Consider the following 57,671-nt stretch of genomic DNA (forward strand, 5'->3'; position numbering starts at 1 on the left):
TCCAGGTGGTCGCCTTCGCCACTGGTGTTCCTTCCTATATCTACGCATTTCACCGCTACACAGGAAATTCCACCACCCTCTACCATACTCTAGTCAGTCAGTTTTGAATGCAGTTCCCAGGTTGAGCCCGGGGATTTCACATCCAACTTAACAAACCACCTACGCGCGCTTTACGCCCAGTAATTCCGATTAACGCTTGCACCCTCTGTATTACCGCGGCTGCTGGCACAGAGTTAGCCGGTGCTTATTCTGTCGGTAACGTCAAAACACTAACGTATTAGGTTAATGCCCTTCCTCCCAACTTAAAGTGCTTTACAATCCGAAGACCTTCTTCACACACGCGGCATGGCTGGATCAGGCTTTCGCCCATTGTCCAATATTCCCCACTGCTGCCTCCCGTAGGAGTCTGGACCGTGTCTCAGTTCCAGTGTGACTGATCATCCTCTCAGACCAGTTACGGATCGTCGCCTTGGTGAGCCATTACCTCACCAACTAGCTAATCCGACCTAGGCTCATCTGATAGCGCAAGGCCCGAAGGTCCCCTGCTTTCTCCCGTAGGACGTATGCGGTATTAGCGTTCGTTTCCGAACGTTATCCCCCACTACCAGGCAGATTCCTAGGCATTACTCACCCGTCCGCCGCTCTCAAGAGAAGCAAGCTTCTCTCTACCGCTCGACTTGCATGTGTTAGGCCTGCCGCCAGCGTTCAATCTGAGCCATGATCAAACTCTTCAGTTCAAACATCTTTGGGTTTTTAAGAAACCCTAAACTTGGCTCAGCAATCGTTGGTTACATCTTTGATTTCTCGCGGAGTAACTTGTGATGCTGATAATCTTGTTGACTATCAGTCTGACTCCACAAGCACCCACACGAATTGCTTGATTCAGTTGTTAAAGAGCGGTTGGTTAAGATCTTTCATCTCAACCGAGGCGCGCATTCTACAGCAGCCTCATTTGCTGTCAAGTGATTATTTTCAGAAGCTTTCGAAGATTTCTTCAACAACTTCAACCACTTGCGCTTCCGATCTCTCGTCAGCGGGAGGCGAATTCTACAGCGTTACACGCTGCTGTCAACACCTCTTTTTCAACTTCCTTTTGGCTTCGATGAACTGAAGCAACCTGCTGCCGAAAACCACATAACTCATTGTTTACCAAGGAGTTTTCCGTTTCGACTGCGCCGGAAGTGGGGCGAATTATAGAGAGTTACAATTCGCCGTCAATACCTAATTTCAGTTTTATTCGGATTTGAGCGTAATACGCGCAAATGCCTTCTTTCCAGCCTGGCAAACGTGGGTAGCACCCAACTCGTATATAAAGGTGCGGTCCACAACCTCACCATCTATACGCACACCACCAGAACCCAGAAGGTCGCGCGCAACGGCCGAGTTCTTAACCAGACCCGCCTTATTAAGGACAGCCGCGATCGGCATCGCCTCGGCAGCAGACAGCTCAATCTCCGGCAGATCATCCGGCAGCTCGCCATCCTTCATGCGATTACCCGCGGCACGGTGAGCATTGGCAGCAGCCTCTTCACCATGGAAACGCGCAACAATCTCTTCAGCCAGCTTGATCTTCACGTCACGAGGATTGGCGCCTGCCTCTACATCAGCACGCAGCGCATTGATCTCATCCATAGAGCGGAAGCTCAACAACTCGAAGTAACGCCACATCAGCGCATCCGGAATGGAGACCAGCTTGCCGTACATCACACCCGGCGCTTCCTGGATGCCGACATAGTTGCCCAAGGACTTGGACATCTTCTTGACGCCATCCAACCCTTCGAGCAACGGCATGGTCAGAATGCATTGAGCTTCCTGCCCATACGCACGCTGCAGTTCACGCCCCATCAACAGGTTGAATTTCTGGTCGGTGCCACCCAACTCAACGTCCGCACGCAAGGCTACCGAGTCATAGCCCTGAACCAGCGGATAGAGGAACTCATGAATAGCGATCGGCTGATTGGTGGAGTAGCGCTTGTCGAAGTCATCGCGCTCAAGCATCCGCGCAACGGTGTACTGAGAGGTCAGACGAATGAAGTCCGCCGGCCCCATCTGATCCATCCAGGTGGAGTTGAATGCCACTTCGGTCTTGGCCGGATCGAGAATCTTGAACACCTGGGTCTTGTAGGTCTCGGCATTGTCGAGCACCTGCTCACGCGTCAGCGGCGGACGCGTCGCGCTCTTACCACTCGGATCACCGATCATTCCGGTGAAGTCACCGATAAGGAAGATGACCTGATGCCCCAGCTCCTGGAACTGGCGCAGCTTATTAATAAGCACGGTATGACCCAGGTGCAGATCCGGCGCGGTCGGATCAAAGCCAGCCTTAATACGCAGGGGCTGGCCACGCTTGAGCTTTTCGATCAGCTCAGCTTCAACCAACAGTTCTTCCGCACCACGTTTTATCAGCGCTAGCTGCTCTTCAACCGACTTCATAACAGACCCGCAAGGCTCAGATTCAAAAGGGAACCAACCATACAAGATCAGGGACTAATTACAAGTTTTGCCCTGCGAACGGACACCGTTCAGCAAGCCCAGCGTTCGCGAGCTTGCGCCACAGATGATTTGGTTATATTTTATACAGTTATTTCATCTTCATCATGTCATTCATCTTTTCCATTTCATCTTCAAAGTCAAATTACCTATGACCACTGAACCGTCTAAAGCGCCGCCGCTTTACCCGAAGACCCACCTGCTCGCCGCAAGTGGTATCGCCGCACTTCTCAGCCTGGCACTCCTGGTATTCCCTTCCAGTGACGTAGAAGCCAAACGAACATCCCTGAGCCTTGACCTGGAAAGCCCCGCTGAACAACTGACACAAGATCAAGACGCTTCCGACGCGCAACAAGCCACAAATGAACCGACCGAATCGCCGTTCGCCCAGATAGAAAGCAGCCCCGAAGATACCCAGCAAGCCGCCCAAGAGCCGCCTGCACCGGTCGTCGACGCTGCCAAGAACCCACAACACCGCGAAGTGATCGTGGCCAAGGGCGACACATTGTCGACCCTGTTCGAGAAAGTCGGCCTCCCCGCTGCCACCGTCAATGAAGTACTGGCCAGCGACAAGCAAGCCAAGCAATTCACCCAGCTCAAACACGGCCAGAAACTTGAGTTCGAACTGACGCCTGACGGCCAACTGCACAACCTGCATAGCAATGTCAGCGACCTTGAAAGCATCACCCTGACCAAAGGCGCCAAGGGCTTTGCCTTTAACCGCATCACCACCAAACCAGTGATGCGCTCCGCCTACGTGCACGGCGTCATCAACAGCTCGCTGTCACAATCCGCAGCCCGCGCCGGCCTGTCCCACAGCATGACCATGGACATGGCCAGCGTGTTTGGCTACGACATCGACTTCGCTCAGGACATCCGGCAAGGCGACGAATTCGACGTGATCTACGAGCAGAAAGTCGCCAACGGCAAGGTCATCGGCACTGGCAATATCCTCTCGGCGCGTTTTACCAACCGCGGCAAAACCTACACCGCCGTGCGTTACACCAACAAACAAGGCAACAGCAGCTACTACACCGCCGACGGCAATAGCATGCGCAAGGCCTTCATCCGCACCCCAGTGGACTTCGCTCGTATTAGCTCGCGTTTCTCCATGGGTCGCAAGCATCCAATTCTGAACAAAATCCGCGCCCATAAAGGTGTGGACTATGCGGCCCCGCGTGGCACGCCGATCAAGGCTGCCGGCGACGGCAAGGTACTGCTGGCCGGTCGTCGCGGCGGTTACGGCAATACCGTGATCATCCAGCACGGCAACACCTACCGTACGCTATATGGCCACATGCAAGGTTTCGCCAAGGGCGTGCAAACTGGCGGTACCGTGAAGCAAGGCCAGGTGATCGGCTATATCGGCACTACCGGCCTGTCCACTGGCCCGCACTTGCACTATGAGTTCCAGGTCAATGGCGTCCACGTCGACCCACTGGGCCAGAAACTGCCGATGGCCGACCCGATCGCCAAGGCCGAGCGCGCCCGCTTCATGCAACAAAGCCAGCCGTTGATGGCGCGCATGGATCAAGAGCGCTCCACCCTGCTGGCTTCGGCGAAGCGTTAAGGTATGCCGCTCTATATAGGCGTGATGTCCGGGACCAGCCTCGACGGCCTGGACATTGCCTTGATCGAGCAAGACCCGGCGATCAAGTTGATCGCCACGCACTACATCCCAATGCCAGATACCCTGCGCGCCGAGCTGCTCGCTCTATGCGCCAGTGGGCCGGATGAAATTGCCCGCTCAGCCATCGCCCAGCAAAACTGGGTGAACCTCGCCGCACAAGGCATTCACGCTCTACTCGACCAGCAAAACCTCAAGCCGCAGGACATTCGTGCGGTTGGTAGCCATGGCCAGACCATCCGTCATGAGCCCGCCCGAGGCTTTACCGTACAAATCGGTAATCCGGCCTTGCTCAGCGAGCTGACAAACATCACCGTGGTCAGCGATTTCCGCAGCCGCGATGTGGCCGCCGGTGGCCAGGGCGCCCCGCTGGTGCCCGCCTTCCACGAAGCGTTGTTTGGCGAGCGCACTGGTAACCGTGCCGTATTGAATGTCGGAGGTTTCAGCAACCTCAGCCTTATCGAGACCGCTAAGCCTGTAGCCGGCTTCGACTGCGGCCCGGGCAACGTCCTACTGGATGCGTGGATTCACCAACAACGCGGCGAACACTTTGATCGCGATGGTCAGTGGGCAGCCAGCGGCAAGGTCGAGCCTCAGTTGCTCAATGCCCTGCTCAGCGACCCCTTCTTCGTGACCAAAGGCCCCAAGAGCACTGGGCGCGAAGTGTTCAACCTGGAATGGCTGCGCCAACACCTTACCCGCTTGCCTGCATTTGAGCCCCAGAATGTGCAGGCAACGCTGCTTGAGCTGACCGCCCTGACGATCGTTGAGTCCCTACAGTCGGCCCAATCCCAGACAGAAACATTGCTGGTATGTGGCGGCGGCGCTCACAACGCCACGCTGATGAACCGTCTGGCCACCCTGCTTCCGTCAACTCACGTCAGCAGCACCGCTACCTACGGGGTGGATCCCGACTGGGTCGAAGCCATGGCCTTCGCCTGGCTGGCCCACTGCTGCCTCGAAGGCATTGCCGCCAACCGCCCGAGCGTCACCGGCGCACGCGGGCTTCGGGTACTGGGCGCGATCTACCCCGCCTAAAATATCCGGACAGCAAAACGCCGCTTGGCCTATCACAGCCAAGCGGCGTTTTTGTATACGCTACAGATTAGATCGAGAACGAAGACCCGCAACCACAGGTCGTGGTGGCATTAGGGTTCTTGATCACGAAACGCGAACCCTCCAGACCTTCCTGGTAATCCACCTCGGCACCTGCCAGGTATTGGAAGCTCATCGGATCCACGACCAGGCTCACGCCCTCGCGCTCAACGATGGTGTCATCATCGGCCACATCTTCATCGAAGGTAAAACCGTACTGAAACCCTGAACAACCGCCGCCCGTAACGAATACGCGCAGCTTCAAGCGATCATTACCCTCTTCATCGACCAGGCTCTTCACCTTGTGCGCAGCACCGTGGGTGAATTGCAAAGCCGTGGGGGTGAAGGATTCAACGCTCATGCTGATAATCTCCCGGCGTACCGCCGCCATATGCGTAATGGCGGCATTATCCGCTTCTCCTAGAAAAGCGGTCAACTATTGTTACGGTATATCAATCTGCGCTGCTGCCATTAAAAACACAAAAGGCCCGATCAACGGGCCTTTTGCTTAACAGCCAGGTAGCCTTAAGGCAGCATGCCCGCGTGGGACAAGCCGAGCTTCTCATCCAGGCCAAACAGGATGTTCATGTTCTGCACTGCTTGGCCAGACGCGCCCTTGACCAAGTTATCAATCACCGACAACACCACGACCAAGTCGCCATCCTGAGGACGGTGTACGGCAATCCGGCACACGTTGGCACCACGTACGCTGCGGGTTTCCGGGTGGCTGCCAGCTGGCATCACATCGACGAACGGTTCGTTGGCATAACGTTTTTCGAACAGCGCCTGCAGGTCTACCGAACGGTCAACCACAGTGGCATACAGTGTGGAGTGAATGCCGCGAATCATCGGCGTCAGATGAGGCACGAAGGTCAGGCCCACATCTTTACCCGCCGCACGACGCAAGCCTTGGCGGATTTCCGGCAAGTGACGGTGACCTTTCACCGCATAGGCCTTCATGCTTTCCGACGTCTCGGAGTACAGCGAACCAACCGCCGCCCCACGACCGGCACCACTGACACCTGACTTGCAGTCAGCAATCAAACGCGAAGCGTCCGCCAACCCGGCTTCCAGCAAAGGCAGGAAACCCAATTGAGTAGCAGTCGGGTAGCAACCCGGCACCGCGATCAGGCGCGCTTGCTTGATCTGCTCACGATTGACTTCCGGCAGGCCGTACACTGCCTCTTCCAACAGCTCCGGCGCGCCGTGGGGCTGGCCGTACCACTTAGCCCACTCGTCAGCGTCCTGCAGACGGAAATCCGCAGACAAATCGATCACCTTGGTACCCGCCGCCAGCAGTTCACCGGCCAATGCATGGGCAACACCGTGCGGGGTAGCGAAGAACACCACGTCGCAGGCGCCCAGGGTCTTGATGTCCGGAACGCTGAACGCCAGGCCGTCGTAGTGGCCTCGCAGGTTCGGGTACATATCGGCCACGGCCAGCCCGGCCTCGGATCGGGAAGTGATGACCACCACCTCAGCTTGCGGATGCTGTGCCAACAGACGCAGCAATTCGACACCGGTGTAACCCGTGCCGCCGACGATACCGACCTTGACCATAAACCTGCCCTCAACGAACCCACTGGAAAGCCGTCGATAATAGGGGCCGTATCGTCCTGCGACAACCGTCAACGTGACGTACGGGCGCATGAGCCACTACTATCTCGGCTACCGTGAACCTGGGAATAACTAAAAATGCTTTATCTATGGGTCAAAGCCTTTCATATCGTCAGCATTGTCTGCTGGTTTGCCGGGCTGTTTTACCTGCCCCGCCTGTTCGTTTACCACGCGCAGAGCGACGACACTGTCAGTAAAGAACGTTTCAGCGTCATGGAGCGCAAGCTGTACCGCGGCATCATGGGGCCGGCAATGGTTGCCGCGCTGATCTTCGGCGGTTGGCTGATCTACCTGAACCCGAGCATCTTTCACTCGGGCGGTTGGATTCACGCCAAGCTGACGCTGGTCGTACTGCTTATTGGCTACCACCACATGTGCGGCGCACAGGTAAAACGTTTTGCGCGTGGCGAAAACACCCGCAGCCATGTCTTTTATCGCTGGTTCAATGAAGTGCCCGTTCTGATATTGCTGGCTATCGTAATTTTGGTCGTGGTCAAACCGTTCTAACTTCAATTACTCGGGGTACCTCCAATGTCATTGCCCGCTCTGCTTGAACAACGCCTGCGCCTGCCCGTCGTGGCGGCGCCGATGTTCCTGATTTCCAACCCGCAACTGGTCCTGGCGTGCTGCCGCAATGGGGTGGTCGGGAGTTTCCCGGCGCTCAACCAACGTGAAAGCAGTGGGTTCAAGGCCTGGCTGGAGGAAATCGAAGCGGGCCTGGCCCAGTTGGACAATCCCGCGCCTTACGCCGTCAACCTGATCGTGCACAACAGCAACCCAAGGCTCGAGGCGGATCTGGCGATCTGCGTCGAGCACAAAGTGCCGATCGTCATCACCAGCCTGGGCGCCGTGAAGGAGTTGGTAGACGCCGTACACAGCTACGGTGGTCTGGTATTCCATGACGTCACCACCCGACGTCATGCCGAGAAGGCTGCCGAAGCCGGCGTAGATGGCCTGATTGCCGTAGCGGCCGGTGCTGGCGGCCATGCCGGCACCTGGAGCCCTTTCTCGCTGATTGCCGAGATTCGCCAGTTCTTCGACAAGACCCTGCTGCTGGCCGGCTGCCTCAACCACGGGCACGAGATTCTCGCCGCCCAGTTGCTCGGTGCAGACCTGGCCTACTTCGGCACACGTTTTATCGGCACCACCGAAAGTCACGCCCCGGATGCTTATAAAGAGATGCTGCTCACATCGCGCGCGGCCGACATCGTGCACACTCCCGCTGTCTCCGGCGTGCCCGCCAGCTTTATGCGCCAGAGCCTGGAAAACGCCGGTTTCGACCTCGCCGCCTTGCAAGGCAAAGGCGAAGTCAACTTCGGTTCCAAGCTCAAGCCGTTGAGCGACGAGGCCAAGGCATGGAAGACTGTATGGTCCGCCGGCCAAGGTGTCGGTGAGATTGATGATTTGCCCAGCGTCGATGAACTGGTTGCCCGTCTGGATGCCGAATACCGCAAGGCCCGTGAACAGGCAGCTCAATTGCGCTGGCCGCGCTGACCCACCGCATGGCCTGCTGCTTGAGCCGGCCTGCACTACCTCCCTGAATCAAGTGACAAGGAAGCCCGCATGAGCGACAACCGTTTCAAGATTGTGTTTGATGGAGCCCTGCTCCCGGGTGTCGAAAGCACCACGGCCAAGCTGAACCTGGCCGAGCTGTTCAAGAGTGACGTCGAAGCCATCGAGAAGCTCTTCACCGGTCGCCCTGTCGCACTCAAACGTGACCTGTCGCGCCCGGATGCGGAAACCTACCTCACCGCACTAAAAAACGCCGGTGTCGATGCGCGCATTGAGCCCGAACAGCCTGTGGCCTTCAGCCTGGCTGAAACTCACGAGACAGACTCTGGCAGTTTCTCGCGCCCTGCGGCCTCACCGTATGCACCACCGCGCTCCGCCGTGGGTGATGACCTGCCGGAGTACGCCACCCTCAAGGTGTTCACTATCCACGGACGCATCGGTCGTCTGCGTTATCTCGCCTGGACCCTGGTGTTGACCCTGGCACTATTGGTTGCCGGCGGCATCATCAGCACCGTCAGCTTTGCCGTTGCCACCGCTTCGCCGACTGCTGGCACCATCCTCGGCGTATTGCTGGGCCTCGCATTGTTTGTTGCGCTGGTCTGGGTCAGTGTACAAATCGGTGTGCAGCGCCTGCACGACCTGGGTTGGTCGGGCTGGTTGTACTTCCTCAACCTGGTTCCGCTGGTGAACAGCGTCTTCCCGATCCTGCTGCTGGTATTGCCAGGTAATGCAGGCGCCAACCAGTACGGCGCGCCACCACCACGCAACTCCACGGCGGTAAAAGTCCTGGCCACCCTGTGGCTGGCGTTTATCCCGGTCATGCTTGCCATCGTGGTGACCCTGGGCATGAACGGTTACCTGAACCAGCTCGAAGCCAACATGGACAGCAGCTACGAAAGCAGCTCCATCACCTCCGATGAAGATGCCGACCAAGCCGCGACCGTCGAAGAAGACGAAGCACAGAGTGCTGACGAAGCGGGCGAACCTGTAGACTCTCCAGAACAGTGAAGAAACGCCCCCGGCCTGTGATGCCTTTGTCACAGGCGCGGCGGCGTTGCGATGGAGAAAGGCATGACCCGTTACGCTCTGATCACCGGCGCCTCCAGCGGCATTGGCCTGGCCATGGCCGAAGCCTTGGCCCGTCGCGGCCGCAGCTTGATTCTGGTGGCCCGCCAGCGTGATCAGTTGGAAAGCATTGCAATCGAATTGACCCAACGGTTTGGTGTCGAGGTGCTGTTCCGAGCCTGCGACCTGGGCGAGCCGTTGCGCTTGTCCGGGTTCCTGCTGGAGCTTGAAGAAGGCGAGCGGCAGATCGACCTGCTGGTGAACTGCGCCGGCATCGGCACCAGCGGGCCATTCCTGGCCCAGGACTGGATGACCGAACAAGACCTCATGGAGGTCAACATCCTCGCCCTGACCCGTATGTGCCACGCGCTCGGTAACACCATGGCGCTGCACGGCGGCGGGCAGATTCTCAATGTGGCGTCCATCGCGGCGTTCCAGCCCGGCCCGTGGATGAGCACTTATTACGCCAGCAAGGCCTATGTACTGCATTTCTCCGAAGGCCTGCGCGAAGAACTGAAAACCTGCGGCATCAAGGTTTCGGTGCTCTGCCCCGGCCCGACACGCACCGCGTTCTTCGGCACCGCGCAGATGGACACCGCCAAGCTCGACCGCAGCCAACAGCTGATGAGCCCCGAGGAAGTGGCGCTCTATACCGTGCGGGCCCTGGAAAAGAACAAAGCCATCATCATCCCCGGCCGTCGCAACCGCTGGATTGCCTTCAGCCCGCGTTTCAGCCCACGCTGGCTGACCCGCAAGATTGCCGGCGCCATCAACAAGGCCTATTGCCCACGTTGATTGGCTGAGTACACTCACCTTGCACATTCATAATGGAGAAACAGCTGTGGATACTCTGTTCACCAAGATCATCAACAGAGAAATACCCGCGGATATCATCTACGAAGATGATCAAGTCCTGGCGTTCAAGGACATCCATCCGGCGGCACCTGTGCATTTCCTGGTCATTCCCAAGAAACACATCCCCACGCTCAATGACCTGACTGAAGAAGATAAAGCCCTGGCCGGTCATATCCTGTTCACCGCCCAGCGCCTGGCTGTAGAACAAGGGTGTGAAGAAGGTTTCCGGGTGGTGATGAACTGCAACCCGAAAGGCGGGCAGACCGTTTATCACATCCATATGCATGTGCTGGGTCAGCGCCAGATGAACTGGCCGCCGGGCTGATCAGCCTTTCAGCAAAGGTCGCAGCCCAGACTGCGACCCCATGCCCTTGATGCAGCGCAAACGCTTCCCCCTCTCTTGCGGTAAACTGGCCGCCGAGATTCTTCCCGGAGGTCAGCATGACTACCCAACGTCACTACTCGCCGATTGACCGTCTGTTGCTGCAAGCCGATATGGCCATGCGCACGCTGCTGCCGTTCAGCGGCCAGCCGTATCGCCCTTCGCCCGCGATCGTGCAGCCCGACGCGCAGATGAGCGAGACCGAGACCCGCCACGTTGCCGGCCTGATGCGTATCAATCATACCGGCGAAGTCTGCGCCCAGGCGCTGTACCAGGGCCAGGCCCTGACCGCCAAGCTGCCGCAGGTCCGTGCCGCCATGGAACATGCCGCCGAGGAAGAAATCGACCACCTGGCCTGGTGCGAGCAACGCATTCGCCAATTGGGCAGTCACCCGAGTGTGCTGAACCCTTTGTTTTACGGCTTGTCGTTCGGGATTGGCGCCGCTGCCGGCCTGATCAGCGACAAAGTCAGCCTGGGTTTTGTCGCCGCGACTGAGCACCAAGTGTGCAAACACCTGGATGAGCATCTGGAACAACTGCCAGCCGAGGACGAAAAGTCCCGGGCGATTCTTGAGCAGATGCGTATCGATGAAGAACACCACGCGGAAAGCGCGCTGGATGCGGGCGGTTTCCGGTTTCCGGCGCCGGTGCGGTTCGGCATGAGTCTCTTGGCCAAAGTCATGACCAAAAGCACCTATAGAATTTGAATGTATCAAACCGAAAAAAGGGCGCTATCACAGCGCCCTTTCTTTTTGCCCGCCGATTGAGTGATCAACCCAACTCGATGATTTCGTAATCATGGGTGATGGCCACACCAGCCGCGCCGAGCATGATCGATGCCGAACAATACTTCTCGGCCGAAAGCTCGATAGCACGCTTGACCTGGGCTTCTTTCAGCGCCCGGCCCTTCACCACGAAATGCATATGGATTTTGGTGAATACCTTGGGGTCTTCGGTCGCGCGCTCGGCTTCCAGAAAGGCTTCGCAGCTTTCCACGGCCTGGCGGGATTTCTTCAGGATGCTGACCACGTCGAAATTGCTGCAACCGCCTACGCCCAGCAGGAGCATTTCCATCGGGCGTACGCCCAGGTTACGGCCACCGGCTTCCGGCGGGCCATCCATGACCACCACATGGCCACTGCCCGACTCACCGAGGAACATGGCTTCGCCCGCCCATTGGATGCGTGCCTTCATCGCCCAGACTCCACTGCTAAAAAAGGGTCGCCAGCTTAGCACAGGGCCCGCCTGCGTCAGCGTTTGCAACAAAAGCGATCAATAGCAGGCTTTGCGCGGAAAATTGGCTAATCGAGTCAGAATGTGTCTGTTAAGCTGACGCCAAATCGATGGCGTAATGCCACCCTTTATACAGCGCGTATCAGTGCCGATACCCGATGAATACAACAACTCAAACTATTTAGCGCAGTCTTTTCGGGATACAACCATGGTTGCCCTTACTCCCATACCCAAAATCAAGAATCTCGACAAACTGTTGATGCACTGCCAACGCCGCCGCTACCCGGCCAAGCACAACATCATCTGCGCCGGCGAACGCTCCGAAACACTGTTCTTCATTATCAAAGGCTCGGTCACCATCCTGATCGAGGATGAAGACGGCCGCGAAATGATCATCGCCTACCTGAACACCGGGGATTTTTTTGGGGAGTTGGGGCTGTTCGAACAAGCCGGCAAGGAACAGGAACGCAGCGCCTGGGTGCGCGCCAAGGTCGAGTGCGAAGTGGCCGAGATCAGCTACGCCAAATTCCGCGAGCTGGCCCAGCAGGATCCCGACATCCTCTACGCCCTCAGCGGCCAGATTGCCCAGCGCCTGCGGGACACCACGCGCAAGGTCGGCGACCTGGCGTTCTTTGACGTCACCGGTCGTGTCGCCCGCTGCTTGCTGGATTTGTGCAAACAGCCCGACGCCATGACGCACCCCGACGGCATGCAGATCAAGGTCACGCGCCAGGAAATCGGGCGGATTGTCGGCTGTTCACGGGAGATGGTCGGTCGGGTACTCAAGGACCTGGAAGAACGCAACCTGGTACACGTCAAAGGCAAGACGATGGTGGTGTTCGGTACCCGCTAGACCGGCAGGAAGCTGGCCAGCATTTGACGGTACAGGGCGTCCAGCCGGCTGAGTGCATTCGGTGCCGGGAAGACTTCGTGCAGGGCAATATGGCTGTCGGCACGCACCCGCTGGTCGAGGCCGCAAGCTTCATTGAAGCGATTGACCGCCGCGATCAGTTCTTCGCGATCGTTCTCCAGCAACAGCGCACCGTGCACCAAGCCCACCGGGCGGCCATCACTTTGCCGCCAGCGCTGGGCCGTGCCGACCATTTTGCGACCATTGAGGTTAACGTTGTAGCGACCGTCGCAAAACGCACCGTCGATTTCACCAACGGACGCATCGCCTCCCAACTCGATCAGCAAGTCGCTGATCGGTTGGCATAAACGCAAATAACCGATTTCGATACGGTTCTGATCGCCTTCACTGCGCGGCGGAGCATAGACCAGGGCGATGTTGACCGTCGCATTCGACTGCGGCACCGGTTCTCCACCCGTTTCACGCAACAATACCGGCCAACCGGCATCCGCGGAAACCTGGCTGGCGGTCTCAAATGCCGGCAAGCGGCTCAAACGACGTGGCATGACCAAGGCTTGGTCGCTGGGTTGCCAGAACAGCAAGCCGAACTCTTGTTCGCCAGCGCAAACAGCCGCCAACAAGGCTTGCTCGGCGGCAAGACCGGCTTCAACAGTCATCGCTTGCGGCTTAACCATCAACACCTACCTCTCTGAATGAACACCGAACAAATTGTGGGAGCGGGCTTGCTCGCGAATGCGGTAAGACAGCAATGAATATACTGACTGACACACCGCTTTCGCGAGCAAGCCCGCTCCCACATTTAGACTGCATTCCAAATGATGGCCGCGCTTCAAATCAATCCAGTGTCGAACCGCTGACCGCCACACCACGCTCCGGGAAGAACAGGCGCTGCAACTCAGCTCCCGGGTTCTCGGCACGCATGAAGGTCTCGCCCACCAGGAACGAATACACGCCACTGATCTCCATCAGCTCCACATCGGCACGGTTGACGATGCCACTCTCGGTAATCACCAAACGGTCGCGCGGAATGCGCGGCAGCAGGTCGAGGGTGTTCTCCAGGCTGACTTCGAAGGTGTGCAGGTTACGGTTGTTGACCCCCACCAGCGGTGTGTCGAGGGTTTTCAGGGCGCGTTCCAGTTCGTCACCGTCGTGCACTTCCACCAGCACATCCAGGCCGACGCTTTTGGCCACGGCCGCCAGCTCGGCCATCTTCACGTCATCCAGGGCGGAGACGATCAACAGCACACAGTCGGCGCCCAGGGCACGAGCTTCGACAATCTGATACGGGTCGACCATGAAATCCTTGCGGATCACCGGCAACTTGCACGCGGCGCGGGCGTGCTGCAGGAACAGGTCGGAACCCTGGAAGTAGTCGATATCGGTCAGTACGGACAGGCAGGTCGCCCCGCCCTTCTCGTAGCTCTTGGCGATCTCTTCAGGAATGAAGATCTCACGAATCACGCCCTTGCTCGGCGAAGCTTTCTTGATTTCAGCAATGACGGCGGGCTGCTTGAGCTTGGCCTGGGCGATCAGCGCATTGGCAAAGCCACGCGGCGCATCGGCGATCTTCGCCTGGGCTTCCAGCTCGGCCAGGCTCACGCGGGCACGGCGCTCAGCCACTTCTTCAGCCTTGCGGGTCAGGATCTTTTCCAGAACGGTCGGCACACTCATCCTTCATTCTCCATCTTGAATACCGCGGTGAATGCTCCCAGCTCTTCGAGCTTCTCGCGAGCCAGACCGGTGTGCAGCGCATCGTGGGCCAAGGCAACACCTTCTTTAAGACTGTAGGCGTGGTCCGCCGCATACAGCGCAGCACCCGCATTCAACACTATCATCTCGGCAGCTTTTTGACCGTTCTCGGTCTTGCGACGCCCCAGGGCATCGCGAATCAACTCCAGGGAGGCCGCCGGGCTTTCCACCGCCAGGCCGTGCAGGCTCTGGCTCTTCATGCCCAGGTCTTCCGGCTCGACCCAATACTCGGTGACCTGGTCATTTTTCAGCTCTGCCACGAAAGTCGGTGCCGCCAGGCTGAATTCGTCCAGGCCGTCCTTGGAATGCACCACCAACACATGCTTGCTGCCCAGGCGTTGCAGTACTTCGGCCAATGGCCGGCACAGCGCCTGGCTGAACACACCCACCACCTGGTGTTTCACACCGGCCGGATTCGTAAGCGGGCCGAGCATGTTGAACAAGGTGCGCAGGCCGAGGTCCTTACGCGGGCCAGCGGCGTGCTTCATCGCACCATGATGGGATTGGGCAAACATGAAGCCGATGCCGACGCTGTCGATGCAACGCGCCACTTGTACCGGCGTCAGGTTCAGGTAGATCCCGGCCGCCTCCAGCAGGTCGGCGCTGCCGCTCTTGCCGGACACTGCGCGGTTACCGTGCTTGGCCACGGTGCAACCCGCCGCCGCGACCACAAACGAAGAAGCCGTCGACACGTTGAAGATGTTCGCACCATCACCGCCAGTACCGACCACATCGACCACGCCGTCGAGGGTCTTGAGCTCGACCTTGTCCGCCAACTCGCGCATCACCGATACGGCGCCGACAATCTCGTCGATGCTTTCGCTCTTCATGCGCATAGCCATCATGAACGCGCCAATCTGCGCGTCGGTGCATTGACCGGTCATGATTTCGCGCATCACATCGCTCATTTCAGCGGTGCTCAGGTCCAGGTGGCCGACGATACGGCTCAGGGCAGTCTTGATATCCATGGAAAGTCCTTAGCGCGTGCCGCCGCTCTGCTTGAGAAAGTTGGCGAACAGCTCGTAGCCCTGCTCGGTCAGGATCGATTCAGGGTGGAATTGCACCCCTTCGACATTCAGTGTCTTGTGGCGCAGGCCCATGATTTCATCGACCGAGCCGTCTTCAAGTTGGGTCCAGGCGGTCAGCTCCAGGCATTCCGGCAGGGTTTCGCGCTTGACCACCAACGAGTGGTAGCGGGTCACCGTCACCGGCAAGTTGAGGCCATGAAACACGCCTGCATCTTTATGGAACACCGGGCTGGTCTTGCCGTGCATCACCTGTCGCGCGCGCACCACGTCACCGCCAAAGGCCTGGCCGATGGACTGATGGCCCAGGCACACGCCCAGGATCGGCAATTTGCCGGCGAAATACTGGATCGCCTCCAGGGAGATGCCCGCCTCGGTCGGCGTGCACGGGCCTGGCGAAACCACGATGCGCTCCGGGTTCAGGGCAGCGATCTCGGCCACGGTCATTTCGTCGTTGCGCACCACCTTGACTTCGGCACCCAGCTCACCCAGGTATTGCACAACGTTGTAGGTAAAGGAATCGTAGTTATCAATCATCAGCAACATGGGGAAACCTCAGGAATTGGGGGTCTGTTCAGCCAGCGCAACGGCGCGGAACATCGCGCGGCGCTTGTTCAAGGTTTCTTCCCATTCGAGGGCCGGCACCGAGTCGGCGACGATCCCGCCACCGGCCTGCACGTGCAGCTCCCCGTCCTTGATCACGGCCGTGCGGATCGCAATGGCCGTGTCCATGTTGCCGTTCCAGGCGAAATAACCCACGGCGCCGCCATACACACCGCGCTTGACCGGCTCCAGTTCGTCGATGATTTCCATCGCGCGGATCTTCGGCGCACCCGACAAGGTGCCCGCCGGCAGAATCGCGCGCAGCGCGTCCATCGCCGTCAGGCCGGCTTTCAGCTCGCCGGTGACGTTGGACACAATGTGCATCACATTCGAATAACGCTCGATGACCATCTTCTCGGTGAGCTTCACCGAACCGATTTCCGAGACACGCCCGGTGTCGTTGCGGCCCAGGTCGATGAGCATCAGGTGCTCGGCGATTTCCTTGTCGTCGCTCAACAGGTCTTCTTCGAGCGCCAGGTCGGCCTCTTCGGTCGCACCGCGTGGGCGGGTGCCTGCAATCGGGCGCACGGTGATCAGGTTGTCTTCGACACGCACCAGCACTTCCGGCGAACTGCCCACCACGTGGAAGTCGCCAAAGTTGAAGAAGTACATGTACGGCGTGGGGTTGAAGCAACGCAGCGCGCGGTACAGATCGATCGGCGCGGCCTTGAAATCGATGGACATACGCTGCGACGGCACCACCTGCATGCAGTCACCCGCGAGGATGTATTCCTTGATGGTATCGACGGCGCGCTCGTAGTCATCCTGGGTAAAGCTTGAACGAAAGATCGGATCGGCCGCCGGCGGACGGCTGAGGTCCAGGCCGCGACGCGGGGTGATCGGCTGGCGCAGTTTTTCCAACAGGGCTTCGAGGCTGGCGCGGCCTTGCTCGAACGCGTCCTCCTGGGATGGATCGGCGAGTACGATCGCGTGCATCTTGCCGGCAAGGTTATCGAACACCACCACGGCATCGGAAACCATCAGCAGAATGTCCGGCACGCCCAGCGGATCCGGGTTCGGGCATTTGCCCAAGCGTTTTTCCACATAACGCACGCAGTCATAACCGAAGTAACCCACCAGGCCGCCATTGAAACGCGGCAGGCCAGCAATGGTCGGCACGTTGTAGCGCGCCTTGAACGCTTCGACGAACGCCAGCGGATCTTCTACGTCGTGACTTTCGATCTCGACGCCATCATGGGTAATGCTCACATGATGGTCGTGTACCCGCAGCACCGTACGGCACGGCAGGCCGATGATCGAGTAACGCCCCCACTTCTCGCCGCCCTGTACGGACTCGAGCAGGTAGGAGTTAGGCTCGTCGGCCAGTTTCAGATAGATCGACAGCGGCGTGTCGAAGTCGGCCAGGGTTTCGCAGGCCAGGGGGATGCGGTTATAGCCGGCAGCGGCCAAACGCAGGAATTCTTCGCGGGTCATGATATGCCTCGTGGCTTGAGGGTCTAACAGTCAGGTATGCAAACGCGCCGCAGAGTGCGGCCAGGATCAGTCAGGCGCGCCAACGCCAGCGGGCCAGGGCCTTGATGACTTTCATCCAGAGTTTGCGAGTGACCACCACGATGGAATTTCCAGAAGGGGACGGATCGGTATCGGGCAACGTTATCTCAGCGCCAGCTCCCAAGCAACCGGGGATTAACAGGCGCAGGTCATCAATCACCAGTGAAGGCGACTCTTCGGCGATCGGCCGACCATGGTTATAGCCGTAGCTGAGGGCCACGCACTGCACGCCCGCGGCCTTTGCCGCCAGCACATCACTGCGTGAATCGCCGACAAACAACGACTGCGAGGCCGGGATATTGGCCATTTTCATCACGAAAAACAGCGCCGCCGGGTCGGGTTTTTTCTGCTGCAGGGTATCGCCACCGATGATCCAGCGGAAATACCGGCCGATTTTCATCTGGTCCAACAATGGCGCGACGAAGCGCTCCGGCTTGTTGGTGATCAGGGCCATTTCCACGCCCTGCTTGCTCAGCCACTTGAGGGTGTCGCGCACGCCGGGGTAGACCACGGTCAGTTCATGGCCGTCTTCATAGGCGGCGTTGAACAGCTCCAGGGCGTGCTCGGCCTCGACTTCATCGACACCTTCAGCATCGATGTTGTTGGCCAAGGCCCGGCGCACCAGCATCTGCACGCCGTTGCCGACCCATTCGCGCACCGACTCGATCCCGGCCGGCTTGCGCCCCAGCTTGAGCAGCATTTCGTCCACCGCCGCCGCCAGGTCGGGCACCGAGTCGATCAAGGTGCCGTCCAGATCGAACATCACCAGCCGTGGCAATTTGCCGGGGAACAGCTGCTCAAAGCCGCTCATGGACGCGCCAGCGCCAGCTCGGCACGCATCTTGTCGATGACTTCCTGGTAGTCCGGCGCGTTGAAGATCGCCGAGCCGGCCACAAAGGTGTCGGCGCCAGCGGCGGCGATTTCACGGATATTGTTGACGTTGACCCCACCGTCGATTTCCAGGCGGATGTCACGGCCCGAAGCATCGATCAGCGCACGGGCTTCACGCAGCTTGTTCAGCGTGCCCGGGATGAACTTCTGGCCGCCGAAGCCCGGGTTGACGCTCATCAGCAGGATCATGTCGACCTTGTCCATCACGTACTCAAGCACGCTCAACGGAGTGGCCGGGTTGAACACCAGGCCCGCCTTGCAACCACCTTCGTGGATCAGTTGCAGGGTGCGATCGACGTGCAGCGAGGCTTCCGGGTGGAAGGTGATGTAGGTGGCGCCGGCGTCGACGAAGTCGCCGATGATGCGATCCACCGGACTGACCATCAGGTGTGCATCGATCGGCGCAGTGATGCCGTACTTGCGCAGCGCGGCGCAGACCATCGGGCCGATGGTCAGGTTGGGTACGTAGTGGTTGTCCATGACGTCGAAGTGCACGAAGTCGGCACCGGCGGCCAATACCTTGTCCACTTCCTCACCCAGGCGGGCAAAGTCGGCGGAGAGAATCGATGGAGCAATGACGAAGGGCTGCATGACGCACCTTTTTTGAGCTAAATCACGATGGCGCGCATTGTATACCTCATGCTTTGCCGCGCGCACCGTGACCTAACTCAACGGTTAGTAAGCGGCCCGGTAGATTTTCTCGATATCGGCCGCGCTGAGCTTGCGTGGATTGTTGCGCATCAAGCGCTCAATACCCGCCGCTTCTACAGCCATGGCTGGGATCGCGTCCTCGGGCACCCCAAAACTGCGCAACCCCGCCGGGATCTCTACTGCGGCACACAGTCGCGTCATCGCCTCGACGGCCTGGTCGGCGGCATCGTTGACGCTCAAGCCGGTGATATTCACGCCCATCGCCTGCGCAATCTCCTGCATGCGCTCCACGCAGGCCAGCTTGTTCCAGTGCATCACATAGGGCAGCAGCAGCGCATTGCTCACGCCATGGGCGATATTGAACCGCCCGCCCAATGGATAAGCCAACGCGTGCACCGCGCCGACGCCCGCATTCCCGAACGCCATGCCGGCCATCAGGCTGGCGGTGGCCATGTCGTCGCGGGCCTGCAGGTTGGCCGGGTTGGCGTAGGCCTTGGGCAATGCACTGGCGATCAGCTTGATGGCGCCGATAGCCAAGGCGTCGGTGATCGGCGAGGCGTTCAGCGACAAGTAGGACTCGATGGCGTGCACCAGCGCATCGACACCACTGGCGGCGGTAACACTGCGCGGGCAGGTCAGGGTCATCTGCGGGCTGATCAGCGCCACATCCGGCAGCAGGTAATCGCTGACGATGCCTTTTTTCAGCTGCGCGACCTTGTCGGAGAGGATCGCCACATTGGTCACCTCCGAACCGGTGCCGGCGGTGGTGGGGATAGCGATCAGCGGCGGGCCCTTGCGTGGCACCTGGTCGACGCCGAACAAGTCGGCCAGCGCGCCGTGGTAGCCGGCATACGCCGCAACACTTTTGGCGATATCGATGGCACTGCCCCCGCCCACGCCAATCAGGCCGTCGTGCCCGCCCTCGCGGTAAACGCGCATGCAGTCTTCGACAATGGCGATTTCCGGGTCGGGTAACACCCGGTCGAAAATCTCGTAGGTGCGCTCGCCCAGATGTTCGAGTGCCAGCGCCACGGTGCCGGACTTGACCAGCGCGGCGTCGGTGACAATCAGCGGGTTGTCCACATCCAGACGGTTGAGCTCAGCCGCGAGTTGTTCGATGGCGCCAGCGCCGGTCAGCAGTTTGTGGGCGATCTTGAATGAGGAAGTACTCATGTACGCGGCCTCTTATTAAGTGATGGGCTGGCACAAGAGTAGCTGAGTCAAAGAGGTTGTCTGCCATTCAGCGGCTGAATGGCTATCTTATGAATGAACACAAACCAGTGTGGGAGCGGGCTTGCTCGCGAATGAGGTTTGTCAGTGAATACACCTTTAACTGATCCACCGCTTTCGCGAGCAAGCCCGCTCCCACATTTTGATCGCCAACGGGCTCTAAACCTGGGCGGTACGCAGTTTCTCGCTACGGCCACGCAGCCATTCCAGGGTCAGCAACAGCAGCACCGAGAACGCAATCAGCAGGGTTGCCGCCGCCGCAATCGTCGGGCTGAGGTTTTCGCGGATGCCGCTGAACATCTGGCGTGGCAGAGTCGCTTGCTCGGGGCCGGCGAGAAACAGCGTTACTACCACTTCATCAAACGAAGTGGAGAAAGCAAACAGCGCCCCGGAAATCACCCCCGGCGCGATCAACGGCAAGGTCACCCGGCGGAATGCAGTCAATGGCGAGGCGCCGAGACTGGCCGCCGCCCGCACCAGGTTATGGTTGAACCCCTGCAACGTCGCCGAGACGGTGATGATCACAAACGGCACACCCAGCACCGCATGCACCACGATCAGCGAGAAGAAACTGTTGCCCAGGCCCAACGGCGCAAAGAACAGGTAGCTGGCCACGCCGATGATCACCACCGGCACCACCATGGGTGAAATCACCAGCGCCATGACCAACGCCTTGCCGGGGAAGTTGCCGCGGGTCAGGCCGATCGCCGCCAAGGTGCCGAATACCATCGCCAGCACCGTGGCAGCAGGGGCAACGATGATGCTGTTCTTCAGCGCCCGCATCCACTCGGCGGAGGCGAAGAAGTCCTGATACCAATGCAGCGAAAAGCCTTGCAGCGGGTACACCAGGAAACTGCCGCTGTTGAACGACAGCGGGATGATCACCAGCACCGGCAGAATCAAAAACAACAGGATCAAGCCGCAGAGGATCCGCAAGCTGTAGAACCACACCCGCTCAACGGGCGACATATAAGGGCTCAGCATCACAAGGTCTCCTCAGCTCAGGCGCAAGCGGCTGGCGCCTACCAGGCGGTTATAGATCAGGTACAGCAACACGGTGGCCAGCAGCAACAGGCCGCCCAGTGCCGTGGCCATGCCCCAGTTGATGCTGGTGTTGGTGTAGAACGCCACGAAGTAGCTGACCATCTGGTCGTTCGGACTGCCCAGCAGCGCCGGGGTGATGTAGTAACCAATCGCCAGGATGAACACCAGCAGGCAACCGGCGCCGACACCGGCGTAGGTCTGCGGGAAGTACACGCGCCAGAAGCTGGTGAATGGGTGGCAGCCCAGGGAAATCGCCGCGCGCATGTAGGTGGGCGAAATGCCCTTCATCACGCTGTAGATCGGCAGGATCATGAACGGCAGCAAGATGTGCACCATGGAGATGTAGACGCCGGTCCGATTGAACACCAGCTCCAGCGGCTTATCGATCAGGCCCATGCCCAACAGTGCACTGTTGATCAGGCCACCGGACTGCAGCAACACGATCCACGCGGCGACTCGCACCAGGATCGAGGTCCAGAACGGCAGCAACACCAGGATCATCAGCAGGTTGCTTTTGCGTGCCGGCAGATTGGCCAGTAGGTAGGCCAGCGGATAGGCCAACAGCAGGCAGACCGCAGTGATCACCAGGCCCATCCAGAAGGTCCGGGCGAAAATATCCAGATAGATCGCCTGGTCCGGCGTGGCCGGCGCCACTTCACCGAGGTCATCGATGCGGTGATCGACCGCCGCCAGCAGGTAGAACGGCGTCAGGCTGCTGGTATTGCGCCGGATCGCCTGCCAGTACGCCGGGTCGCCCCAACGTTCATCGAGGCTTTCCAGCGCTTCTTTATAGGAGGCAGGCGCTTCGCTGAAGGGCAGCGCCCGCGCAGTTTTGGTCAGCAGGCTGCGGTAGCCGGCCAGTTCCATGTTCAAGCGTTTGGACAGATCGCCCAAGGTCTGATTTTGACGGGCCTCGCCCAAGTCCTCACTGAGGGCCCGGTACACCGGCTCGCCCGGCAAACCCCGGCCATCCCATGCCGTCACCGCCACCACCGTACGCGGCAAACCGCCCACCACTTCGGGGTTGCCGACGCTTTTGAACAGCAGCGCAACAATCGGCACCAGGAACACCAGCAGCAAGAACAGCACCAGCGGCGCGATCAAGGCTTGGGCCTTCCAGCGATTGAGCCGCTCGGCACGCGCCAGGCGCTGCTTGAGGGTGGGGCTGTTGACCTCGTTCGAGGGAACGGCGATGGCCATGGCTGACTCCGAAAATCTAAAAATGACGACAAACCTGTGTCTGGGCTCTGACTCTGTGGTGAGCGGGCTTGCCCCGCGCTGGGCTGCGAAGCAGCCCAGCGCGGGGCAAGCCCGCTCACCACAAAAGCCCATCAAACACAGCAGGTGGTGTTATTTGGCCGCCCACGAGTTGAAGCGCTGCTCCAACTGCTCACCGTTATCCGCCCAGAAGCTCACGTCGATCTGCACCTGGTTGGCGATGTTTTCCGGGGTAGTCGGCATGTCTTTGAGGATGTCCTTGGCCAGCAACGGCACGGCTTGGGTGTTGGCCGGGCCGTAGGCGATGTTTTCCGAGTAGGTCTTCTGCTGCTGTGGTTGCACCGAGAAGGCGATGAATTTCTTCGCCGCTTCAGCACGGTCTTTCGCCAGGCCTTTAGGAATCGCCCACGCGTCGAAGTCGTAGATTCCGCCGTTCCACACCACTTTCAGGTTGCTTTCTTTCTGCACGGCGGCGATGCGGCCGTTGTAGGCCGAACTCATCACCACGTCGCCCGAAGCCAGGTATTGCGGCGGCTGTGCACCCGCTTCCCACCACTGGATCGATGGCTTGAGCTCGTCGAGTTTCTTGAACGCGCGGTCCTGGCCATCTTTGCCGGCCAGCACTTTGTAAACGTCCTTCGGCGCGACGCCGTCGGCCATCAGTGCGAATTCCAGGGTGTACTTGGCGCCTTTACGCAGGCCGCGCTTGCCCGGGAATTTCTTGGTGTCCCAGAAATCCGCCCAACTGGTCGGCGCGCTGGCCAACTTGTCGGCGTTGTAGGCGAGCACGGTGGACCAGACGAAAAAGCCCACGCCGCACGGCTGGATCGCGCCCTTCACGTAGTCGGCGCTGTTGCCGAACAGTTTCGGGTCCAGTGGCTCGAACATGTCTTCATCGCAGCCACGGGACAGCTCCGGCGATTCCACTTCTACCAGGTCCCAGGACACGCTCTTGGTGTCGACCATGGCTTTGACCTTGGCCATTTCACCGTTGTACTCACCGGCGACGATCTTGCCGTTGCCCGCGCTTTCCCACGGTGCGTAGAAGGCTTTGACCTGGGCCGCCTTGTTCGCGCCGCCAAAGGACACGACCGTCAGGTCCGGGCCTGCCATGGCCTGTGTCGCGCCCATCAAGCCCAAAGCCAGGGCGGAATACTTCAGGGATCTCAACATTGTTGTTCTCTCCACGTGCAGGGTTGGTGAAGCCAGGGGGGCGATCAATTCGCCTCTAGAAGTGGGTCGAGTGCGCGAACGTGCTCGACTTGCCAGCCAATCGGTACCACGTCGCCGACCGCCAGGGCTGGGTCCAGCTCGGCAATCGGTTGTTTCACAAAAAAATCGGCCTTGCCGCAGACTTCCAGGCGCACACGCACGTGGTCGCCCAGGTAGATGAATTCGGCCACGCGCCCGGAGAAGCGGTTGACGCAAGATTCGCTGGAACCATTGAGGCTGACGCGCTCCGGGCGTACCGACAGGGTCACCGGGCCGCCGACCTGGCCGACATTCACCGCCAGCGCCTCGACTTTTTCACCGCGCGCCAGCTCCACCACGCAGCGCTCGCCGGTATGGCTGTGCAAGCGGCCATTGAGCCGGTTGTTCTCACCGATGAAGTTGGCGACGAAGGTGTTCTTCGGTTCTTCGTAGAGGGTTCGCGGCGCGGCGATCTGCTGGATCTCACCCTGATGGAACACCGCCACGCGGTCAGACATGGTCAGCGCCTCGCCCTGGTCGTGGGTCACATACACCACGGTCACGCCGAGGCGCTGGTGCAGGTGCTTGATCTCCATCTGCATGTGTTCACGCAGTTGCTTGTCGAGGGCGCCGAGGGGTTCGTCCATCAGCACCAGCTGTGGTTCGAACACCAGCGCGCGGGCCAATGCCACGCGCTGTTGCTGGCCGCCAGAGAGTTGCGCCGGGTAGCGCTGGGCGAAAGCATCGAGCTGGACCATGCTCAGCACGCGTTTGACCCGCTCGCTGATATCGGTCTTGCTCAAGCCCCGCACCGACAGCGGGAACGCCAGGTTCTCGGCCACGGTCATGTGCGGAAACAGCGCATAGTTCTGAAACACCATGCCGATGTCGCGCTTATGCGGCGGCACGTTGTTGATGGCGCGCCCGGCCAGCTGGATTTCGCCGGCCGTCGGCGTTTCAAAGCCGGCGAGCATCATCAGGCTGGTGGTCTTGCCCGAACCGGAAGGCCCGAGCAGGGTGAGGAACTCGCCCTTGCGAATCTCCAGGTTGAGGTCTTTGACGATCAGGTTCTCGCCGTCGTAGCTCTTCTGCACGCCACGAAAGCTGACCAGCACATCATTTGAATCCACCTCGCTCATACCCGCACCTTTTTGTTTTGGACTGCTGTGAGACAAGCGTAGTCCAGCCGCAAGGCCCCGGAAATCGGGGGCCAGGAGAGAATTGCATCAGCCGGATGGAAGGTTTGGGGTAGGGATTGCCCTACACGGATGGCGCGCACGGGACGGTGCAGCGACAAGTGGCGAGCTGCAAGCGGCAAGAATGGGCTCGGCGGGGTTTTCGCGGTGTCGTTATCAGGTATGTGGTTAGAGCAGCTTGTGTTCCATGGCGTACTTCACCAACTCCGCCAGGGACGTGATATTGAGCTTTTGCATCAGTCGCGCCTTGTGGGTGCTGATGGTCTTGCTGCTCAGCGCCAGTTGCTGGGCGATGTCGTTGACGTTGGCGCCCTGGGCCAGGCGCTCGAACACCGAGAACTCGCGCTCGGACAGTAATGAATGCAGCGGTCGCGTATCGGTGAGGCCGACTTCGAAGACCATCCGGTCGGCCAGGTCCGGGTCGATGTAACGCCCGCCGGCCGCCACCTTGCGAATCGCCGTGAGCAACAGCGCCGGGTCGCTGTCCTTGGTGGCGTAACCGGCGGCGCCGACCTTCAAGGCGCGGGCGGCCATTTGCGCTTCGTCATGCATCGACAGCACCAGGATTGCCGGCGGATTGTTCAGCGCACGGATCCGCGCAATCGCTTCCAGGCCGTTGACGCCGGGCATCGAGATGTCCAGCAAAACCACCTCGCAGGGCACGTGGCGCAGGGTCTCCAGCAATTGCTCGCCATTGCTGGCCTCCCCCACCACCAGCAGGTCTTTGGCCAGGCCAATCAATTGCTTGATGCCCTCACGAACGATGGTGTGGTCTTCGGCTACCAGTACGCGGATCACAGGGACTTCCTCTTGGTGTTATGCATCCAATGGCACCGTGACACTCAGGGTGGTGCCCTCCCCCAATTCGCTGTCCAGCCTCAATTGCCCACCCATGATCAGCACGCGCTCGCGCATGCCTACCAGGCCAAACGACACCGGGCGGCCCTGCGCCTGGACGAAGCCGACGCCATCATCGCTGATGGTCAGGCGCAAATCCGTGCCCTCCAGAGAAAGGGTCAATTCGACAGTATGCGCCTGGGCATGGCGCATCACATTGGTCAGCGCCTCCTGCAGGATGCGGAATAAGCCAATGGCCTTGGCATCGCTGAGAGCCGGCAGGTTATCCGGAACCTGCACCAAGCAGGGAATTTGCGTGCGCGCTTCGAAGCGCCGCGCCTGCCATTCGATGGCTGAAGCGATACCCGCATCCAGAATCGGCGGGCGCAGTGCCGTCGCCACGTCCCGCACCAACTGGAACAGCTGGGCGATCAAGCGCTTCATGCTGTTCAAGCGCTCGTGCAAACCGGGGTCGAGTTGCGCATAGGCCAGCTCGCACATAGAGGTTTCGAGCTTGAGCACGGTGAGCATTTGCCCGAGCTCGTCGTGCACTTCGCGGGCGATACGGGCTTTTTCTTCTTCGCGTACGGTTTCCAGGTGGGCGGACAGTTCGCGCAGTTGCGCTTCGCTTTGCAGCAACGCGGCCAACGTCCGCCTCAGTTCGCTGACATCGTTGAGGTAGACCACCAGGTATTCAGCTTCGGCAAAACGCAGGAAACTCAAGGACACATTGGTTGGCAGGATGCTGCCATCGGCTCGCCGACAATCGGTAGCGAAGTTCTGCGGCCCTTCTTCACTGGCCCGTGCACGTTTCCAGAGGTTGAGCCAACGGTCCATGTCCAGGCTCGGATCAAGGTCGGCGAGCGGCCGCTCGATCAGCGCACCGGGGCCGTAGCCGAGCATGCTTTCGGCCGCGTGATTGGCGTAGCGCACATGGCTGTCCCAGTTGACCCAGAGGATGCCGACGGTGCTCTGGTCGATGGAAAACTGTGTCAGCCTTAGGGCCTCGGCACCGGCGGCGCGGGCGGCGCTTTCTTCCCGTGCGGCCAACAAGCCGTGTTCCAGCACCCGTTGCTGGCGGCGTTGCCAAAACACCACGGCCAGGCTGGCGAGCAGCAACAGGCCCAGCAACAGACTGAGGTTTTGCCAGAGGCCCGGGGACTCGGTAAGGCGCGGGTATTTGGGTTGCAGCCAGCGGTTGTGCAGTTGGTCCAAGTCGCGAGCGGGGATGGCGCGCAAGGCGCTTTGCATGATGCCGGCCAGTTCCGGCCATTCTCGCCGCGTGGCCACCCGCAGCAATTGCGGCAGGCCGATGTCGCCCACCACTGCCAGCCCGGCAAACTCCGCCTCGCCGGACAAGCGGCTCAACTGCGCTTCATCCACCACCGCATAACGCGCTTGCTGGCTCACCAACAATTGCAGGGCCTGGCGCTCCATCGGCACGCCCTGCAGGTTGAGGCCGGGATAAGTGCTGCGCAGGTAATCAGCCACGGCGCTGGGCATGCGCACAGCGACGCGGGATTGTTCATCGAGTTTTTCCAGCTCCACGGCACCGCCGCCATCGCGGATGCCGACGATGTGTTGCGGCACGCGCATGTAGGGGTCGGTGAACAACCACAGGCGCAGACCGGACGGGGTTTGTTGCAGGCCTGGGGCAATGTCCACCTCGCCCTCGCGCACGGCGGCTTCCAGTTGCTCCTGATTGGGGAAATTGCGCCAGGTCAGCTCGATATTCAGCGCCTTGGCCAGCCACTGCATCAACTCGACACTCGCCCCGGACAGCCGCTGCAAACGCCGATCGTATTGCGCGTAGGGTGCTTGCAACACCAGTCCGACCCGCAGCTCAGGGTGCTGAGCCAGCCATTCGCGTTGCTGCGCATTGAGCTGTGCCTGGGGCGCGACGGGCGCAGGGGCGGCATTTGCCATCAAGCCAAGGCACAAACAGCCGATAACCAGCAGACAGCGAAAACCCATGATCCACGTCTCACATCACTGACAAATACTGACCAACCCATTAGGCTGCTGGAATCACTTCTGGCCGGGAATTTACGATGCCCTTTTTTCACCGTTCAGCATTGCCAGCATTGTGCCTGTCGCTGCTTTTTACCAGCGCCTTTTCCGTACAGGCTGCTGACCCACCCGCACCTGCCGCCGATAAACCCGTCGAGCGCCAGCCTTTACCCGAGCGCAGCCAGGCAGAAGCCAGCGCCCTCGAACGCAAGATCCCACAACAAGAACAGCAGCAATTGCAGGCCGGCAGCGATTCCTTCCTCGCCCTGTGGAAACCCGCCAACAGCGCCGAGCCCGAAGGCGTGGTGATTATCGTACCCGGCGCTGGCGAAAATGCTGACTGGCCGCAAGCAATCAGCCCGTTGCGGCACAAATTGCCGGACGCCTACTGGGGCAGTCTCAGCCTGTCGTTACCGGATGTTAGCGTGGATACGCTGCCACCGCGTGTGATGGAAGCGCCCAAGGCGACTGTCGACACCAGCAGCAAGGAAGCGAGCACCGCCGACAAACCGATCGAGCAAGCCGCCAGCGCCGAAGCCGAAGGCACCGACCCGGCGGTGGTGCCGGGTGCCGATGAGCAGGACAAGACCGACGCTTCGCGCATCTTCGCCCGCATAGATGCCGCCGTGGCGTTCGCCCAAACACAAAGCGCGCGCAGCGTGGTGCTGCTCGGCCATGGCACCGGTGCCTGGTGGGCCGCACGGTATTTGAGCGAGAAACAACCGTCCCAGGTGCAGAAGTTCGTCATGGTCGCGGCGCAGACGCCCACCGGACGGCATCCGGATGTACAACAACTGGCCCCCGGCCTGAAGTTGCCGACCGCCGATGTCTTCTATCAGGACACCGACCCATCACGCAAAAACGCCCTGGCCCGCGCCCAGGCGGCCAAACGTTTGAAAAATGACGGTTACAAGCAGGTGTCCTTGAAAGCGTTGCCCGGCAACAGCGCTGCCGAGCAGGAGCAGTTGTATCGCAGGATTCGCGGCTGGTTGAGCCCACAGGCGAACGCCGACTGAGGGAACACCGCAGGTCCCCTGTGGGAGCGGGTTATCAACGTGAAGGAGTGAAAGCTAACGAAAATCCCGGCGCTCGCGAATCAACGTATAGGCATTGTGCAGTTCGCGAGTGCGCTCGGTGGCCTCACGCACTTGCGCGGGGCTCGCGCCGGTGCCGGCGATCTTGTCCGGGTGATGGCGGCTGAGCAGGCGGCGATAGGCTCGCTTGATCACCGATGGCTCGGTAGTGGCAGTCACCCCCAACAGGCGCAGCGCGTCCTGATAGGTAGCACCGCGACTGACCAGCGGCTTGCGCTCCGGTGTGTAGTCGGCCGCCAGTGCCTGCAACTGTTGCGGCGTCCAACCAAGCCACTTGCCCCACAGGTCGATCAGGTCACGCTCGGCGTCATCCGCCTTTCCGTCCGCCCAAACCATGCGCCAACAGGCGCGCAATACGCCTTCCGCCGCATGGGGTTGAGCCTTGAGCACGCGCAGATAGCTGCGCACACGGTCGGAGCCGGACTTGCCGCGATTGAACGCCGCAATCGCGCGGCGCTGGGCCGAGTCGGTCATGTCGAGCGAGCGCATCTCCTGACGCGCCTGCTGGATATGCCCATCCACTACCCGGCCATTGCTCTTGGCCAAACGCCCCAGCAACACAAATAACAACTCGTCATTGCGCAACGCCGGTCGCCCGCCCAGGCGCTCGCGCAGCTGCGCCCAACTGTGCAATTGCAGGCGACGGTCCAGCGCCTGCCCCAACAGCGCACCCAACATGGCCCCGGGAATACTGGCAATGGCAAAGCCAGCCCCGGCGCCGATCAGCGTCCCTGGCCACAGCATGTTACTGCCCCGCTGTCAGCAGGGTTTCGACCTGCGCCAAGCGCTCCAGCGTGCCGACATCAATCCAGCGTCCCTCCATGTGCTCCCCCGTTACCAGACCTTTGGCCATCGCTGCCCGCAGCAGCGGCGCAAGCTTGAAGGCACCCGCGCTGCAACCCGCGAACAGCTTGGGGTCGAGCACTGAAATGCCACTGAAGGTCAGGTTATCGGCACCGGCCGCTGCATCATGAAGCAAACCTTGATCCAGGTAGAAATCACCGCCCGAAGGATGATGGGGCGGGTTGTCGACCATCACCAAATGGGCCAGGCCCTTGAGCGGCTGCTTGAGCTGGGTGAAGTCGTAGTCGGTCCAGATATCGCCATTGACCACCAGGAAAGGTTCATCCCCCAGCAACGGCAACGCCTGGAAAATCCCACCGCCGGTTTCCAGCGGCTCGCCTTCGGGGGAATAACGGATGCGCAAACCAAACTGCGCGCCATCCCCCAGGTAACTTTCGATCTGCTGGCCGAGCCACGCATGGTTGATCACGATATCGGTGAAGCCAGCCTTGGCCAGCGCCTCCAGGTGATACTCGATCAGGCGCTTGCCGCCGGCCTGCACCAGTGGCTTGGGCGTGTGCAAGGTCAGCGGGCGCATCCGCTCGCCTTTGCCGGCGGCCAGGATCATCGCCTTCATACGCTTGCCCCGGCGGATTGGCGCAGGCTGGCGAGCAACTCACCCAGCTCACTCAACTCCGGACGGTCCGCCAAGACCTCTTCTATATAAGCAAAGAAGCGTGGCACGTCGGCCAGGTAGCGTGGCTTGCCATCGCGATGGCAAATGCGCGCGAAGATACCGATGACCTTGAGGTGACGCTGCACGCCCATCAGGTCGCTGGCACGCAGGAACTCTTCGAAATCCGCCTGCACCGGGATGTTCAGTTGCCCCGCACGCGCCCAATAGTCGCGCTGCCATTCCCGTACACGGGCCTTGGGCCAGCTGAGGAAGGCATCCTTGAACAGGCAGGTGATGTCATAGGTGACCGGCCCGTAGACCGCATCCTGGAAATCCAGCACCCCAGGGTTGGGCTCGCTGATCATCAAGTTGCGCGGCATATAGTCGCGATGCACCAACACTTTCGGCTGCGCCAGGGCGCTGTCGATCAGGTGATTACTGACACGCTGCCACAGCGCTTGCTGCTGCGTATCCAGTTCGATACCCAGGTGACGGCGCACGTACCACTCTGGAAACAATTCCAGCTCGCGGCGCAGCAAGGCAAGGTCATAGCTGGGCAACGGTGCATCCATTGGCAATTGCTGGAAGGCCAGCAAGGCGTCGATGGCATCGGCGAACAATTGATCGGCGTTTTTGTCGTCAATCACGTCCAGATAGGTTTTTCTGCCCAGGTCATTGAGCAAAAGAAAGCCGCGCGGCAAATCTTCTGCGTAAATTTTTGGAACATTTATCCCTGACTTTGCCAGCAAATGTGCGATATCGACGAAAGGTTTGCAGTTTTCCTGGGGGGGTGGAGCGTCCATTACCACGAAGGTCCGGCCACCGCCTTCCCAACGGAAGTAGCGCCTGAAACTCGCGTCGCTGCTGGCCGCGGTCAATGTAGCCGGGGGTACGGCACCCCAGCCTTGAGCGTTGAAAAGGATCGGTAACTGCTCATCCAGCCAGACTTCCAGCTGTTGTAAACGTAGATCTTGCTCGGGCATTACAAGGGTCTCCGACGGCGCTAGCCGTCAAGCGGGGCATGCTTTATTATCACGCATCTTTTTCAGACCATCGAGAGGCGTGCGGCCCAAACCGCGGGCAGATGGCACGCAGGAAGCCCGGACTAATAAGATGGCATTGAAATCCCCCGCGTTTCGTAGAAAATTTCCGTTGCTGGTAACCGGCAGTCTGCTGGCCTTGCAACCCTTCGCCACCTCATTCGTGGTCGCCGCGGAACAGTATGACTGCTCAGTCTCTGCTTCGGGTGCCTGGGATTGCGCGCCGAAAACCGCCGCAGCCCCGCTACCACCGCGCCCGGTGCATGATGGCGCTGCCATCAGCTCCGCCAACAGCACGGCTCAGACCGATGCTGGCGGCAACGCCGAGGCCGAGCCCAAGACCGCACTGGTCACCGAATCCAAGGGCCGTGGCCTGCGCTCGCGCAGCGCCGATTACAGCCACCTGGACTGGGTACCACGCGAGAAGCTGACCGCAGCGCAGCTGGCCGAAACCGGCCCGTACTGCGGCGGTGCGTACATCGAGCCGACTCGTCCTGGCATGAACGACAAGACGAACAAGAGCGATGCGCCCACCTTCATCGGTGCCAAGGCTTCGCGTTACGAGCAGGAACAACAAGTCGCGACCCTGGCCGGTGACGTCGTCATGCGCCAGGGCAGCATGCAGTTGGAATCTGAAGAAGCCAGCCTGTACCAGGCCGAGAACCGTGGCGAGCTGAACGGCAAGGTCCGTCTGCGCGACAACGGTGCACTGATCGTGGGCGACCATGCCGAAGTGCAACTCGATACCGGCGCGGCCCAGATCGACAACGCCGAATATGTGCTGCACAAATCGCGCATCCGCGGTAACGCGCTGTACGCCAAGCGTGCCGAAAACGCGATCATCCGTCTCAAGGACGGTACGTACACCACCTGCGAGCCAGACAGCAACGCCTGGCAGCTCAGGGGCAACAACATCACGTTGAACCCGGCCACCGGTTTCGGTACCGCCACCAACGCGACGTTGCGGGTCAAGAACATCCCGATCCTCTATACCCCTTACATCTATTTCCCGATCGACGACCGTCGTCAATCCGGCTTCCTGCCGCCAAGCTTCAGCACCGGCAGCGAAACCGGCTTCACCCTGGTGACGCCGTACTACTTCAACCTGGCGCCCAACTACGACGCCACGTTGTACCCGCAATACATGACCAAGCGCGGTTTGTTGATGGAAGGCGAATTCCGCTACCTCACCAAGTCCAGCGAAGGCCAGTTCGGCGGCGCGTACCTGAACGACGACAACGACGAGCGCAAAAAACAGACCGACTACGAAAAAACCCGCTATATGCTCAATTGGCAGCATAAGGGCGGGCTGGATTCGCGTGTAGCGACCCAGGTGGATTACACCCGCATCAGTGATCCTTACTACTTCCAGGATCTGAAGTCGTTCCAGGAAGGTGTTGAAAGCCGTGATGCCCTCAATCAACAGGGTTCCGTGACCTACCGGGGCGACTCTTACCAGGCGCGCCTGAACCTCCAGGCTTACCAGCTAGCGACGATCTCACAGATCACGCCGTATGACCGGTTGCCGCAAATCACCTTCAATGGTGCGCTGCCGTACCATCCGGGTGGGCTGAACTTTACCTATGAGACTGAAGCTGTTCGCTTTGAACGCAGCCTTGAAAATGGCACGTTCACCGATCAGGACGGATTTGTGTCGCCTCGCCTGGACACCTACGTCCGCGGCCTGACCCGTGCAAACGGTACACGCCTGAACGTGGCACCAGCCGTCGCCTATCCGATGAACTGGACCTACGGTTTTATCACGCCGAAGCTCAAGTACGTTTACACCAAGTACGATCTTGATTTGGATAGCACCGGCAAGAACCAGATCATTGCGAGTCAAAATGCGGCAGCCGCAGCCGGCACTCAATATGCCGGTGGCACCTTCAAAAGCTCGCAAGACCGCGCGGTGCCAATCGCCAGCGTCGACAGCGGCCTCTATTTCGACCGCAACACCAACTGGTTCGGCAAAGACTATCGCCAGACTCTCGAGCCGCGCGCGTTTTACCTGTATGTGCCGAACAAGGACCAGAGCGACATCCCGGTCTTTGATACCAGCGAATACTCGTTCAGCTACGCGTCGCTGTTCCGCGACAACCGCTTCAGCGGCACTGACCGGATCGGCGACGAGAATAAACTTTCCCTGGGCGTGACCAGCCGCTGGATCGAAGAAAACGGCTTTGAACGTCAGCGTGTGTCCGTTGGCCAGGCGGTTTACTTCAAGGATCGTGAGGTTCAACTGCCGGGTATCCTGGCGGCTGACCGTGCCGATGCACAGTCCGACGTTTCGCCGGTTGCACTGGACTACGAGTTCCGCTTCAACCGTGACTGGCGCGCCACTGCCGACTACAACTGGGACACCGAGGAACACAGTCCTCGTTCCGGCAGCGCGATGCTTCACTACCAGCCGGAAGACAACCCGAACAAAATCATCAACGTTGGTTATCGCTATCGTAATGACCAGGTCGTCTACAACCAACTGACCGGCAAATGGCAGTTTGGTGGCGACTACGGCACACCGGGCGCAGATAACTATGTGAAGGATTACTACAAAATCCAACAACACGACTTCTCGATGATGTGGCCGATCATTCCCCAGTGGAACCTGATCACCCGCTGGCAGTATGACTACGCTCGCAACCGTACCCTGGAAGCATTCGGTGGTTTCGAGTACGACAACTGCTGCTGGAAACTGCGCGTCATCAACCGTTACTGGGTTTCCAACGACGAATACAGCCAGATCGCCCCGCTTAACGAAAAGGGTGACCACGGGCTCTTCTTCCAGATCGTCCTCAAAGGACTCGGCGGCCTGACCGGCGCCAAGGTAGAGAGCTTCCTCGACAAAGGCATTGAAGGTTATCGTGAACGTGAAGACCAAGCTTTCTGATTGTCTGCGCCCGCTAGTGCTGGGCGCACTGTTCCTGGGTACCGCATCGGCGCACGCTGCGGTTCAAGAACTGGATAAGGTAGTGGCCATCGTCGATAACGACGTGATCATGCAGAGCCAACTGGACCAGCGCGTCAAGGAAGTCCAGCAAACCATCGCCAAGCGTGGCGGTGGCGTGCCACCGACCAGCGTCCTGGACCAGCAGGTACTCGAGCGTTTGATCGTCGAGAACCTGCAACTGCAGATCGGCGATCGTTCCGGCATCCGTATTTCGGACGAAGAACTGAACCAGGCCGTGGGCACTATCGCCCAGCGCAACAACATGAGCATCGACCAGTTCCGTGCAGCCTTGGCCCACGACGGTTTGTCCTATGAGGACGCCCGTGACCAGATCCGCCGTGAAATGATCATCAGCCGTGTACGCCAACGCCGTGTGGCCGAGCGGGTTCAAGTCTCCGAGCAGGAAGTGAAGAACTTCCTGGCGTCGGACCTGGGCAAGATGCAGCTTTCCGAGGAACTGCACCTGGCCAACATCCTGATCCCGACACCGGACAGCGCCAACTCCGAGCAGCTCAATGCAGCCGCCGCCAAGACCCAGGCTATCTATGATCGCTTGAAGGCGGGTGCCGACTTCGCCCAAATGGCGATCGCCCAGTCCGGCAGCGACAACGCACTGGAAGGCGGCGACATGGGCTGGCGTAAAGCGGCTCAATTGCCTCCTCCGTTTGACCGCGAGCTGAGCGCAATGGAAGTGGGTGGCATCACCCAACCTGCGCGCACACCGGGAGGCTTCATCATCCTGAAGCTCTTGGAAAAACGCGGCGGCGAAACGTCGCTCAAGGATGAGGTGCACGTTCGCCACATCCTGGTCAAACCTAGCGAAATCCGCACCGAAGCCCAAACCAAGGAACTGGCCCAGAAGATCTATGACCGCATCCAGAGCGGTGAAGACTTCGCTACCCTGGCCAAGAGCTTCTCGGAAGACCCGGGGTCTGCCCTCAATGGCGGCGACCTGAACTGGATCGATCCGAAAGCGCTGGTGCCGGAGTTCCAACAGGTGATGGCCGATACCCCGCAGGGTGTATTGTCCAAGCCGTTCAAGACCCAATATGGCTGGCATGTGCTGGAAGTCCTTGGCCGTCGCGCCACCGACAACACCAACCAAGCCCGCGAGCAACAAGCGCTGAACGTACTGCGTAACCGTAAATACGACGAAGAGCTGCAAACCTGGCTGCGTCAGATCCGCGACGAAGCCTATGTTGAGAACAAGCTGCCAGGCGCCCAGACAGGCACCGACCAGGCCGTTCAGTGAAACCCCAGCGTTTCGCGGTGACACCCGGCGAGCCGGCCGGCATTGGTCCTGACCTGTGCCTGCTGCTCGCCTCGCAACCCCAGCCACACCCCCTGATTGCCATTACCAGCCGCGACCTGCTCCTTGAGCGGGCCGCGCAGCTGGGTGTGGCCGTCATTCTGTTGGACGTGGCGCCCGGCAATTGGCCGGACCTGCCCGCCCCGGCAGGAAGCCTGTATGTGTGGGACACCCCGCTGCAGGCCAACGTGGTTGCCGGGCAACTGAACAAAGCCAACGCAGCGTTCGTGCTCGAAACCCTGACTCGCGCCGGGCAAGGCTGCATCGATGGCGACTTCGCCGGCATGATCACCGCGCCCGTACACAAAGGCGTGATCAATGAATCCGGTATCGCCTTTTCCGGCCACACCGAGTTCCTCGCCGAGCTGACCCACACCGAACAAGTCGTCATGATGCTGGCCACGCGCGGCCTACGGGTCGCCTTGGTGACCACGCACCTGCCGCTGCGCGAGATTGCCGATGCCATCACCGTCGAGCGGGTGGAACGCGTCACGCGCATCCTGCACGCCGACCTGCAACAGAAATTCGGCATCGCCCAACCGCGCATCCTGGTCTGCGGGCTCAACCCCCACGCCGGCGAAGGCGGCCACTTGGGCCATGAAGAAATCGACATCATCGAACCCACCCTGGAGCGTTTGCGCCAAGAAGGCATGGACCTGCGCGGCCCACTGCCTGCGGACACTCTGTTTACCCCCAAATATCTGGAGCACTGCGACGCAGTGCTGGCGATGTACCACGACCAGGGGCTGCCGGTGCTTAAATACAAAGGCTTCGGCGCCGCAGTCAACGTGACACTGGGCCTGCCGATCATCCGCACCTCCGTCGACCATGGCACTGCCCTGGACCTGGCGGGCAGCGGCAAGATCGATACCGGCAGCCTGCACGTGGCCCTGGAAACCGCCTATCAGATGGCCGAGACCCGTATATGACCGAGCATTACCAACACCGGGCGCGCAAGCGCTTCGGGCAAAACTTCCTGCACGACGCTGGCGTGATCGACCGCATCCTGCGCTCCATCCATGCCAAACCTGAAGACCGTCTGCTGGAAATCGGTCCGGGCCAGGGCGCGCTGACCCAAGGCCTGCTGGCCAGCGGCGGCCAACTGGACGTGGTGGAACTGGACAAGGACCTGATCCCGATCCTCAACCAGCAGTTCGCCGGCAAGCCCAACTTCAACCTGCATCAGGGTGATGCGCTGAAGTTCGACTTCAACACCCTCAATGCCGCGCCCAACAGCCTGCGTGTGGTGGGTAACCTGCCGTACAACATCTCCACGCCGCTGATTTTCCACCTGCTGAACAACGCCGGCATCATCCGCGACATGCACTTCATGCTGCAAAAGGAAGTAGTTGAACGTCTGGCCGCGGGTCCTGGCGGTGGTGATTGGGGCCGTCTGTCGATCATGGTTCAGTACCATTGCCGCGTCGAGCACCTGTTCAACGTGGGCCCTGGCGCGTTCAACCCGCCGCCTAAGGTCGACTCGGCCATCGTGCGCCTGGTGCCCCACGCCGTGTTGCCACACCCGGCCAAGGACCACAAGTTGCTGGAGCGCGTGGTGCGCGAGGCCTTCAACCAACGCCGCAAGACCCTGCGCAACACGCTCAAGGCGCTGCTGAGCAATGCCGAGATCGAAGCTGCCGGCGTCGATGGCGGCCTGCGTCCCGAGCAACTGGACCTCGCCGCGTTCGTGCGCCTGGCCGACCAGTTGGCGATCCAGCCTGCGCCAGCCGCAGACTGACAGCGCCGGGCTAGGCCAGACACATGTCTGGCCTAGTGCCCTCCTCTTGGCCTAGACTGACCCGCATCTGCTGTCCTCCGCTTTTAAGGCCTCTTGCATGTCCGATCCTCGCTACCAGATCGACGTCAGCGTCGTCACCCGCTTCCTGGCGGACCAATCCCAACCTGAACACAACCGCTTTGCCTTTGCCTACACCATCACGGTGAAAAACAACGGACTGGTGCCGGCCAAGCTGCTGTCGCGCCACTGGGTGATCACCGACGGTGACGGTCAGGTCGAAGAAGTTCGCGGTGCCGGCGTGGTGGGTCAGCAACCATTGATCGACAGCGGCGCCAGCCATACCTATAGCAGCGGCACGGTGATGACCTCCAAAGTCGGCACCATGCAAGGCTCGTATCAGATGAAAGCCACCGACGGCAAGTTGTTCGACGCCATCATCGCGCCCTTCCGCCTTGCCGTGCCGGGAGCCCTGCACTGATGGCGACGTACGCGGTCGGCGACCTGCAGGGCTGCCTCGAACCGCTCAAATGCCTGCTTGAACGCGTAGCCTTCAACCCAACCCACGATCGCCTGTGGCTGGTCGGCGATCTGGTCAATCGCGGCCCGAAATCCCTGGAAACGCTGCGCTATTTGTATAGCCTGCGCGACGCTCTAGTCTGCGTATTGGGTAATCACGACCTTCATCTGCTGGCCGCCGGCAATAACATCGAGCGTCTGAAAAAGGGCGATACCCTTCGGGAAATCCTCGAAGCGCCGGATCGCACCGAGCTGCTCGACTGGCTGCGCCGGCAGAAAGTCATGCATTACGACGAAGGCCGCAACATGGCCTTGGTCCATGCTGGCATCCCGCCGCAGTGGACACTGAAGAAAGCCCTCAAGTGCGCCGCCGAAGTCGAAAGCGCCCTGGCCGATGACAACCTGTACACCGCCTACCTCGACGGCATGTACGGCAACGAACCAGTAAAGTGGAACAACGACCTCACCGGCGTCACGCGCCTGCGGGTCATCACCAACTACTTCACGCGCATGCGTTTCTGTACCGCCGAGGGCAAGCTCGACCTCAAGAGCAAGGAAGGCGCTGACACCGCGCTGCCGGGCTACAAGCCGTGGTTCGCTCACAAAGAGCGCAAGACCCGTGACACCAAGATCATTTTTGGCCATTGGGCGGCCCTTGAGGGCAAGTGCGATGAACCCGGCGTGTTCGCCCTCGACACCGGTTGCGTGTGGGGCGGCGCCATGACCCTGATGAACATCGACACCGGCGAGCGTTATAGCTGCCAGTGCGAATCCCCTCTTCCCGTTACACTGCCGGCTACTGCCAAGCCATAGGAGCCCGCCATGAGCGAATTCAAACGTATCCCCCCTGAACAAGCCCAGGCCCTGCGCGAGCAAGGCGCCATGGTTGTCGACATTCGTGACCAGCCGACTTATGCGGCCGCCCACATCACCGGCGCCCGGCACCTGGACAACGTCAACATCGCCGATTTCATCCGCGCCGCCGACCTCGACGCGCCGGTGATCGTGGCCTGTTATCACGGCAATTCCAGTCAGAGCGCAGCGGCCTATCTGATCAGCCAGGGTTTCTCCGACGTCTATAGCCTGGACGGCGGCTTTGAACTGTGGCGTGCGACTTATCCTGCGGAAATTTCTTCCGGCAATTCGCAATAATTTTTTTCACACCCCGCTACCCCGCGTGACGCTTGGGCTCGCGCCGTTTCTGACGAACGGCGCAGCCAAACTAATTGCGCATCGCGCCTTGACCTCTCTGATTCCGAACTATCCTTAAGCGCAGGCCATCCGAATCAGGGGAGAGCCGGTACACCGGCGTGCGGGTCATCGGTAGCGTTTCAGGGTGTTCTGGGGGGAAAACGGCCATTGGCGTCTGCCAATGTCTGCCAGCATCGACTGATTGATCCGGCGTCGGCTCCACGTATCGAGCGAGGTGACGACGTCATGAGTATATTCAGCCACTTCCAACAACGCTTCGCATCCACACAGCAGGAAGAACTCACGCTGCAAGAGTATCTCGAGCTGTGCAAACAGGATCGCAGCACCTACGCGTCTGCCGCCGAACGCCTGCTGCTGGCAATTGGCGAGCCAGAGCTGATAGACACCTCGAACAATTCGCGCCTGTCGCGAATATTCTCCAACAAGGTGATCCGCCGCTATCCGGCCTTTGAAGACTTCCACGGCATGGAAGAATGCATCGACCAGATCGTTTCCTACTTTCGCCATGCTGCCCAAGGCTTGGAGGAGAAGAAACAGATCCTCTATCTGCTTGGCCCCGTCGGCGGTGGTAAATCGTCCTTGGCCGAAAAGCTCAAACAACTGATCGAAAAAGTGCCTTTCTACGCCATCAAGGGCTCACCGGTCTTCGAGTCGCCCCTGGGCCTGTTCAACGCCACGGAAGATGGCGCGATCCTCGAAGAAGACTTCGGCATCCCGCGCCGCTACCTCAACACCATCATGTCGCCCTGGGCCACCAAGCGCCTGGCCGAGTTCGGCGGTGACATCAGCCAGTTCCGCGTGGTCAAGCTCTACCCATCGATCCTCAACCAGATCGGCGTGGCCAAGACCGAGCCGGGCGACGAGAACAACCAGGACATCTCGGCGCTGGTGGGCAAGGTCGATATCCGCAAGCTTGAAGAATTCCCACAGAACGACGCCGACGCCTACAGCTACTCAGGCGCACTGTGCCGGGCCAACCAGGGCCTGATGGAGTTCGTGGAGATGTTCAAGGCACCGATCAAGGTGCTGCACCCATTGCTCACCGCGACCCAGGAAGGCAACTACAACAGCACCGAAGGCCTGGGCGCGATTCCGTTCACCGGGACCCTGCTGGCGCACTCCAACGAATCGGAGTGGCACACCTTCCGCAACAACAAGAACAACGAAGCCTTCATCGACCGGATCTATATCGTCAAGGTGCCGTACTGCCTGCGGGTCAGCGATGAAATCAAGATCTACGACAAGCTCCTGTTCAACAGCTCCCTGGCCAAGGCGCACTGCGCACCCGACACCCTGAAGATGCTCGCCCAGTTCACGGTGCTGTCGCGCCTCAAGGAGCCGGAAAACTCGAACATCTACTCGAAGATGCGCGTGTACGACGGCGAAAACCTCAAGGATACCGATCCCAAGGCCAAGTCGATCCAGGAATACCGCGACACCGCCGGTGTGGATGAGGGCATGAACGGTCTGTCGACACGTTTTGCGTTCAAGATACTGTCCAAGGTCTTCAACTTCGACCCCCACGAAATTGCGGCCAACCCGGTGCACTTGCTCTACGTGCTGGAACAGCAGATCGAACAGGAGCAATTCCAGGCCGAAACCCGCGAACGCTACCTGCGTTTCCTCAAGGAATACCTGGCGCCGCGCTACATCGAGTTCATCGGCAAGGAAATCCAGACCGCGTACCTGGAGTCCTACAGCGAATACGGCCAGAACATCTTCGACCGCTACGTGCTGTACGCCGACTTCTGGATCCAGGACCAGGAGTACCGCGACCCGGAAACCGGCGAAATCCTCAACCGCGTGGCCCTCAACGAGGAACTGGAAAAGATCGAAAAACCCGCCGGCATCAGCAACCCGAAAGATTTCCGCAACGAAATCGTCAACTTCGTGCTGCGCGCCCGCGCCAACAACAATGGCAAGAACCCAACCTGGCTCAGCTACGAGAAGCTACGGGTGGTCATCGAGAAAAAAATGTTCTCCAACACCGAGGACCTGCTGCCGGTCATCAGCTTCAACGCCAAGGCCAGCAAGGAGGATCAGCAAAAACACAACGACTTCGTCACACGCATGGTCGAGCGCGGCTACACCGACAAACAGGTACGACTGCTCTCCGAGTGGTATCTGCGGGTTCGCAAATCGCAGTAAGGCAGCGACAGGCGTGAACTGCCGGGCCACTGGCCTGGCAGCTGACCGCTTGTCTCTAAGCTTCCAGCTCGCGGCTTGAAGCTTGTAACGTGAAGCTGCCCGGAGGGCTCCCCATGAGCTATGTGATCGACCGACGCCTCAATGGCAAGAACAAGAGCACGGTAAACCGCCAGCGTTTCCTGCGGCGTTACCGTGACCACATCAAAAAGGCCGTCGAAGAGGCCGTCAGCCGCCGTTCCATCACGGACATGGAGCACGGCGAGCAGATCAGCATTCCTGGACGGGACATCGACGAACCGGTGCTGCACCACGGCCGGGGCGGCAAACAAACCGTCGTTCATCCCGGCAATAAGGAATTCACGACCGGCGAACATATCCAGCGCCCCCAAGGCGGTGGCGGCGGTAAAGGGCCGGGCAAGGCGGGCAATTCTGGCGAAGGCATGGATGAGTTCGTGTTCCAGATCACCCAGGAAGAATTCCTCGAATTCATGTTCGAAGACCTGGAACTGCCCAACCTGGTCAAACGCAACCTGACCGGCACCGACACCTTCAAAACCGTGCGGGCCGGGATCAGCAACGAGGGTAACCCGTCCCGCATCAACATCATCCGCACCCTGCGCTCGGCCCATGCGCGGCGCATCGCCCTGTCGGGCAGCAGCCGCGCCAAACTGAGGGACGCCAAGGAAGAGCTGGCACGGTTGAAGCGTGAAGAGCCGGACAACTTCGGCGATATCCAGGAAATAGAGGCGGAAATCGAGAAACTAAGCGCACGTATTCACCGCGTGCCATTCCTCGACACCTTCGACTTGAAATACAACCTGCTGGTCAAACAACCCAACCCCAGCTCCAAGGCGGTGATGTTCTGCCTGATGGACGTGTCGGGCTCCATGACTCAAGCCACCAAGGACATCGCCAAACGCTTCTTCATTCTGTTGTACCTGTTCCTGAAGCGGAACTACGACAAGATCGACGTCGTATTCATCCGCCACCACACCAGCGCCCGAGAAGTCGACGAAGAGGAATTCTTCTACTCGCGGGAAACCGGCGGCACCATCGTTTCCAGTGCATTGAAACTGATGCAGGAGATCATGGCCGAGCGCTACCCGGCCAATGAATGGAACATCTACGCCGCCCAGGCCTCGGACGGTGACAACTGGAACGACGACTCCCCAATCTGCCGTGACATCCTGATCAACCAGATCATGCCGTTCGTGCAGTACTACACTTACGTTGAAATCACCCCCCGTGAGCACCAGGCCCTGTGGTTCGAATACGAGCGCATCGGCGAAGCCTTTGCCGACACGTTCGCCCAGCAGCAACTGGTCTCGGCCGGCGATATCTACCCGGTCTTCCGTGAACTCTTCCAGCGCAGGTTAGTGACATGACCGCCAAAAAAGAGCAAAGACGCCAACCGATCTCCACGGGTTCCGAGTGGACCTTTGAACTGATCCAGGCCTATGACCGCGAAATCAGCCGCATTGCGGCGGGTTATGCCCTGGACACCTATCCCAACCAGATCGAGGTGATTACCGCCGAACAGATGATGGATGCCTACGCCTCGGTCGGCATGCCACTGGGTTATCACCATTGGTCCTACGGCAAACACTTCCTCAGCACCGAAAAGTCCTACAGCCGCGGTCAGATGGGCCTGGCCTACGAGATCGTGATCAACTCCGACCCTTGCATCGCCTACCTGATGGAAGAGAACACCATCTGCATGCAGGCGTTGGTGGTGGCGCATGCCTGCTATGGGCATAACAGTTTCTTCAAGGGCAACTACCTGTTCCGCACCTGGACCGACGCCAGTTCGATCATCGATTACCTGGTGTTCGCCAAGCAGTACATCATGCAATGCGAGGAGCGCCACGGCATCGATGCGGTGGAGGACCTGCTCGACTCCTGCCATGCGTTGATGAACTACGGCGTCGACCGCTACAAACGCCCGTATCCGATCTCCGCCGAGGAAGAACGCCTGCGCCAGAAGGAGCGTGAGGAGCACCTGCAGAAACAGATCAACGACCTGTGGCGCACCATTCCCAAGCGCGCCGGCAAGAATAGCGACAAGGATAATGCGCGCTTCCCCGCCGAACCGCAGGAGAACATCCTCTATTTCCTGGAAAAACACGCACCGCTGCTGGAACCCTGGCAGCGGGAAATCGTGCGTATCGTGCGCAAGATCGCCCAGTACTTTTATCCACAGCGCCAAACCCAGGTGATGAACGAAGGCTGGGCCACGTTCTGGCACTACACGTTGATGAATGACCTGTACGACGAAGGCCTGGTCACCGACGGTTTCATGATGGAGTTCCTCACCTCCCACACCAGCGTGGTGTTCCAACCCGGCTTCGACAGCCCTTACTACAATGGCATCAACCCCTATGCATTGGGCTTTGCCATGTACCGCGATATCCGGCGCATGTGTGAACACCCCACCGAGGAGGACCGCCGCTGGTTCCCGGAAATCGCCGGCAGCGATTGGCTGTCCACCATAAAATTCGCCATGAGCAGCTTCAAGGACGAGAGTTTTATCCTGCAGTACCTGTCACCGCAGGTCATTCGAGACCTGAAACTGTTCAGTATTCTCGATGATGACCTCAAGGATGACCTGGTGGTGCCGGCCATCCACGATGAACCCGGCTATCGCACCATCCGCGAAACCCTGGCGGCCCAGTACAACCTGGGTAACCGCGAGCCCAACGTGCAGATCTACAGCATTGATGTACGCGGCGACCGCTCGCTGACCTTGCGTCACCAGCAGCACGACCGCAAACCCCTGGGCGAGTCCACCGAGGAAGTGCTCAAGCACCTGCACAGGCTTTGGGGCTTTGATATTCACCTGGAAACCCTGCAGGGCGACCAGGTGATGAAAACCCACCACGTGCCACCGCGCACCGATCACAACGATAACGACTACGGCCGCCTGGATCTGGCCGTCGTTCATCTCTGAAACAGCAAAGCCTCCATTGGCCAGGCACAGACGGTATCCTGTGCCGCTAATGGAGGCTTTTTCATGAAAATCTACAAAGTCGGCGGTGCGGTGCGAGATCGCCTCTTGGGTATCCCGGTGACCGATATCGACCGCGTCGTGGTGGGCGCGACTGCCGAAGAGATGCTCGCCAAGGGCTACAAGCCGGTGGGTGCTGACTTCCCGGTATTTCTGGACCCAAAAAACGGTGACGAGTACGCCCTCGCCCGTACTGAGCGCAAAAGCGGCCGGGGTTATGGCGGCTTTGTATTTCACGCCAGCCCCGAGGTGACGCTGGAAGAAGACCTGATCCGCCGCGACCTGACAATCAACGCTATGGCGGAAGACGACGACGGTAACTTGACCGACCCTTATCACGGTCAGCGAGATCTTGAAGCCCGCATTCTGCGCCATGTTTCTCCGGCGTTCGCCGAAGATCCCCTGCGAGTACTGCGTGTTGCACGCTTCGCCGCACGTTACGCGGCACTGGGGTTTACCGTCGCACCAGAAACATTTGAACTGATGCGCCAGCTCAGCGAATCCGGCGAACTGGAGGCGCTGACGCCCGAGCGCAGTTGGAAAGAAATTTCCCGCGCACTGATGGAAGACCAACCCGACGTGTTCATTCAGGTACTGCGCGACTGCGATGCGCTGAAAACCTTGATGCCAGAAGTGAATGCCCTGTTCGGCGTCCCACAACCCGAAGCCCATCACCCGGAAATCGACACCGGCATTCACACCTTGAGCGTGCTGGAACAAGCGGCTTTGCATCAGCAGCCCCTTACCGTGCGCTGGGCCTGCCTGCTGCACGACCTGGGCAAAGGCACGACCCCTGTGGATAAGTTGCCGCAGCACATCGCCCATGAACAGCGGGGTTTGGAGCTGATCAAGGCCGTCAATGAACGCTTCAAGGTGCCAAGGGATTGCCAGGAATTGGCGTTGCTGGTGGGCCAGTATCACACCCACGGTCATCGTGCGCTGGAGCTGAAAGCCTCGACGCTGCTGGAGTTGCTGCAAAGTTTCGACGTTTACCGTCGGCCGCAGCGCTTTGAGGAATTCGTGGTCGCTTGCGAAATGGACGCCCGAGGCCGCAAGGGTCTGGAGCAGAGAAGTTATCCACAAGCAGATTACTTGCGTGGGGCCGCGAAGGCAGCTCGCGAAGTGGCCGTTGCACCCTTGCTGGAGAAGGGTTTCAAAGGCCCTGAGCTGGGCGAGGCGCTCAAGCGCGAACGGCTCAAGGCCCTAAAAATCTACAAAGAACACTACGCACTGTAGGAGCCCGGCTTGCCGGCGATAGCGAGCTCAGGAACGCCATCGCCGGCAAGCTAGCTCCTACAGGAGAATGTTCGGCGTGAGTTGCTGGCCCTGCCATTCAAATGCGACAGGCGCCAGCACCTGGTCAATCTGCGCCTCGCGCCACAACTCGGCCAACGTCTTGCCCGCCTCAGGGTGCACTCGCTCAGGCGCCATCAACGACAGCGGCCACAGCACAAAGGCGTTCTTGAGGATTTCTACACGCGGCAGGATCAATCCATCGAAGTTACCCACCAGATCGCCGTACAACAGCACATCGATATCCAGCGGCAGGCCCTTGCGATCCGGCGCGTAGCGACCGTTGTCGGCCTCGATGAATTTCAACCGCCGGTCCAGCTCCATCAGCGGCAGGTCGGTGTAGGCCGACACCACCAGATTAAAGAACGGCCCGCTCTTGATGCCCACCGGCTGGCTTTCAAACACTGCTGAACAGCGCACATCCGTCAAAAAACTCGCCAGCGCATCCAGGCCAGCGCGGAGGTGAGACTCGCGCTCGATATTGCTGCCTAGACCTAGGTAAACCTGAGTTAGCGGCATCCGCGCTCGATCTCCACGCCCACACCTTTGGCAGCCGGAACGGCGCCTGGCTTGGTCAACTTGAGGTGCAACCAGGGAATCTGAAATTCACTCATCAGCACTTCGGCCAACCGTTCGGCAAAGGTTTCCACCAATTGGTACTGGGATTGTTCGGCAAAGGCCTGGATACGCGCGGATACACTGGCGTAATCCAGCGCCAACGTCAGGTCATCACCGGCCGCAGCCGGGCGGTTATCCCAGGCGAAGCTCAGGTCCAGGCGCAAGCATTGACGGATTCCGCGCTCCCAGTCGTAGGCCCCGATCACGGTGTCGACTTCCAGGCCTTCGATAAACACTCTGTCCAAGCACTCTTCTCCGCAGCACGACAAGGGCGCGATGCCCCGTTAGAATCAGGGCGTCCTCGCCCGGAATAGTTAGCATGTTTTGGTCACTGGCGATTTTCGCCTACCTGCTCGGCTCGCTGTCCTTCGCCATTTTGCTCAGCCGCCTGACGGGAAATCCCGACCCGCGAATGAGTGGCTCAGGCAATGCCGGCGCCACCAATATGTTGCGCCTGGCCGGCAAGAAACTCGCCGTACTGACGCTGCTGGGCGACCTCTGCAAGGGCCTGTTGCCCGTGCTGATCGCCAGCCTCGCCGGCCTGACCCTGCAACAGCAGGCCTGGATCGGCGTATGCGCGGTCCTCGGCCACCTGTTTCCCCTGTACTTCCGCTTTCGCGGCGGCAAAGGCGTCGCCACGGCAGCCGGCATGTTGCTCGGGATCTACCCGCCGGCGGCTTTGCTGGCCGTACTCGCCTGGCTGCTGACGTTCTACCTGACCCGCACCAGCTCGCTCGCCGCGTTAATCGCCACCCCGCTCACCCTGCCGCTACTGGCCTGGCAAGAACCGGCGGCACTGCTGCCAATGAGCGTGCTAACACTGCTGATCGTCTGGCGCCACCGGGGCAATTTACGCGACCTGTTTGCCGGGCGCGAACGGCATTTTTAAATACCGTCGATGAGCCCGGCCCACCTTGCAGCCTTACAACGGCGACAACTGCTCCATCGGCCAGCGCGCCTGCACGCTGATTGCCAGGCTTTCATGCTGACCAGCCTGCAGGCGCTGGCAACCGGCATAGGCGATCATCGCGCCGTTGTCGGTGCAGAACTCGGGGCGCGCGTAGAACACGTCGCCCTTCATGTCGCCGAGCATTTTTTCCAGCGAAGTGCGCAAGGCCTTGTTGGCGCTGACGCCGCCTGCGATCACCAGCCGCTTCATGCCTGCCTGTTTCAAGGCGCGCTTGCACTTGATGGTCAAAGTCTCCACCACGGCCTGCTGGAACGCCAGAGCGATGTCGCAACGGGCTTGCTCGCTGTCGTCTCCGGCGCTGACGCTTTGCTGCCAGGTGTTCAGCGCAGAGGTTTTTAAACCGCTGAAGCTGAACATCAGGCCCGGGCGATCGCACATCGGCCGCGGGAAGGTGTAGCGACCGGCAACACCTTTTTCGGCGAGGCGGGCGATTTCCGGACCACCGGGATAATTGAGGCCCATCATCTTCGCGGTCTTGTCGAAGGCTTCGCCGGCAGCGTCGTCCAAGGATTCACCCAAAAGGGTGTATTGGCCGATTCCGTCCACCTGAACCAACTGCGTATGGCCGCCGGAAACCAACAATGCGACGAACGGGAACTCTGGCGGTGTTTTTTCCAGCATCGGTGCCAGTAAATGGCCTTCCATATGGTGCACGCCGAGGGCTGGAATACCCCAGGCAAATGCCAGCGCCTGGGCGCAAGAGGCCCCAACCAGCAGGGCTCCGACCAGTCCGGGGCCTGCGGTGTAGGCGATGGCGTCGATCTCGGTCGGCACGCAGCCAGCCTCATCCAGCACTTGGCGGATCAGGGGCAGCATGCGCTTGACGTGATCACGGCTGGCCAGCTCCGGCACCACGCCACCATAGGCACGGTGCAGGTCGATCTGACTGAACAGTGCATCGGCCAAGAGCCCGCGTTCACTGTCGTAAAGTGCGACACCGGTTTCGTCGCAGGAGGTTTCAAGTCCCAGTACTAGCATGGGTTTGCGCCTTGTAGAGGCTGAATTCGAAGGCGCGCATAATAGTCGCCACTCCCCCTCCCGACTAGCGGTTTTCGATCAGAGGCTTTGCATTCCGGGCAATGAGGGGTTAACATCCGCAACCCTTAAAAACCGACGACCTCAGCCGCGAATTTTTTGCGACGAGAACGTTGATCCCGGTAATGAAAGAAGGTAGCTCTGGATGCCAGCCGTCAAAGTTAAAGAGAACGAACCCTTCGACGTAGCTCTGCGTCGTTTCAAGCGCTCCTGCGAAAAAGCCGGTGTACTGGCTGAAGTTCGTAGCCGCGAATTTTACGAGAAGCCAACTTCTGAGCGTAAGCGTAAAGCAGCAGCCGCTGTTAAGCGTCACGCCAAGAAAGTTCAGCGCGAACAGCGCCGCGCCGTTCGTCTGTACTAATACACAGACGTTCGTAGCAAGCTTCTGCCAAGCCCGGCCCTCAGCCGGGCTAATGGCATTTGCGGATATCGCTTGATGCTTCACTGTTGACGCCGCACACGCGACCGATACAACTGCTTCACACGTCAGGACTGGCTCTTTTGCCAGCGGTGCACGTCTCTTCTGACGAGCCTATCAAGGCTACTGACGAGCACACTTATTCTTCAAACAGGCGATCAACTGTATCGACTGTGCCCGACGACGAGCTTCCGAGGCCGCCATTGGCCAAGACCGGATGCCGGGGCAACATTTCCATGCCAAAAACCTGATTGAAACTAACGTCAGTGAATGAACGGCAGATACACTTCCTGAATGCCCAAGCAGACAACTGATGAACGAGCCACGCACTGCGTGCGCTTGAGCAATCATTGGGCCCTCATTGACACGCAGTGATGACGAGAACGCCATGGCCGGGCTGATTCCCCAGAGCTTTATTGACGACCTTCTGAACCGCACCGACATCGTCGATGTTGTCAGCTCGCGCGTGCAACTGAAAAAAGCCGGCAAAAACTACACCGCCTGCTGCCCGTTCCACAAAGAGAAAACCCCGTCATTCAGCGTCAGCCCCGACAAGCAGTTCTATTACTGCTTCGGCTGCGGCGCAGGCGGCAACGCCCTGGGTTTTCTCATGGACCACGACAACCTGGATTTCCCCCAGGCTATCGAGGACCTGGCAAAAGCCGCGGGCATGGAAGTCCCTCGGGAAGAAAGCGGGCGGCCGCACAAGCCGCGCCAACCTACTGATTCGCCGCTTTACCCGCTACTGACGGCCGCTGCCGACTTTTACCGTCAGGCGCTTAAAAGCCATCCGCAGCGCAAGGCCGCCGTCGACTATTTGAAAGGTCGCGGCCTCACCGGGGAAATCGCCCGGGACTTCGGCCTGGGGTTCGCCCCGCCCGGCTGGGACAACCTGTACAAGCACTTGAGCAGCGACACCCTCCAGCAAAAAGCCATGATCGACGCCGGCCTGCTGGTGGAAAACGCCGAGACCGGCAAACGTTATGACCGCTTCCGCGACCGGGTGATGTTCCCGATCCGCGACAGCCGTGGGCGCATCATCGCCTTTGGTGGCCGAGTACTGGGGGACGACAAACCCAAGTACCTGAACTCCCCGGAAACTCCGGTATTCCATAAGGGGCAGGAGCTCTACGGTCTGTTCGAGGCGCGCAAGAACAACCGCAACCTCGATGAGATCATCGTGGTTGAGGGCTATATGGACGTGATCGCGCTCGCCCAACAGGGCCTGCGCAATGCCGTCGCCACGCTGGGCACCGCGACCAGCGAAGAACACATGAAGCGCCTGTTTCGCGTGGTACCCAGCGTGCTGTTCTGCTTCGACGGCGACCAGGCCGGCCGCAACGCCGCCTGGCGCGCACTCGAGGCCACGCTGTCGAGCCTGCAGGACGGACGTCGCGCACGCTTCCTGTTCCTGCCCGAAGGCGAAGACCCGGATACCCTGGTCCGCTCCGAAGGCACTGACGCCTTCCGCGCGCGCATCAACCAGCATGCACAACCGCTGGCCGACTACTTCTTCCAGCAACTGACCGAAGAAGCCGACCCGCGCTCCCTCGAAGGCAAGGCCCACATGGCCACCCTCGCGGCGCCGCTGATAGACAAGGTTCCCGGCGCCAACCTGAAATCACTGATGCGCATGCGCCTGCAGGAAATCACCGGGTTAAGCGGCGAAGCCGTCAGCCAACTGGTGCACAACGCGCCGCATGACGCACCGCCGCCGACCTACGACCCAGGCATGGATTACGACGCCATGCCGGACTATTCCGACTTCCATCAACCGCAGGAGGCCTACGCGCCCCAGCAGGAATGGACACCGAAAAAGTCTGGCAGCGACGGCAAGAAATGGGAAAAGAAACCCTGGAGCAAGAATGGCAAGCGCGGTGACCGTGACGAGGCTTATGCCCCGCGAACGCCTGTCGCCGTAGAAGCGCCAACGCTCATTGCCCTGCGCACGCTCATCCATCACCCGCAACTGGCGGAAAAGGTCGAGAGTGCTGATCATTTTGCCAATGCGAGCAACACTTACGCCCAGGTATTGATCGCCTTGATCGAGGCGGTACAGAAAAATCCTAAGCTAAACTCAATCCAGTTGATGGCGCGCTGGCACGGCACCGAACAGGGCCGACTATTGAAAGCCCTCGCGGAAAAGGAGTGGCTAATTGACGGCGATAACCTTGAACAACAGTTTTTAGACACCATTACTAGGTTATCCGCGGGTCAGCACACGCAGACCCTCGATGACCTGATCAAGAAAGCAAGGCAGCCGGATTTATCGGCTGAAGAGAAGATTCAGATAGCAAAACAGATGCGCGACCTCTTAAAACAGAACGTTTGCGCATCAAACCCGACCTCAACTGGCGCGTGAGGTCATAGCTCAGGTATAATCCTCGGCTTGTTTTTTGCCCGCCAAGACCTTCAGTGGATAGGGTGTTATGTCCGGAAAAGCGCAACAGCAGTCTCGTATCAAAGAGTTGATCGTTCTCGGTCGTGAGCAGGGTTACCTGACTTACGCGGAGGTCAACGACCACCTGCCTGAGGATATTTCAGATCCAGAGCAGGTGGAAGACATCATCCGCATGATTAACGACATGGGGATCAACGTATTCGAAGCTGCGCCAGATAAGGATTCCCTTATGCTGGCGGACGCCGATACCGACGAGGCTGCCGCTGAAGAAGCGGCCGCCGCGCTGGCTGCTGTGGAGACCGATATCGGTCGTACCACCGACCCTGTGCGCATGTATATGCGTGAAATGGGTACCGTCGAGCTGCTGACACGCGAAGGCGAAATCGAAATCGCCAAGCGTATCGAAGAGGGCATCCGTGAAGTGATGGGCGCAATCGCGCACTTCCCTGGCACGGTTGACCATATTCTCTCCGAGTACACCCGCGTTACCACCGAAGGTGGCCGCCTGTCCGACGTGCTGAGTGGCTACATCGACCCGGACGACGGCATTGCGCCGCCTGCCGCCGAAGTGCCGCCACCAGTCGATGCCAAGGCTGCGAAAGCGGACGACGACTCCGAAGACGACGACGCTGAAGCCAGCGGCGACGACGAAGATGAAGTTGAAAGCGGTCCAGACCCAATCGTCGCTGCCCAGCGTTTCGGTGCGGTTTCCGATCAAATGGAAATCACCCGCAAGGCCCTGAAAAAGCACGGTCGCGCCAACAAGCAGGCAATCGCCGAGCTGCTGGCCCTGGCTGAGCTGTTCATGCCGATCAAGCTGGTGCCGAAGCAATTCGAAGGCCTGGTTGAGCGGGTTCGCAGCGCCCTGGAGCGTCTGCGTGCACAAGAGCGTGCGATCATGCAGCTCTGTGTCCGTGACGCGCGCATGCCGCGTGCCGACTTCCTGCGTCAGTTCCCGAGCAACGAAGTAGATGAAAGCTGGACCGACGCACTGGCCAAGGGCAAGGCGAAATACGCCGAAGCCATTGGTCGCCTGCAGCCGGACATCATCCGTTGCCAGCAAAAGCTGCAAGCATTGGAGACCGAAACCGGTCTGACGATTGCCGAGATCAAGGACATCAACCGTCGCATGTCGATCGGTGAGGCCAAGGCCCGCCGCGCGAAGAAAGAGATGGTTGAAGCGAACTTGCGTCTGGTGATCTCCATCGCCAAGAAGTACACCAACCGTGGCCTGCAATTCCTCGACCTGATCCAGGAAGGCAACATCGGCTTGATGAAGGCTGTGGACAAGTTCGAATACCGTCGTGGTTACAAGTTCTCGACTTATGCCACCTGGTGGATCCGTCAGGCGATCACTCGCTCGATCGCCGACCAGGCCCGCACCATCCGTATTCCGGTGCACATGATCGAGACGATCAACAAGCTCAACCGTATTTCCCGGCAGATGTTGCAGGAAATGGGTCGCGAACCGACCCCGGAAGAGCTGGGCGAACGCATGGAAATGCCTGAGGATAAAATCCGCAAGGTATTGAAGATCGCTAAAGAGCCGATCTCCATGGAAACCCCGATTGGTGATGACGAAGACTCCCACCTGGGTGACTTCATTGAAGACTCGACCATGCAGTCGCCAATCGATGTCGCCACCGTTGAGAGCCTGAAAGAAGCGACTCGCGACGTACTGTCCGGCCTCACTGCCCGTGAAGCCAAGGTACTGCGCATGCGTTTCGGCATCGACATGAATACCGACCACACCCTTGAGGAAGTCGGTAAGCAGTTTGACGTGACCCGTGAGCGGATCCGTCAGATCGAAGCCAAGGCGCTGCGCAAGTTGCGCCACCCGACGCGAAGCGAGCATCTGCGCTCCTTCCTCGACGAGTGATACCAGAACCCCCGGCCCAGGCCGGGGGTTTTGTTTTGTATCGATAAAACCTTGCGCAACACCCCTCCCCCGCAATGCCCGTCTACACTCGAAACATTCCCCGTGCCATAACGAGACCGTTATGCCCAGATTGCCGGCTGTGTTTTTGCTGTGGCTGCTGACCTGGACCGCAACGGCTGGCGCGTTGACTCTTAGCGATGATGAGCGTGACTGGCTGGCGGACCATCAGGAGTTGCGCCTCGGGGTGGATGCGTCATGGCCACCCTTTGAATACCGTGACGAAAGTGGCCGCTACCAAGGCTTGGCGGCAGATTATGTGCGCCTGATCCAGGATCGCCTCGGCGTGCGCGTCAAGTTGATTGAGCCTGCAAACTGGAGTGCGGTCCTGGAGCAGGCCCGCAACAACCAACTCGACCTGCTGCCGGGCATCATGTCTACACCGGAACGCCAGGGCTATATGGCGTTCACCCGGCCTTACCTGGACTTCCCGATCGTTATCCTGGCCCATGAAGGTGGCGCCAAACCGCGCACCCTGAAAGACCTCTACGGCTTGAAGATTGCCGTGGTGGAAAACTACGCCCCCCATGAGCTGCTGCGCACCCATCATCCCGATCTCAACCTGGTGGCCATGCCGAATGTCAGCTCGACGTTGCAAGCCCTGGCCACCGATGAAGTAGATGCAGTGGTCGGCGATCTCGCCTCCAGTGTCTGGAGCCTGCGCCAACTCAAGCTCGATGGCTTGTACGTCAGCGGCGAAACCCCCTACCGCTACCAATTGGCGATGGGCGTACCGCGTGACAATAAAATGCTGGTGGGCATCCTGGACAAGGTGCTCGCCGACCTCAGCCCGCAAGAAACCGATGCCATCCAGCAGCATTGGGTCGGCAGCTTTACCGATCACCGCACCTTCTGGACCGACCTGCTGCTTTACGGCCTGCCTGCCGTGCTGTTGCTGAGCACCGTGTTGGCCGTGGTGATTCGGATCAACCGTCGTCTCAGTTCGGAAATTTCCCGCCGTGTCGCCCTCGAACAGGAGCTGCGCAGCAGCGAGTACCACTATCGCGGTTTAGTGGAGAGCCTGTCCGCCATCGCCTGGGAAGCCAATGTCACCGATTTCACCTACAGCTACGTGTCGCCCCACGCCGAAGAATTGCTGGGCTATCCGCGCGCCCATTGGCTGATCCCGGGGTTCTGGCGCAACATCATTCACCCCGCCGACCTGACCCGCGCCGAAGCCTACTGCTATCGCGAAACCCGCGCCAACCGTGACCACAGCATTGATTACCGAGTGATCACTGCTGACGGCCGTTGCTTGTGGGTGCGCGACATTGTCAGCCTGATCGAACATGGTCATGAGCCGGTTCTGCGCGGCTTGATGATCGATATCAGTGAGGCTAAGCGCACTGAAGAGGCGTTGCAGCTGTCCGAGCAGAAATTCGCCTCGGTGTTCCAGCAATGCCCGGACATGCTGGTGATTGCACGACTGTCTGATGGCTGCCTGCTGGAAGTGAACAAGGCATTCGAAGACCAGATTGGCCTGAAGGCCGAACAGGTCGTTGGTAAAACCGCCACCGAGTTGAATATCTGGGGCATCAAGGGCGTCGGTCCCGACCTGCTGCAACGGGTGCAGACCACTAGCATCCGCAACCTGGAAATGCCCTTTCTGCGCAGCAATGGTCAGGCGTTCACCGGGCTGATCTCCGCCGAGCCGTTCCAACTCGACACCACAGAGGCCATCGTTGTGGTGGTGCGCGACATCACCCAACTCAAGGAAACCCAGCAACAACTGCAAACCTCCGAAGAGAAATTCGCCAAGGCCTTCCACGCCTCCCCCGACGGCTTGCTGCTGAGCCGGCAGCGCGATGGGTTGTTGATTGAAGTGAACGACGGTTTCAGCCGGATCACCGGCTTCACCAGCGTCACCTCTCTCGACCAATCCACCTTGGACCTGGGCATCTGGGTCGACCTCAACGAACGCAAACACATGCTGGAGATGATGCAGCGCGATGGTTTTGTGCGTGACTTCATCTGCCATATACGCCGCAGCGATGGGCAGATCCGCTTGTGCGAGCTGTCCAGCCGCCCGCTACCGATTGGCGATGAAGACTGCATGCTGACCATCGCGCGGGACATCACCGAGCGCCAGCTGATGCAGGAAAAACTGCAACAAGCCGCCACGGTGTTCGAGAGCACCGCCGAAGGCGTGTTGATCACTGACACCCGGCAAAACATCAGCGCCGTCAACCGTGCCTTCACCGAGATCACCGGCTATAGCGAGGCCGAAGCCCTCGGCCACACCCCGCGCCTGCTGGCCTCCGGCCTGCATGACAGCGCCTTCTACGCCTCCATGTGGCACCAGTTGACCGCCCAGGGACACTGGCAAGGCGAGATCTCCAACCGCCGCAAGAACGGCGAGGTGTACCCAAGCTGGTTGACGATCAGTGCCGTGCGCAACCGCCACCAGTTGATCACGCACTTCGTCGCGGTGTTTGCCGACATCTCCAGCCTCAAGCTGGCTCAAGCCCGCCTCGACTACCAGGCGCATCACGACCCGTTGACCGGCCTGCCCAACCGCACGCTGTTCGAAAGCCGACTGCAAGCGGCCCTCAACGGGCACCAAGAAACGGGCAAACAAGGCGCCGTGCTGTTTCTCGACCTGGACCGCTTCAAACACATCAACGACAGCCTCGGCCATCCGATCGGCGACTTGCTACTCAAAGACATCGCCGTGCGCCTCAAGGAACAACTGCGCGACATCGACACCGTAGCCCGCCTGGGCGGTGACGAATTCATCATCCTGCTCCCCGGCCTGCAGCACGCCAGCGACGCCCAGTACCTGGCCAATAAACTGCTGGCCTGCTTCACACCCCCATTCCAGGCCGGTGAGCACGAGTTTTTTATCAGTGCCAGCATCGGCACCAGCCTCTACCCCGAGGACGGCACCGACGTCGCCACCCTGGTCAAGAACGCCGACGCGGCGATGTATCGCTCAAAGGCCAAGGGCCGTAACCGGGTCGAAAGCTATACCCGCGACCTGACTGCCCAGGCCAACGAACGCGTGGCACTGGAGCACGAACTGCGCCGCGCCATCGAGCGCGATGAGCTGAGCCTCTACTACCAACCCAAGCTGAGCCTGATGACCCACGAACTGATCGGCGCCGAAGCCCTGATACGCTGGCGCCACCCCACCTTTGGCGACGTGCCCCCCGAACACTTCATCGCCCTGGCCGAAGAAAACGGCATGATCCTGCAGATTGGCGACTGGGTGCTGGAACAAGCCTGCCGGCAAATACACGCCTGGCAAGGCCACTTCGACGATTTCGGCCCGCTGTCGGTCAACCTGGCCGGCGCACAATTACGTCACCCCGGCTTATTGGGCCGCATCAAACAGCTGCTGCATGACTACCAGCTCGACCCCGGTCGCCTGCAACTGGAGATCACCGAAAACTTCATCATGAGCCAGGCCGAAGAAGCGCTGGAGGTGTTGCACCAGCTCAAAGAACTCGGCGTACAGCTTGCCATTGACGACTTTGGCACCGGCTATTCATCCCTCAGCTACCTCAAGCGCCTGCCCCTGGACTTCCTCAAGATCGACCAATCCTTCGTCCGCGGCCTGCCCGACGACCCCCACGACGCCGCCATCGTCCGCGCCATCATCGCCCTGGGCCACAGCATGCAATTCACCATCATCGCCGAAGGCGTGGAGAATCCCGCACAGCAAGCTTTCCTGGCCGCTGAAGGCTGCGAACAGATGCAAGGCTACATCGTCAGCCTGCCGCTACCGCCGGAGCTTTTTGCTGCTACGTTTCTTCGTATGCGCATTGAGGATTATTCGGATGGCACAGCGGGGAAACCATCGTTATAATCCGCGACCTACTGAGGGCCTATAGCTCAGTTGGTCAGAGCAGAGGACTCATAATCCTTTGGTCCACGGTTCAAGTCCGTGTGGGCCCACCAAACAAGAAAGCCGCGCATTGCGCGGCTTTCGTGTGTCTGCAAGGCTGTAATATGCTTCCCGCCCCCGCCCATACTCTGGAGCCCACCTTGCCCGCCCTAGATGAAATCGACCGCCAACTGATCGCCGCCCTGCAGCTCAACGCCCGCGAAAGCGTGGCCATGCTCGCCCGGCAGTTGGGCATCGCGCGCACTACCGTGACGTCGCGCCTCGCGCGCCTGGAGAAAACCCAGGTAATTACCGGTTATGGCGTGCGTCTCGGGCAGCGTGTGGTCGAGGGTGGTTTGCAGGCGTATGTCGGCATCACCGTGCAGGCGCGCTCGGGCAAGGAAGTGCTGCGCCGACTCAGTGCGATGGCGCAGGTGCAACAATTGTGCGCGGTGAGTGGCGAGTTCGATTACGTCGCATGGCTGCGCACCGATTCGCCGGAACAGTTGGACCAATTGCTCGATCAGATCGGCAGCGTCGACGGCGTGGAGAAAACCACCACTTCGATCATCCTCAGTAACAAATTGGATCGCGGACAACCAATCTGATCACCGATCTCGTCACTCTGACTAAAAACAAAGCAATTTGACGACACTTTGCGTCTTATTAACGAACGCTACGCTCTCTAAACTGGCTGCCATCTTTTCCTATACTCAGCGGGTCACGCCCGCCTAGTCGCCAGTAAGGTCAGCCATGAGCATTCCGTCCAGCACCCTCAGCAAGACCAATCGCCACCCCGCCGA

At 59.8% G+C, this 57,671-nt stretch carries 52 protein-coding genes, 1 tRNA gene and 1 rRNA gene (2 of these 54 only partly in view); 29 read left to right on the forward strand and 25 right to left on the reverse strand.

What is annotated here, in order from left to right; all coding sequences use genetic code 11:
- Both RB216_RS26395 and tyrS read right to left on the reverse strand, forming a co-directional pair.
- Positions 1-737 (reverse strand): 16S ribosomal RNA (locus RB216_RS26395) (it extends 800 nt beyond the left edge of the window).
- Between the two features lie 496 nt (positions 738-1,233).
- Positions 1,234-2,433, reverse strand: a complete 1,200-nt coding sequence (gene tyrS / locus RB216_RS26400; RefSeq protein ID WP_016977905.1) for a tyrosine--tRNA ligase — start codon at positions 2,431-2,433, stop codon at positions 1,234-1,236.
- Positions 2,434-2,641: 208 nt separating this feature from the next.
- Here tyrS and RB216_RS26405 point away from each other — a divergent pair, with 208 nt between their 5' ends.
- Positions 2,642-4,060, forward strand: a complete 1,419-nt coding sequence (locus tag RB216_RS26405; RefSeq protein ID WP_308908051.1) for a peptidoglycan DD-metalloendopeptidase family protein — start codon at positions 2,642-2,644, stop codon at positions 4,058-4,060.
- Between the two features lie 3 nt (positions 4,061-4,063).
- Positions 4,064-5,155 (forward strand): anhydro-N-acetylmuramic acid kinase, encoded by a 1,092-nt coding sequence (locus RB216_RS26410; RefSeq protein ID WP_308908052.1) that lies wholly within the window; start codon positions 4,064-4,066, stop codon positions 5,153-5,155.
- 67 nt (positions 5,156-5,222) lie between these two features.
- Here RB216_RS26410 and erpA read toward each other — a convergent pair whose 3' ends face one another.
- A complete protein-coding gene (gene erpA / locus RB216_RS26415) occupies positions 5,223-5,573 on the reverse strand; it encodes an iron-sulfur cluster insertion protein ErpA (RefSeq protein WP_003176443.1) in 351 nt (116 codons plus the stop codon).
- A gap of 164 nt (positions 5,574-5,737) precedes the next feature.
- A complete protein-coding gene (gene argC / locus RB216_RS26420) occupies positions 5,738-6,772 on the reverse strand; it encodes an N-acetyl-gamma-glutamyl-phosphate reductase (protein ID WP_010206935.1) in 1,035 nt (344 codons plus the stop codon).
- A 135-nt stretch (positions 6,773-6,907) separates the two neighbouring features.
- On the opposite strand from argC, the gene hemJ reads away from it, so the two are divergent.
- The 6 genes from hemJ to coq7 all read left to right on the forward strand — a co-directional run bounded on the left by hemJ (position 6,908) and on the right by coq7 (position 11,350).
- Entirely contained in the window at positions 6,908-7,336 is a 429-nt protein-coding gene (gene hemJ, locus RB216_RS26425; RefSeq protein WP_028618141.1) for a protoporphyrinogen oxidase HemJ, read from the forward strand.
- A gap of 24 nt (positions 7,337-7,360) precedes the next feature.
- A complete protein-coding gene (locus RB216_RS26430) occupies positions 7,361-8,323 on the forward strand; it encodes an NAD(P)H-dependent flavin oxidoreductase (RefSeq protein WP_025857066.1) in 963 nt (320 codons plus the stop codon).
- A gap of 69 nt (positions 8,324-8,392) precedes the next feature.
- On the forward strand, positions 8,393-9,349 hold the full coding sequence (locus RB216_RS26435; RefSeq protein WP_028618142.1) for a DUF805 domain-containing protein: 957 nt from the start codon (positions 8,393-8,395) through the stop codon (positions 9,347-9,349).
- 63 nt (positions 9,350-9,412) lie between these two features.
- A complete protein-coding gene (locus tag RB216_RS26440) occupies positions 9,413-10,201 on the forward strand; it encodes an SDR family NAD(P)-dependent oxidoreductase (protein WP_016977897.1) in 789 nt (262 codons plus the stop codon).
- A 46-nt stretch (positions 10,202-10,247) separates the two neighbouring features.
- Positions 10,248-10,586: a histidine triad nucleotide-binding protein gene (locus tag RB216_RS26445; RefSeq protein WP_010206940.1), complete on the forward strand. Its 339-nt coding sequence runs from the start codon at positions 10,248-10,250 to the stop codon at positions 10,584-10,586.
- A gap of 116 nt (positions 10,587-10,702) precedes the next feature.
- The gene (gene coq7 / locus RB216_RS26450; RefSeq protein ID WP_015886151.1) at positions 10,703-11,350 is read left to right on the forward strand and encodes a 2-polyprenyl-3-methyl-6-methoxy-1,4-benzoquinone monooxygenase; all 648 of its coding nucleotides are present in this window, start codon (positions 10,703-10,705) and stop codon (positions 11,348-11,350) included.
- 64 nt (positions 11,351-11,414) lie between these two features.
- Here coq7 and RB216_RS26455 read toward each other — a convergent pair whose 3' ends face one another.
- Entirely contained in the window at positions 11,415-11,837 is a 423-nt protein-coding gene (locus tag RB216_RS26455; protein WP_005792019.1) for an OsmC family protein, read from the reverse strand.
- Positions 11,838-12,084: 247 nt separating this feature from the next.
- On the opposite strand from RB216_RS26455, the gene crp reads away from it, so the two are divergent.
- On the forward strand, positions 12,085-12,729 hold the full coding sequence (gene crp / locus RB216_RS26460; RefSeq protein WP_308908053.1) for a cAMP-activated global transcriptional regulator CRP: 645 nt from the start codon (positions 12,085-12,087) through the stop codon (positions 12,727-12,729).
- On the opposite strand, the gene RB216_RS26465 is transcribed toward crp, so the two are convergent.
- The 14 genes from RB216_RS26465 to RB216_RS26530 all read right to left on the reverse strand — a co-directional run bounded on the left by RB216_RS26465 (position 12,726) and on the right by RB216_RS26530 (position 27,868).
- The gene (locus RB216_RS26465) at positions 12,726-13,421 is read right to left on the reverse strand and encodes a lipoyl protein ligase domain-containing protein (protein ID WP_308908054.1); all 696 of its coding nucleotides are present in this window, start codon (positions 13,419-13,421) and stop codon (positions 12,726-12,728) included. The two genes, crp and RB216_RS26465, sit on opposite strands and share 4 nt — an antisense overlap.
- 160 nt (positions 13,422-13,581) lie before the next feature.
- Positions 13,582-14,418, reverse strand: a complete 837-nt coding sequence (gene trpC / locus RB216_RS26470) for an indole-3-glycerol phosphate synthase TrpC (protein ID WP_308908055.1) — start codon at positions 14,416-14,418, stop codon at positions 13,582-13,584.
- The gene (gene trpD, locus RB216_RS26475; protein ID WP_010206948.1) at positions 14,415-15,464 is read right to left on the reverse strand and encodes an anthranilate phosphoribosyltransferase; all 1,050 of its coding nucleotides are present in this window, start codon (positions 15,462-15,464) and stop codon (positions 14,415-14,417) included. Before trpD ends, trpC begins: the two co-directional genes overlap by 4 nt.
- A 9-nt stretch (positions 15,465-15,473) precedes the next feature.
- On the reverse strand, positions 15,474-16,067 hold the full coding sequence (locus tag RB216_RS26480) for an aminodeoxychorismate/anthranilate synthase component II (RefSeq protein ID WP_236318464.1): 594 nt from the start codon (positions 16,065-16,067) through the stop codon (positions 15,474-15,476).
- 9 nt (positions 16,068-16,076) lie between these two features.
- Positions 16,077-17,558 carry an anthranilate synthase component I gene (gene trpE / locus RB216_RS26485; RefSeq protein WP_028618147.1) on the reverse strand — a complete coding sequence of 494 codons (1,482 nt, stop codon included), beginning with the start codon at positions 17,556-17,558 and terminating at the stop codon, positions 16,077-16,079.
- Between the two features lie 70 nt (positions 17,559-17,628).
- Positions 17,629-18,447, reverse strand: coding sequence for a phosphoglycolate phosphatase (locus RB216_RS26490; RefSeq protein WP_308908056.1), 819 nt, complete (start codon positions 18,445-18,447; stop codon positions 17,629-17,631).
- On the reverse strand, positions 18,444-19,118 hold the full coding sequence (gene rpe / locus RB216_RS26495) for a ribulose-phosphate 3-epimerase (protein ID WP_028618149.1): 675 nt from the start codon (positions 19,116-19,118) through the stop codon (positions 18,444-18,446). The genes RB216_RS26490 and rpe overlap by 4 nt, the downstream gene beginning before the upstream one ends.
- A gap of 84 nt (positions 19,119-19,202) precedes the next feature.
- Complete coding sequence (locus RB216_RS26500; RefSeq protein WP_308908057.1) at positions 19,203-20,351, reverse strand: iron-containing alcohol dehydrogenase; 1,149 nt, start codon at positions 20,349-20,351, stop codon at positions 19,203-19,205.
- 216 nt (positions 20,352-20,567) lie between these two features.
- On the reverse strand, positions 20,568-21,392 hold the full coding sequence (locus RB216_RS26505; protein ID WP_028618151.1) for an ABC transporter permease: 825 nt from the start codon (positions 21,390-21,392) through the stop codon (positions 20,568-20,570).
- 12 nt (positions 21,393-21,404) lie between these two features.
- Entirely contained in the window at positions 21,405-22,652 is a 1,248-nt protein-coding gene (locus RB216_RS26510) for an ABC transporter permease (RefSeq protein WP_122686799.1), read from the reverse strand.
- Positions 22,653-22,802: 150 nt separating this feature from the next.
- Positions 22,803-23,843, reverse strand: coding sequence for an ABC transporter substrate-binding protein (locus RB216_RS26515; RefSeq protein WP_028618153.1), 1,041 nt, complete (start codon positions 23,841-23,843; stop codon positions 22,803-22,805).
- 44 nt (positions 23,844-23,887) lie between these two features.
- The gene (locus RB216_RS26520; protein WP_122686801.1) at positions 23,888-25,000 is read right to left on the reverse strand and encodes an ABC transporter ATP-binding protein; all 1,113 of its coding nucleotides are present in this window, start codon (positions 24,998-25,000) and stop codon (positions 23,888-23,890) included.
- Between the two features lie 225 nt (positions 25,001-25,225).
- The gene (locus tag RB216_RS26525; RefSeq protein ID WP_015886166.1) at positions 25,226-25,855 is read right to left on the reverse strand and encodes a response regulator; all 630 of its coding nucleotides are present in this window, start codon (positions 25,853-25,855) and stop codon (positions 25,226-25,228) included.
- An 18-nt stretch (positions 25,856-25,873) separates the two neighbouring features.
- Positions 25,874-27,868 (reverse strand): PAS domain-containing sensor histidine kinase, encoded by a 1,995-nt coding sequence (locus tag RB216_RS26530; protein WP_308908058.1) that lies wholly within the window; start codon positions 27,866-27,868, stop codon positions 25,874-25,876.
- Between the two features lie 77 nt (positions 27,869-27,945).
- Between RB216_RS26530 and RB216_RS26535 the strand changes: the two genes are divergently transcribed.
- Positions 27,946-28,920 carry an alpha/beta hydrolase family protein gene (locus tag RB216_RS26535; RefSeq protein WP_308908059.1) on the forward strand — a complete coding sequence of 325 codons (975 nt, stop codon included), beginning with the start codon at positions 27,946-27,948 and terminating at the stop codon, positions 28,918-28,920.
- A gap of 54 nt (positions 28,921-28,974) precedes the next feature.
- On the opposite strand, the gene RB216_RS26540 is transcribed toward RB216_RS26535, so the two are convergent.
- Genes RB216_RS26540 through RB216_RS26550 form a run of 3 tightly spaced genes read right to left on the reverse strand, consistent with a single transcriptional unit; the run spans position 28,975 to position 31,440 of the window.
- On the reverse strand, positions 28,975-29,742 hold the full coding sequence (locus RB216_RS26540) for a TerB family tellurite resistance protein (RefSeq protein WP_028618157.1): 768 nt from the start codon (positions 29,740-29,742) through the stop codon (positions 28,975-28,977).
- A gap of 1 nt (position 29,743) precedes the next feature.
- The gene (murU, locus tag RB216_RS26545) at positions 29,744-30,418 is read right to left on the reverse strand and encodes an N-acetylmuramate alpha-1-phosphate uridylyltransferase MurU (RefSeq protein ID WP_122686805.1); all 675 of its coding nucleotides are present in this window, start codon (positions 30,416-30,418) and stop codon (positions 29,744-29,746) included.
- The gene (locus tag RB216_RS26550; protein ID WP_308908060.1) at positions 30,415-31,440 is read right to left on the reverse strand and encodes an aminoglycoside phosphotransferase family protein; all 1,026 of its coding nucleotides are present in this window, start codon (positions 31,438-31,440) and stop codon (positions 30,415-30,417) included. The genes murU and RB216_RS26550 overlap by 4 nt, the downstream gene beginning before the upstream one ends.
- A 130-nt stretch (positions 31,441-31,570) precedes the next feature.
- Here RB216_RS26550 and RB216_RS26555 point away from each other — a divergent pair, with 130 nt between their 5' ends.
- The 11 genes from RB216_RS26555 (at position 31,571) to RB216_RS26605 (ending at position 45,607) form a co-directional block, all read left to right on the forward strand.
- The gene (locus RB216_RS26555) at positions 31,571-34,384 is read left to right on the forward strand and encodes an LPS-assembly protein LptD (protein WP_028618160.1); all 2,814 of its coding nucleotides are present in this window, start codon (positions 31,571-31,573) and stop codon (positions 34,382-34,384) included.
- Complete coding sequence (locus tag RB216_RS26560) at positions 34,359-35,696, forward strand: peptidylprolyl isomerase (protein ID WP_028618161.1); 1,338 nt, start codon at positions 34,359-34,361, stop codon at positions 35,694-35,696. The genes RB216_RS26555 and RB216_RS26560 overlap by 26 nt, the downstream gene beginning before the upstream one ends.
- Positions 35,693-36,682: a 4-hydroxythreonine-4-phosphate dehydrogenase PdxA gene (gene pdxA / locus RB216_RS26565; protein WP_028618162.1), complete on the forward strand. Its 990-nt coding sequence runs from the start codon at positions 35,693-35,695 to the stop codon at positions 36,680-36,682. The genes RB216_RS26560 and pdxA overlap by 4 nt, the downstream gene beginning before the upstream one ends.
- Positions 36,679-37,491 carry a 16S rRNA (adenine(1518)-N(6)/adenine(1519)-N(6))-dimethyltransferase RsmA gene (rsmA, locus tag RB216_RS26570; RefSeq protein WP_016977876.1) on the forward strand — a complete coding sequence of 271 codons (813 nt, stop codon included), beginning with the start codon at positions 36,679-36,681 and terminating at the stop codon, positions 37,489-37,491. Before pdxA ends, rsmA begins: the two co-directional genes overlap by 4 nt.
- A 97-nt stretch (positions 37,492-37,588) precedes the next feature.
- Positions 37,589-37,969: a Co2+/Mg2+ efflux facilitator ApaG/CorD gene (apaG, locus tag RB216_RS26575; protein ID WP_068936224.1), complete on the forward strand. Its 381-nt coding sequence runs from the start codon at positions 37,589-37,591 to the stop codon at positions 37,967-37,969.
- Positions 37,969-38,820, forward strand: a complete 852-nt coding sequence (locus tag RB216_RS26580) for a symmetrical bis(5'-nucleosyl)-tetraphosphatase (protein WP_028618164.1) — start codon at positions 37,969-37,971, stop codon at positions 38,818-38,820. Before apaG ends, RB216_RS26580 begins: the two co-directional genes overlap by 1 nt.
- Before the next feature lie 9 nt (positions 38,821-38,829).
- Positions 38,830-39,159: a thiosulfate sulfurtransferase GlpE gene (gene glpE, locus RB216_RS26585; protein ID WP_308908061.1), complete on the forward strand. Its 330-nt coding sequence runs from the start codon at positions 38,830-38,832 to the stop codon at positions 39,157-39,159.
- A gap of 285 nt (positions 39,160-39,444) precedes the next feature.
- Positions 39,445-41,367 (forward strand): PrkA family serine protein kinase, encoded by a 1,923-nt coding sequence (locus RB216_RS26590; protein WP_308908062.1) that lies wholly within the window; start codon positions 39,445-39,447, stop codon positions 41,365-41,367.
- Positions 41,368-41,480: 113 nt separating this feature from the next.
- Positions 41,481-42,752 carry a YeaH/YhbH family protein gene (locus RB216_RS26595; protein ID WP_015886179.1) on the forward strand — a complete coding sequence of 424 codons (1,272 nt, stop codon included), beginning with the start codon at positions 41,481-41,483 and terminating at the stop codon, positions 42,750-42,752.
- The gene (locus RB216_RS26600) at positions 42,749-44,314 is read left to right on the forward strand and encodes a SpoVR family protein (RefSeq protein ID WP_028618167.1); all 1,566 of its coding nucleotides are present in this window, start codon (positions 42,749-42,751) and stop codon (positions 44,312-44,314) included. The genes RB216_RS26595 and RB216_RS26600 overlap by 4 nt, the downstream gene beginning before the upstream one ends.
- A gap of 63 nt (positions 44,315-44,377) precedes the next feature.
- Positions 44,378-45,607 carry a multifunctional CCA addition/repair protein gene (locus tag RB216_RS26605; protein WP_028618168.1) on the forward strand — a complete coding sequence of 410 codons (1,230 nt, stop codon included), beginning with the start codon at positions 44,378-44,380 and terminating at the stop codon, positions 45,605-45,607.
- 57 nt (positions 45,608-45,664) lie between these two features.
- Here RB216_RS26605 and folK read toward each other — a convergent pair whose 3' ends face one another.
- Positions 45,665-46,183 carry a 2-amino-4-hydroxy-6-hydroxymethyldihydropteridine diphosphokinase gene (folK, locus tag RB216_RS26610; RefSeq protein WP_028618169.1) on the reverse strand — a complete coding sequence of 173 codons (519 nt, stop codon included), beginning with the start codon at positions 46,181-46,183 and terminating at the stop codon, positions 45,665-45,667.
- Positions 46,174-46,527, reverse strand: coding sequence for a dihydroneopterin aldolase (gene folB / locus RB216_RS26615; RefSeq protein ID WP_015886183.1), 354 nt, complete (start codon positions 46,525-46,527; stop codon positions 46,174-46,176). The genes folK and folB overlap by 10 nt, the downstream gene beginning before the upstream one ends.
- A gap of 74 nt (positions 46,528-46,601) precedes the next feature.
- Here folB and plsY point away from each other — a divergent pair, with 74 nt between their 5' ends.
- Positions 46,602-47,171 (forward strand): glycerol-3-phosphate 1-O-acyltransferase PlsY, encoded by a 570-nt coding sequence (plsY, locus tag RB216_RS26620; protein WP_010206988.1) that lies wholly within the window; start codon positions 46,602-46,604, stop codon positions 47,169-47,171.
- A 33-nt stretch (positions 47,172-47,204) separates the two neighbouring features.
- Here plsY and tsaD read toward each other — a convergent pair whose 3' ends face one another.
- A complete protein-coding gene (tsaD, locus tag RB216_RS26625) occupies positions 47,205-48,230 on the reverse strand; it encodes a tRNA (adenosine(37)-N6)-threonylcarbamoyltransferase complex transferase subunit TsaD (protein ID WP_028618170.1) in 1,026 nt (341 codons plus the stop codon).
- A 202-nt stretch (positions 48,231-48,432) separates the two neighbouring features.
- Here tsaD and rpsU point away from each other — a divergent pair, with 202 nt between their 5' ends.
- From rpsU to RB216_RS26660, 7 genes are all read left to right on the forward strand, one after another.
- Positions 48,433-48,648, forward strand: a complete 216-nt coding sequence (gene rpsU, locus RB216_RS26630) for a 30S ribosomal protein S21 (protein WP_002551877.1) — start codon at positions 48,433-48,435, stop codon at positions 48,646-48,648.
- A gap of 445 nt (positions 48,649-49,093) precedes the next feature.
- Entirely contained in the window at positions 49,094-51,067 is a 1,974-nt protein-coding gene (dnaG, locus tag RB216_RS26635; RefSeq protein WP_028618172.1) for a DNA primase, read from the forward strand.
- Positions 51,068-51,134: 67 nt separating this feature from the next.
- Entirely contained in the window at positions 51,135-52,985 is a 1,851-nt protein-coding gene (gene rpoD, locus RB216_RS26640) for an RNA polymerase sigma factor RpoD (protein WP_028618173.1), read from the forward strand.
- Positions 52,986-53,106: 121 nt separating this feature from the next.
- Complete coding sequence (locus RB216_RS26645) at positions 53,107-56,850, forward strand: EAL domain-containing protein (protein WP_308908063.1); 3,744 nt, start codon at positions 53,107-53,109, stop codon at positions 56,848-56,850.
- Positions 56,851-56,865: 15 nt separating this feature from the next.
- Positions 56,866-56,942 (forward strand) — tRNA-Ile (locus RB216_RS26650).
- An 87-nt stretch (positions 56,943-57,029) separates the two neighbouring features.
- Positions 57,030-57,476, forward strand: a complete 447-nt coding sequence (locus RB216_RS26655) for an Lrp/AsnC family transcriptional regulator (protein WP_028618175.1) — start codon at positions 57,030-57,032, stop codon at positions 57,474-57,476.
- Between the two features lie 145 nt (positions 57,477-57,621).
- Positions 57,622-57,671, forward strand: the start of a protein-coding gene (locus RB216_RS26660; protein ID WP_308908064.1) for a flavin monoamine oxidase family protein. 1,654 nt of this gene lie beyond the right edge of the window; 50 of the gene's 1,704 nt are visible here — the first part of the coding sequence; it begins with the start codon at positions 57,622-57,624; its stop codon lies off the right edge, out of view.

It is taken from the genome of Pseudomonas canadensis, from assembly GCF_030980095.1.
Lineage (GTDB): Bacteria > Pseudomonadota > Gammaproteobacteria > Pseudomonadales > Pseudomonadaceae > Aquipseudomonas > Aquipseudomonas canadensis.

Coding starts and splice junctions, on each gene's coding strand:
- RB216_RS26520 (WP_122686801.1), bottom strand. CDS start 25,000: ATGAGCGAGGTGGATTCAAATGATGTGCTGGTCAGCTTTCGTGGCGTG.
- RB216_RS26595 (WP_015886179.1), top strand. CDS start 41,481: ATGAGCTATGTGATCGACCGACGCCTCAATGGCAAGAACAAGAGCACG.
- rpsU (WP_002551877.1), top strand. CDS start 48,433: ATGCCAGCCGTCAAAGTTAAAGAGAACGAACCCTTCGACGTAGCTCTG.
- RB216_RS26590 (WP_308908062.1), top strand. CDS start 39,445: ATGAGTATATTCAGCCACTTCCAACAACGCTTCGCATCCACACAGCAG.
- erpA (WP_003176443.1), bottom strand. CDS start 5,573: ATGAGCGTTGAATCCTTCACCCCCACGGCTTTGCAATTCACCCACGGT.
- folK (WP_028618169.1), bottom strand. CDS start 46,183: ATGCCGCTAACTCAGGTTTACCTAGGTCTAGGCAGCAATATCGAGCGC.
- tyrS (WP_016977905.1), bottom strand. CDS start 2,433: ATGAAGTCGGTTGAAGAGCAGCTAGCGCTGATAAAACGTGGTGCGGAA.
- RB216_RS26430 (WP_025857066.1), top strand. CDS start 7,361: ATGTCATTGCCCGCTCTGCTTGAACAACGCCTGCGCCTGCCCGTCGTG.
- argC (WP_010206935.1), bottom strand. CDS start 6,772: ATGGTCAAGGTCGGTATCGTCGGCGGCACGGGTTACACCGGTGTCGAA.
- crp (WP_308908053.1), top strand. CDS start 12,085: ATGGTTGCCCTTACTCCCATACCCAAAATCAAGAATCTCGACAAACTG.
- hemJ (WP_028618141.1), top strand. CDS start 6,908: ATGCTTTATCTATGGGTCAAAGCCTTTCATATCGTCAGCATTGTCTGC.
- RB216_RS26580 (WP_028618164.1), top strand. CDS start 37,969: ATGGCGACGTACGCGGTCGGCGACCTGCAGGGCTGCCTCGAACCGCTC.
- RB216_RS26440 (WP_016977897.1), top strand. CDS start 9,413: ATGACCCGTTACGCTCTGATCACCGGCGCCTCCAGCGGCATTGGCCTG.
- RB216_RS26465 (WP_308908054.1), bottom strand. CDS start 13,421: ATGGTTAAGCCGCAAGCGATGACTGTTGAAGCCGGTCTTGCCGCCGAG.
- RB216_RS26605 (WP_028618168.1), top strand. CDS start 44,378: ATGAAAATCTACAAAGTCGGCGGTGCGGTGCGAGATCGCCTCTTGGGT.
- trpC (WP_308908055.1), bottom strand. CDS start 14,418: ATGAGTGTGCCGACCGTTCTGGAAAAGATCCTGACCCGCAAGGCTGAA.
- trpD (WP_010206948.1), bottom strand. CDS start 15,464: ATGGATATCAAGACTGCCCTGAGCCGTATCGTCGGCCACCTGGACCTG.
- dnaG (WP_028618172.1), top strand. CDS start 49,094: ATGGCCGGGCTGATTCCCCAGAGCTTTATTGACGACCTTCTGAACCGC.
- RB216_RS26405 (WP_308908051.1), top strand. CDS start 2,642: ATGACCACTGAACCGTCTAAAGCGCCGCCGCTTTACCCGAAGACCCAC.
- apaG (WP_068936224.1), top strand. CDS start 37,589: ATGTCCGATCCTCGCTACCAGATCGACGTCAGCGTCGTCACCCGCTTC.
- plsY (WP_010206988.1), top strand. CDS start 46,602: ATGTTTTGGTCACTGGCGATTTTCGCCTACCTGCTCGGCTCGCTGTCC.
- RB216_RS26500 (WP_308908057.1), bottom strand. CDS start 20,351: ATGAGTACTTCCTCATTCAAGATCGCCCACAAACTGCTGACCGGCGCT.
- RB216_RS26550 (WP_308908060.1), bottom strand. CDS start 31,440: ATGCCCGAGCAAGATCTACGTTTACAACAGCTGGAAGTCTGGCTGGAT.
- rpe (WP_028618149.1), bottom strand. CDS start 19,118: ATGCAGCCCTTCGTCATTGCTCCATCGATTCTCTCCGCCGACTTTGCC.
- glpE (WP_308908061.1), top strand. CDS start 38,830: ATGAGCGAATTCAAACGTATCCCCCCTGAACAAGCCCAGGCCCTGCGC.
- murU (WP_122686805.1), bottom strand. CDS start 30,418: ATGAAGGCGATGATCCTGGCCGCCGGCAAAGGCGAGCGGATGCGCCCG.
- RB216_RS26600 (WP_028618167.1), top strand. CDS start 42,749: ATGACCGCCAAAAAAGAGCAAAGACGCCAACCGATCTCCACGGGTTCC.
- tsaD (WP_028618170.1), bottom strand. CDS start 48,230: ATGCTAGTACTGGGACTTGAAACCTCCTGCGACGAAACCGGTGTCGCA.
- trpE (WP_028618147.1), bottom strand. CDS start 17,558: ATGACCCGCGAAGAATTCCTGCGTTTGGCCGCTGCCGGCTATAACCGC.
- RB216_RS26555 (WP_028618160.1), top strand. CDS start 31,571: ATGGCATTGAAATCCCCCGCGTTTCGTAGAAAATTTCCGTTGCTGGTA.
- RB216_RS26645 (WP_308908063.1), top strand. CDS start 53,107: ATGCCCAGATTGCCGGCTGTGTTTTTGCTGTGGCTGCTGACCTGGACC.
- RB216_RS26505 (WP_028618151.1), bottom strand. CDS start 21,392: ATGCTGAGCCCTTATATGTCGCCCGTTGAGCGGGTGTGGTTCTACAGC.
- RB216_RS26540 (WP_028618157.1), bottom strand. CDS start 29,742: ATGCTGTGGCCAGGGACGCTGATCGGCGCCGGGGCTGGCTTTGCCATT.
- coq7 (WP_015886151.1), top strand. CDS start 10,703: ATGACTACCCAACGTCACTACTCGCCGATTGACCGTCTGTTGCTGCAA.
- RB216_RS26515 (WP_028618153.1), bottom strand. CDS start 23,843: ATGTTGAGATCCCTGAAGTATTCCGCCCTGGCTTTGGGCTTGATGGGC.
- rsmA (WP_016977876.1), top strand. CDS start 36,679: ATGACCGAGCATTACCAACACCGGGCGCGCAAGCGCTTCGGGCAAAAC.
- RB216_RS26410 (WP_308908052.1), top strand. CDS start 4,064: ATGCCGCTCTATATAGGCGTGATGTCCGGGACCAGCCTCGACGGCCTG.
- RB216_RS26455 (WP_005792019.1), bottom strand. CDS start 11,837: ATGAAGGCACGCATCCAATGGGCGGGCGAAGCCATGTTCCTCGGTGAG.
- RB216_RS26480 (WP_236318464.1), bottom strand. CDS start 16,067: ATGTTGCTGATGATTGATAACTACGATTCCTTTACCTACAACGTTGTG.
- RB216_RS26510 (WP_122686799.1), bottom strand. CDS start 22,652: ATGGCCATCGCCGTTCCCTCGAACGAGGTCAACAGCCCCACCCTCAAG.
- RB216_RS26530 (WP_308908058.1), bottom strand. CDS start 27,868: ATGGGTTTTCGCTGTCTGCTGGTTATCGGCTGTTTGTGCCTTGGCTTG.
- RB216_RS26490 (WP_308908056.1), bottom strand. CDS start 18,447: ATGAGCGGCTTTGAGCAGCTGTTCCCCGGCAAATTGCCACGGCTGGTG.
- RB216_RS26535 (WP_308908059.1), top strand. CDS start 27,946: ATGCCCTTTTTTCACCGTTCAGCATTGCCAGCATTGTGCCTGTCGCTG.
- RB216_RS26435 (WP_028618142.1), top strand. CDS start 8,393: ATGAGCGACAACCGTTTCAAGATTGTGTTTGATGGAGCCCTGCTCCCG.
- rpoD (WP_028618173.1), top strand. CDS start 51,135: ATGTCCGGAAAAGCGCAACAGCAGTCTCGTATCAAAGAGTTGATCGTT.